We start from the raw sequence: 56221 nt of genomic DNA on the forward strand, positions 1-56221 counted from the left end.
AGGTGCGAAACCGAAAATGAACATCACGCCTGCCGAGACCAGCAAGCCGAAGGGCAGGAAGTAGCGCGGGTTGGAGCGATCGGACACCAGGCCCATCAGGAACTTCGAAAGCCCATAGGCAATGGCGATGGCCGACATGGCCAGGCCCAGTTGACCACGGGTATAGCCCTCGTCGATCAGGTATGGCATGGCCAGGGAGAAATTCTTGCGCAGCAGGTAATACCCGGCGTAGCCAAAGAAGATGCCGGCAAAGATCTGCCAGCGAAGGCGTCGGTAGGTACTGTCTATTTTTTCTTCAGGCAGGGACGCCTGATGAGCGGCGGGACGAAAGAAAGCAAACATTCAAGGGCTCCAGTTTCTTGTTATGACTGCGGATGCGAATGTTACAGTTTCGTTACCGAAAATAGCATTGATTCTCATCGCTAAAAAGAGGAAGTTTTCTCGAAAGGATGTTCTTAAACGAACATATCGCGCGGGGATAAGCACGGGGCGTTGCAGGGACGGTCGCCGATGGATAGCTTACCGCCCGTCAGGACCGTGGCGTCAGGCGGCTGGAGCAGACGCGGTCCACGGCTCAGGTGGACCGCCTTGAGGGATTCAACGCACCTGCACGACCACTTTCCCCACGGCCTTGCGCTGCGCCAGATCGTTGATCGCCTGGGCGGCGTTGCCCAGCGGGTAAGTCTGCGACACCAGCGGTTTGAGCTTGCCTTCGGCAAACCAGCCGAACAATTGCTGGAAGTTGGCGGCGTTGTCCTGGGGTTGGCGCTGGGCGAACGAACCCCAGAACACGCCGAGCACGGCGGCACCTTTGAGCAGCGCCAGGTTCACCGGTAGCTCGGGAATGCGCCCGCTGGCGAAGCCGACCACCAGCAGCCGACCGTTCCAGGCGATGGCGCGGATAGCCTGGTCGAACAGGTCGCCGCCCACCGGGTCGTAGATCACATCGGCGCCCTGGCCATCGGTGAGGCGCTTGATTTCCTCCTTCAGGCTGGTTTCGCTGTAGTTGATCAATTCATCGGCACCGGCGGCCTTGGCCACGGCGAGCTTCCCTGCGCTGCTGGCGGCGGCGATCACCCTGGCACCCATGGCCTTGCCGATTTCCACCGCCGCGAGGCCGACGCCACCGGAAGCGCCGAGCACCAGCAGGGTTTCGCCCGGTTGCAGGTGGGCCCGCTGCTTGAGCGCGTGCATCGAGGTGCCGTAGGTCATGCTGAAAGCCGCCGCGGTGTTGAAATCCATGGACGCAGGGATCGGCAGCACGTTATAGCCCGGCACCGCGACCTGTTCGGCAAAGCTGCCCCAGCCGGTCAGCGCCATCACCCGGTCACCCACCTTCAGGTGACTGACTTTTTCACCCACCTCACGAACCACGCCTGCCGCTTCGCCCCCGGGGGAAAACGGGAAGGGCGGCTTGAATTGATATTTACCCTCGATGATCAGCGTGTCAGGGAAATTCACCCCGGCGGCATGCACATCCAGCAGCACTTCGTTTTTCTTCGCGACGGGGCTGGCGACGTCTTCCAGCACCAGCGATTCGGCAGGACCGAATTCTTTGCACAGCACGGCTTTCATCAGGGCTATTCCTTTGGGAGTGATGGCCGATAAGTGTAGGTGTGAGAGTCGACGGGTCAACGAGCATGCCTCGCCCTGATAGCCGGCCATAAGCTTGTGCTTGAACGGCGGGGCGGTATGCTGGGCCGCAAACCGAATGAGGAATCAATTTTGAAAGCGCGGATCATGTTGTTGCTGGCCCTGTCGTTGCCCGTGGCGGCGATGGCCGAAGAGGCCAAGGAAGTGAAAGAAGGCGAGGCGCCGAAGGTCAGCTACATCACCCTCAGCCCACCGTTCGTGGGCAATTATGGCTTGGACGGCACTGCGAAGTTGAAGGTCTACAAGGCCGATGTGGCTCTGCGCGTGACCGGCGAAGCCGCCGCTGCGGCGGTGAAGGCCAACGAGCCGCTGATTCGCAACCAATTGGTGGCGCTGTTCGCCCAGCAGACCAGCGAGACGATGAACAGCCTCGAAGCCAAGGAAAAACTGCGTCAAGAAGCCTTGAAACAGACCCAGCAGGTGATGAACGACGAAACCGGCAAGCCGATGGTGGAAGATTTGTTGTTCAATAACCTGATCATTCAATAAAAGACAGGTTCGCAGCCTTGGGCAGCGCCCGGATATCCGCGCGTTGCCCGAGGCTGTGCTTTATCACGAAGCCAGGCTTTTACGAAAACGTCCCAGGGCAATGGCAAAGAACACCAGCCCGATGGCCGCCAGTGCCAGCAGGTCCGGCCATACCACGCCAACGCCTGCGTCACGGAACAGGATCGCTGCACTGAGGCTGACGAAGTGGGTCGAAGGCGATCCTTGCATCACCCATTGCAGCCATTGCGGCATGCTGTCCAGCGGCGTACTGCCGCCGGACAACAGCAGCATCGGGATGATGACCGGGATCGACAGCAAACCGAATTGCGGCGTCGAGCGGGCCAGGGTGGCAAGGAAGATGCCCAGGGCGGTGCTGGCGAACAGGTAGAGCGCAGTCACCAACAGGAACAGCAACATGGAGCCGGCAAGGGGCACGCCCAGTGCGAACCTGACGATGATTTCCAGTGATGCCCAGGTGCACAGCACGACCACCAGCATATTGCTCCAGATTTTCGCCAGCATGATTTCCAGCGCCGTCAGTGGCAGCACCAGCAGGTGGTCGAGGGTGCCGTGCTCGCGTTCGCGCAGCAGTGCGGTGCCGGTCAGGATGATCGCCAGGATCGTGATGTTATTGACGATCTGGATCACCGCCAGGAACCAGCCACCCTCCAGATTGGTATTGAACAGCGCGCGGGTGGTCAGCCTCACGGGCGTTTGCTCGCGGGTTTGCGCCTGGCCGCTGTAGGCCAACAGTTCCTGTTGGAAAATCCGTCCGATATAGCCGGCCCCCATGAAGGCCTGGCTCATGGCCGTGGCATCGACGTTCAGTTGCAGCGCCGGCTCGCGTCCGGCGAGCAGATCGGCCTGGAAGTTGGCGGGTACGTTGATCACAAAGGTGTAGTGGCCGCTGTCCATGACCTTGTCCAGTTCGGTGTAGGGCAGCGCCACCGGGGCTTGGAATTCCGGCGGTTGAAGCACCTGGGCCAATTGGCGGGAAACATGGCTCTGGTCTTCGTCCACCACCGCCACGCTGGCATTGTGGACGCCGATCACCGAACCGGCGGCCGGCATGTAGATCGCCACCGTGAAGGCGTAGCCCAAGAACAACAGCAGGACAGAGTCGTACCTCAGGCTGGTCAATTCCTTGAGCCCAAGGCGCCAGATATGTGAAAGCGTGTGCATCAGGCCTCCTGCTTTTTCAGCATGATCAGGCTGAGCCCGGTGAAGCCCAGGAAAAAACCGAATAACGCCAGGCATTGCGGCCACAACTGGCGCAAGTCCAGAGCCTTGGTGAACGTGCCGACGGCGATATCGAGGAAATAACCGGCGGGAAACAACTGGCCCATCACCGACGCTGCGCCCTCCAAGGACGAGCGCGGCACGATCAGCCCCGAGAATTGAATGGTCGGCAGGCTGGTGATGATCATGGTGCCGAGGATCGCCGCGATCTGGGTGCGGGTGAACGCCGAGATCAACAAGCCCATGCTGGTGGTCGCCAGCACGTAGAGCAGGCCGCCAACTGCCAGTGTCAGACCGCTGCCCTTGAATGGCACGCCGAACAGCCAGCGATTCATCGCCGTCAGCAGGGCCAGGTTGACCAGGCTCACGGCCAGGTAGGGCGCTTGTTTGCCCAACAGGAATTCCAGGCGGGTCAGCGGCGTGGCATAGAAGTTGGTGATCGAGCCCAGCTCCTTTTCCCGCACGATGCCCAGGGCGGTCAACATGGCGGGAATGAACGCGAGGATCAGGGCCATCACGCCCGGCCCGATGGCGTTCACGCTGACCACGTCCTGGTTGTAGCGAAACCGGGTTTCCAGTTTGGCCGTGGCTTGCGGGTTTCGCGCCGGGCTGCTCTGTTCGGCCCACTGTTCGAGGTTGGCCTGATGCACCGCTTGGACATAGTTGCGACTGGTCTCGGCGCGAAACGGCATGCCACCGTCCAGCCAGGCGCCGACGGTGGGTTGCCGACCGGCATACAGATCGCGACCAAAACCGGGTGGTATTTCCAGGGCCAGCTTGATTTCCGAGCGTTGCAGGCGTCGATGCAGTTCGGCCGCGTCCCGGATGACCGGCTGCTCCTCGAAGTAGCGCGAACTGCGAAACGCTTCCAGGTAGGCGCGGCTTTGCGGGCTCTGGTCCTGGTCGTACACGGCGAAGGCGAGTTTCTCCACGTCCAGGGAGATGCCGTAGCCAAAGATCACCATCATGAACAGGGCGCCGAGCAGGGCGAACGCCATACGCACTTTGTCGCGCAGCAGTTCCTTGCCTTCGCGGTTGGCGACGGCCAGCAGGCGACCGAAGCTGAGGCCGCGTCGTTCCGGTGGGGCATCGGCATTATCGAGGGCGACGGGAACGGCGTCCGGCTGCGCCTCGCCTTGGGCCTGTTCCAGACACGTAACGAACGCGGCTTCCAGGGTCTGGCCGTTGAACTGCGCCTGTAGGGCTGCGGGGGTATCGCAAGCCAGGACCTTGCCGGCGTGCATCAGTGAAATGCGGTCGCAGCGTTGGGCTTCGTTCATGAAGTGCGTGGAGAGAAAAATCGTCACGCCCTGTTCGCGAGACAACTCGATCAGCAGGCGCCAGAAATCATCCCGCGCGGCCGGGTCCACGCCGGAGGTCGGTTCGTCGAGAATCAGCACTTCCGGGCGATGCAGCACCGCCACCGCCAGGGACAGGCGCTGGCGCAAGCCCAGGGGAAGCGCCCCGGAGGGTTGGTCGCTAAAGTCCTGGAGCTTGAAGCGCTGGATCAATTCTTCGATACGGCTGGCGCTTTCGCTCTTGGGCAAGTCGAACAGCTTCGCGTGCAGGGCCAGGTTCTGACGCACGCTCAATTCGCCATACAGTGAAAAGCTCTGGGACATGAAGCCTACGCGTTTGCGGGTGGCGAGGTCCTTGGCGTTGACTGGATTGCCTAGCAGGCGAGCGGTGCCTTCGCTGGCCGGCATCAGTCCGGTCAGCACTTTCATGGTGGTGGTCTTGCCGCAACCGTTGGAGCCCAGGAAACCGAAAATCTCGCCACGCCCAATCGCGAAACTGACGCGGTCCACCGCCGTGAAATCACCGAAGCGCAAGGTGAGGTCGTGGGCTTCGATGGCGATGTCGGCGGTGCCGGCGGATCGGGGCGGAATCGCCAATGGCTGGGCGTCGCGGCCATTGTCGCCCTGGAAATGCGTGAACGCCGAGTCGAGCTTGCCATCGGGCGTGACTGCGGCCAATTCGGCGCTCAGTCCTTGGGCGATCAAGCGACCGTTGTCGAGCATCAGGCAGTGCTCGAATTGTTCGGCTTCCTCCATATAGGCCGTGGCGACCAAGAGCGTGAGTTGCGGTCGCTGCCGGCGCACGTCTTCTATCAATTCCCAGAAACGGCGTCGCGACAAGGGGTCCACGCCAGTCGTGGGTTCGTCGAGAATCAGCAGGTCCGGCTCGTGGATCAATGCACAGCACAGGCCGAGCTTCTGTTTCATGCCGCCGGACAGCTTGCCGGCTGGGCGATCGGCAAAACGCTGGAGGTCGGTGGCCAGCAGCAATGTGCCCATGCGTTGCTCGCATTCGGCCCGCGACAGCCCGAACAGCGTGCCGAAAAACCGGACGTTTTCACGTATCGATAAGTCAGGATAAAGATTGCCGCCCAGCCCTTGCGGCATGAACGCGATGCGGCGATAGAGGGTGTTGCGATGACGACGGTCCTCGATCGAGGCTCCCAGTACGTCCAGTTCGCCGCGCTGGAGCTTTTTCACCCCGGCAATCAGCCCGAGCAGGCTCGATTTACCCGCCCCGTCCGGGCCGATCAGGCCACAGCGTGTACCGGCAGGCAGGCTGAAGGCAATGTCGCTGAGGGCGAGATGCTGGCCGTAGCGATGCTCCAAGGCTGCGGCGCGCAGCGCCGGTGCGCCAACGCTGACGGTCATTGCAAGTTGGCCGGCCAGTCGATGGGGGCTGTGCGCACGTAGCCGGCGCCGGGCATGCCGGGCTTGGCCTGGGGCACTTCGCCGGGCCGGGTCAGGCGCACCTTGACGCGAAACACCAGCTTCTGGCGTTCATCACGGGTTTCGACTTCCTTGGGCGTGAACTGAGACTTGGCCGCGACGAAACTGACCCTGGCCGGCAGTGGCCGTTCGGGCAGGGCGTCGAGCAGCAGTCGTGCCTCATCGCCCACTGCCAGTTTTCCGGCGACCGAAGCCGGCAGATAGAGATTCATGTACTGGTCGTTCGGATCGATCATCAGCAGCACCCGTCCACCGGCGCCCAGCACTTCGCCCGGCTCGGCCAGGCGCAGTTGGATCACGCCATCGATCGGTGCGCGCAACGTGCTGTCGTCTATTTCACTGGTGAGTTGGGCTACCTGGGCCTGGGTCGCGCCGATGGCCGCTGTCGCCGCCGACACCTGGGCTCGGGCCGCATTGACGGCGGCGTTGGCAGTGTCTACGCGTGCTTGCTGCTGGTCGATGATCTGACCGCTGGCGTAGCCACGCTTGAACAGTTCTTGAGTCCGCTTGAGTTCCTGGTGGGCAAGCAATTGTTCGCTCTGGCGCAACTGCACGTTGGCCTCGGTGGCGGCAAGGTTCTGCCGGGCGCGTACAACTTCGGCTTCGGCCTGGTTGCGCTGGGCCTCCAGGGTCCGGGTGTCCATGCGCGCCAGCACTTGGCCCTTGGTGACGTTATCGCCTTCCTCGACATGGACCTCGGCCAGGCGCCCGGGCGTCTTGCTGGCGATCTGGACTTCGGTGGCCTCCAGGCGTCCGTTGCCCATGCTCAGGCCTGGCGGCAGACGATCGTGGCGGGACTTCCAGTAGCCGAACCCGCCGGCGGCCAGCAACACCGCCATCAAGGCGATTGCGAAAAAGCGAGAGGTACGGGGGTTCGTCGACATGTCCGGCATCCTGCGGCTGTAGCATGGCAGTCTGCCGGACCGGCTGCCGCCCGAGCTTGATATCCATCAACGGATGGGCGATTAGCGCAGGCCGATTACCGCTGCCCATTGCTCGGCAGTCACCGGCATCACCGACAGCCGCGAGCCCTTCTGTACCAGTGGCATTTCTGCCAGGGCAGCCTGTTGCTTGAGGTAATCGAGCTTGAGGACGCGGGGGAACGTCTCGATGTGGGCCACATCAATGGCCGTCCACGGATTTTTATCCGGGCTGGCCTTGGCGTCGAAGTAATGGCTGTCGGGCTCCAGCGCCGTGGGATCGGGGTAACCCGCCTGGATGATTTCGCCAATCCCGGCGATACCTGGCTCCGGGCAGCTGGAATGATAGAAAAAAAACCGGTCGCCGACGGCCATCGCCCGCAGGAAATTACGCGCTTGATAGTTGCGAACCCCGTCCCAGCGCGCCTGGCCGAGTTTTTCCAGGCCTTGGATGGACAATTCGTCGGGCTCGGATTTCATCAGCCAATAGGCCATGATTTCTACTCCTGGGCGGTGTTAAAAAAAATGTTCAGCGATTTTATGACAAACCGACAGTCGGTTGACGCCAGAGTTTGCGTGTAGCATCAGGTTGCCGCAAAATGCCGGCCTTCCAAGCTTGACGCTGCTGCACGGCCAATAAGAAAAACCGCTGCTGTCATCGTGTGTGATATGCCTTGAGGGGGGCAATCGATGAAACGCAAACCGGATTTGTTGTGGGTTCTGGTCATTCTGTTCGGCCTGGGTGTCGTGACCACGGGTTACGCTCAAAGCCTTTGGTCCACCAAGACCGATGCGCCGATGGACATCACCCAACCCACGCCATCGCTCAAACGCTGAACCTGTTCTCCTGGCGCCGCGTCACGTTCGCGGCGCTATTGCGCCATATACCACCGCTTGTCGCTCACCGTTCCCTGTAACGGTACGTCCCAACTGGCTTGTGCCAATCGTTCGACCTTCTGGCATTCATGAGCCAGCCCCAATAGCGTCGGCTTGCGCCATTGCTTGCGTCGCCCCAGGTACGCCAGGCTGCGGTCGTAAAAACCGCCTCCCATGCCTAGCCGGCCGCCCGCATCGTCAAACCCCACCAACGGCAACAATACTAAATCCAATGTCCAGACCTTGCGTTGCCGGGCGATGTTCTTGCGTGGTTCCGGAATACGAAAGCGGTTGGGGCACATTTTTTCGCCAGGGTAGATGCGCTGAAACACCATTCGGGTCTGCGGCCACGGGCTGAGCACCGGCAGGTAGGTCGCCTTGCCCCGGCGCTGGGCGGCGCGCAGCAGCAGGCGGGGGTCGATCTCGCCATCGTTGGGCAGGTACAGGGCGATGTGGCGTGCGCGACGAAACAGCGGATGCTGGGCCAGTTGCCGATAGAGTCCCTGGGCCGCTTGCCGTTGCTGGGCTGGCGTCAAGGCGCGACGGGCCTGGCGCAGCAGGCGTCGGAGTTGCGGGCGGGGGAGCAGCGCAGGTTCGGTCATTTCGAGGCTTCACGCAGTGACGATGGCAGTGCTACAGCGTAACCGCAAACCGAACGTCCAGAAACGCCCACGCCAGAAACGACAATGCCAGTCCATATGGACTGGCATTGTCTGGAATCAGGCTCCCCGGATGAACCGCTGTCGGCTTAGCCCTTGAACCCGAAAGTTCAAGGTGGAAGTTGCAGGAGGCGTTAAGGCTTTCCGTCAAGCGGACATGCACACCGGCCCCAACGTGCAACCCCCGTGGTTGTGCGTATCGGCTCAGGGACATCACCAACTGGCAAGCACCCCAGGGAGTGACGCAAGTATACCCCAGGCAGTCTCGGGAATCAGCCCTTGCTGACGTCCGGATCGGTCGCCAGTACCAGATCCACCCGATCGAGCAGGTCGCGCACTTGTTCACGGGTCGAGCCGCTGACCTGCAGGTCCGGCGTATCCTGGCGATGCAGCAGATCGTGGGTGATGTTCAAGGCAGCCATCACAGCGATGCGGTCGGCGCCGATGACTTTGCCGCTGCTGCGGATCTCACGCATCTTGCCGTCCAGGTAACGGGCGGCGCTCACCAGGTTGCTGCGCTCTTCCTGGGGACAGATGATTGAATATTCTTTGTCGAGGATCTGCACGGTAACGCTATTGCTTGAACTCATGAGTCTTGCTCCAGGGCCTTGAGGCGCGAAATCATCGATTCGACCTTACGCCGGGCGATTTCGTTTTTTTCAATGAGGTGCGCGCGTTCCTCGCGCCAGGTTTTTTCCTGAGCTAATAGGAGTCCGTTTTGGCTCTTAAGTTGCTCGACCCGGTCAATTAGCAACTCGAGTCTGGCCATCAGCGCTTGCAGGTCGGTGTCTTCCATTGTGTCCACTGAAGATTGTGTCTGATGGAGGGATGTCGGTCGTACAGCCTCTGATAGTCTTGGCGAGTCTGTCGATGTAGGATACAAGGCCTCCATTCTAGACATAGCGCCGTCTGGCGCCTAGCTGCCCATGCCCATTCAGAATTCCCCGTATCAAGCATTCGCCACCCTGCTGAGCACCAGCGGCCATCCCGTTTCGCCCGCCGAACTCCATGGCCTGTTGCTCGGCCGCAGCTGCGCCGGCGCCGGCTTCGAGGCCGACGCCTGGTTGGCCGACGCCGCCGAGCTGCTGGAAGGCGAGCCGGCGGATAACGTCCGTAACGCGCTGATCGGCCTGCAGGAAATGGTCAAGGGTGAGCTGACCAGCGACGACATGACCGTCGTCCTGCTGCTGCCCACCGACGACGCGCCTTTGGCTGAGCGCGCCGCCGCGCTGGGCCAATGGTGCCAGGGTTTCCTCGCCGGCTTCGGCCTGACCCGCCGCGAATACGCGTTGAGTGATGAAGCCAAGGAAGTGTTGCAGGACCTGGCTGCGATCTCTCAAGTCCAGGATGCCCTGGAAGAATCCGATGATGGCGAAAGCGACTACATGGAAGTGATGGAGTACCTGCGGGTCGCGCCGTTGCTGCTGTTCACCGAGACCAAGAAAACCGATGCAGCGGCGGCCAAGCCGTCCTTGCACTGATCGCTAGAGGGAACCCCGTCTGCCCATGATTCATATCCCGAAATCGGAATACAGCCGTCGCCGCAAGGCCCTGATGGCGCAGATGGAACCCAACAGCATCGCAATCCTGCCCGCCGCCGCCGTTGCGATCCGCAACCGCGACGTCGAGCACGTCTACCGCCAGGACAGCGACTTCCAGTACCTCAGTGGCTTCCCCGAACCGCAAGCGGTGCTGGTACTGATGCCTGGCCGCGCCCACGGCGAGTACATCCTGTTCTGCCGCGAGCGCAACGCCGAGCGTGAACTCTGGGATGGCCTGCGGGCCGGCCAGGAAGGCGCGATCCGCGACTACGGCGCCGACGATGCATTCCCCATCACTGACATCGACGACATCCTGCCGGGCCTGATCGAAGGCCGCGACCGCGTGTATTCGGCCATGGGCAGCAACCCGGAATTCGACCGGCATCTGATGGAGTGGATCAATGTCATCCGCTCCAAGGCTCACCTCGGCGCCCAGCCGCCGAATGAATTCGTTGCCCTGGATCATCTGCTGCATGACATGCGCCTGTATAAATCGGCGGCGGAAGTGAAGGTGATGCGCGAAGCGGCGCGGATCTCTGCCCAGGCGCATATCCGCGCGATGCAGGCGGCGCGCCCGGGGTTGTTCGAATACAGCCTGGAGGCCGAGCTGGATTATGAGTTCCGCAAGGGCGGGGCGAAAATGCCGGCCTATGGCTCGATTGTCGCGGCGGGGCGCAACAGTTGCATCCTGCATTACCAGCAGAACGACGCGGTGCTCAAGGACGGCGACCTGGTGCTGATCGACGCTGGGTGTGAAATCGACTGCTATGCGAGCGATATCACCCGTACCTGGCCGGTCAGCGGCAAGTTTTCGCCGGAACAGAAAGCGATCTACGAAGTGGTGCTGGCGGCCCAGGAGGCGGCATTTGCCCAGATCGCGCCGGACAAGCATTGGAACCAGGCCCATGAAGCGACGGTCCGGGTCATTACCGAAGGGCTGGTGCGTCTCGGGTTGCTGGAAGGTAAGGTGGAGGAGTTGATTGCCAGCGAGGCCTACCGGGCGTTCTACATGCACCGCGCCGGGCATTGGCTGGGCATGGACGTGCATGATGTCGGCGAATACCGGGTCGGCGGCGAATGGCGGGTCTTGGAAATCGGCATGACACTCACTGTCGAGCCGGGGATCTACATCAGCCCGAACAACCGCAGCGTAGCGAAAAAATGGCGCGGCATTGGCGTGCGCATCGAGGATGACGTGGTAGTGACCAGAACCGGTTGTGAAATCCTGAGCCACGGCGTACCGAAGACGGTCGCCGACATCGAGGCCCTGATGGCCGCCGCACGGACTCAAGCGGCATGAGTCGGGTCAACCTGGCGATTATCGGCGGCGGCCTGGTCGGCGCGAGCCTGGCGCTGGCCCTGCAAGCCGGCGCCAAGGCCCGGGGCTGGACGATCACGCTGATCGAGCCCTTCGCCCCTGGCGACGCCTGGCAGCCGAGCTATGACGCGCGGTCCTCGGCGTTGTCCTACGGCGCCCGGCAGATTTACCAGCGCCTGGGTGTCTGGCAGGAAATTTCCCGGCGTGCCGAACCGATCAAGCAGATCCACGTGTCCGATCGCGGGCGGTTTTCCACTGCGCGCCTGTCGGCGATGGAAGAGGGTGTGCCGGCCCTGGGCTACGTGGTGGAGAACGCCTGGCTTGGCCATTGCCTGTGGCAGGGCCTGGACAAGGAAGTGGTCAGTTGGCGCTGCCCGGCGCAGGTCACTCGGATGGAGCCGCTGGTGGGCGGCTATCGCCTGACCCTCGACGATGAAACCACCTTGGAGTGCGACCTCGCCGTGCTGGCTGACGGCGGCCGCTCCGGCCTGCGCGAGCAGTTGGGCGTCGGCGTGCGCAATCGGCCTTATGACCAGAGCGCGTTGATCGCCAATCTCACCCCCAGCGAGGCCCACAATGGCGTGGCCTTCGAACGTTTCACCGACGACGGGCCGATGGCCTTGTTGCCGTTGCCGGACAATCGCTGTGCACTGGTCTGGACCCGCCAGGGCATGGATGCACAACGGCTGGCGGCCCTCGACGAGCGCAGCTTCCTCAGCGAGTTGCAGGGTGTATTCGGTTACCGCCTGGGCACGCTGAAGCAGGTGGGCGTGCGGCATCTTTATCCGTTGGCGCTGGTGGAGGCCGAAGAGCAGGTTCGTCCCCACTTGGCGATCCTTGGCAATGCCGCCCACAGCTTGCATCCGATTGCCGGACAGGGGTTCAACCTGTCCCTGCGTGACGCCCAGGCCCTGGCCGACGCGTTACTCGACAGCGACAGCGAGCCGGGCGACTTTGCCGTGTTACAGGCCTATCGCGAGCGCCAGCGGATGGACCAGGCCCTGACCGTAGGTTTTTCCGACCAGGTCACGCGCCTGTTCGGCAGCAGTCTGCCGCTGGTATCCCTGGGCCGCAACCTTGGCCTCTTGGGCCTCGACCTGCTGCCGCCGGCCAAGCGCTGGTTCGCCCGCCAGGCCATGGGCCTGGGGACGCGTCCGGATGTGTGAGTGCGGATGCGAAGTTGACCATTCTTTTCACGGGCGGCTCACGTCGCCAGCAAAACAGGCTTGAAGCATGGAATTGCGTGCAGATCTGCTGATTGTCGGCGCCGGTATGGTCGGCAGCGCCCTGGCGCTGGCGTTGCAAGGCAGCGGCTTGCAAGTGTTGCTGCTCGACGGCAGCCCGCTGAGCGTCAAACCCTTCGATTCCCAGGGCTCGTTCGAGCCTCGGGTCAGCGCCTTGTCAACGGCCAGCCAGCGAATCCTCGAGCGCCTGGGCGTCTGGGAGGGTATCACCGCCCGACGCGCCAGCCCTTACACCGATATGCACGTCTGGGACGGCAGCGGCACTGGGCAGATCCATTTTTCGGCCGCCAGCTTGCATGCCGAGGCGCTGGGGCACATCGTTGAAAACCGTGTCGTGCAGGATGCGTTGCTGGATCGATTGCATGACTGTGACCTCGGCCTGCTGGCCAATGCACGACTGGAGCAGATGCGCCGTTCCGGCGATGACTGGCTGCTGACCCTGGCCGATGGCCGCACGTTGCGGGCGCCTTTGGTCATCGCCGCCGACGGGGCGAATTCCGCCGTGCGCCGCCTGACGGGCGTCGCCACGCGGGAATGGGATTACCTGCACCATGCCATCGTTACCAGCGTGCGCTGCGCCCGACCGCATCGAATGACCGCATGGCAGCGCTTCACCGACAACGGCCCGCTGGCGTTCCTGCCACTGGAACGCGACGGCCAGCACGATTGGTGCTCGATCGTCTGGTCCATCACCCCAGGCGAGGCCCAGCGCCTGATGGCCCTCGATGACGCTGCGTTCTGCAATGAGTTGGAGCGGGCTTTCGAGGGCCAGCTCGGCCCTGTCTTGAGTGTCGACCCGCGCCTGTGCGTGCCGCTGCGCCAACGTCATGCCAAGCGCTACGTGGCCGAAGGGCTGGCGCTGATCGGCGATGCGGCGCACACGATTCATCCGCTGGCCGGGCAAGGGGTGAACCTCGGGTTCCTCGACGCCGCCGTGCTGGCCGAAGTGCTGTTGCAGGCAGCCGGACGGGGCGAGCGGTTGGCGGATGTGAAAGTGTTGAGCCGCTACGAGCGCCGACGCATGCCCCATAACCTGGCGTTGATGGCGGCGATGGAAGGTTTCGAGCGCTTGTTCCAGGCCGATCCGTTGCCGGTTCGCTGGCTGCGCAATACCGGCTTGAAACTGGTCGACCGCATGCCCGAGGCCAAGGCGCTGTTCGTGCGTGAGGCGCTGGGGCTGATCGGGGATTTGCCGGAGTTGGCCAAGGCCTGATTGGGGCTGATGAGGCAGGAGCGGCCATCCCAGTTCCTTGCGTGCAACATTTGGAAATGTGTCCGCCCACTGTTCGATTGAGATGCCAAATGTGAGTCCTTATCATTTGCGCATTCCACAAATCGAGAGACCCCTTCCATGTCGGCACCCAAGCGCCTGCTGTCCGCCCTCGTCTTGACCCTGATCGGCTCTACTGCTGTCCAGGCCGCCGATGAGGTGGTGGTCTACTCCTCCCGTATCGACGAGCTGATCAAGCCGGTCTTCGATGCCTACACCAAGAAGACCGGCGTGGCGGTGAAGTTCATCACCGACAAGGAAGCGCCGTTGATGCAACGTATCAAGGCCGAAGGTGAAAACGCCACGGCCGACCTGCTGCTCACCGTCGACGCCGGCAACCTCTGGCAGGCCGAGCAGATGGGCATCCTCCAGCCGTTCACCTCCCCGCTGATCGATGCCAACATCCCGGCTCAATACCGCGCCGCCTCCCACGCCTGGACCGGCTTGAGCCTGCGGGCACGGACCATTGCCTATTCCACCGACCGGGTGAAGCCGGGTGAACTGACCACTTATGAAGCATTGGCTGGCAAAGAGTGGGAAGGCCGCCTGTGCCTGCGGACCTCGAAGAAGGTCTATAACCAGTCCTTGACCGCTACCCTGATCGAAACCCACGGGGCGGAAAAAACCGAGGAAATCCTCAAGGGTTGGGTGCGCAACCTGTCCACCGACGTGTTCTCCGACGACACCGCGTTGCTGGAGGCCATCAATGCCGGGCAGTGCGACGTCGGCATCGTAAACACTTACTACTATGGCCGCCTGCACCAGCAGAAGCCGGACCTGAAGGTGAAACTGTTCTGGCCGAACCAGGCTGACCGCGGCGTGCACATCAACCTCTCGGGCATTGGCTTGACCAAGCATGCACCGCACCCGGACGCCGCGAAAAAATTGGTGGAGTGGATGACCACGCCGGAGGCGCAAAGCATCTTCGCCGATGTGAACCAGGAATTCCCGGCCAACCCGAAGGTCGAGCCGTCCAAGGAAGTGGCTGCCTGGGGCAAATTCAAGGCCGATACGCTGCCGGTGGAAGTCGCGGGTAAACGCCAGGCCGAAGCGATTCGCATGATGGATCGCGCTGGCTGGAACTGATCGGCCTGGGTGTGCGTCTGTGGCGAGGGAGCTTTCCCTCGCTGGAGGGCGAAGCCGTCCCGGAAGATCTGCCGGGATCTACCTGACGGGTCATGATTCAGAATCGGGGGGCTACTTCGTAGCCCAACGGGAGCAAGCTCCCTCGCCACATGGGTAATTGTCAGCAATGACAACTGCGCACCTGTAGCGTGGGCATCATCACTTGAACGAGCGTTCTCCTTGACCCACCCCGTCCAACGCCGCTGGTATCCCCTGGTCTTCGCCGTCGCGGCGCTGGTCCTGCTGCCCCTGAGTGTCCTGTTGTTATCCTGGCAGAGCATCGACGTGCAAATCTGGTCCCACTTGTGGGAAACCCAAATGCCACGTCTGCTGGGGAACACCCTCACGCTGATCCTGGGCGTGGGTGTCGGTGTGACAGTGCTAGGGGTCAGCCTGGCTTGGCTCACCAGCCTTTGCGAGTTCCCCGGTCGACGGTGGCTCGACTGGGCGTTGATGCTGCCTTTTGCGATACCCGCTTACGTATTGGCGTTTGTCTTCGTTGGCCTGCTGGATTTTGCCGGCCCGGTGCAAACGTTGCTGCGCGAATGGTTCGGCAGCGGCCTGCGCCTGCCCCGGGTCCGTTCCACCGGTGGCGTGATCCTGGTGCTGGTGCTGGTCTTTTACCCTTACGTCTACTTGCTGGCACGAAGCGCTTTCCTCGCCCAAGGCAAGGGGTTGATGGAAGCGGCCCGGGCGCTCGGGCAAACGCCTTGGCAGGCGTTCTGGCGAGTGGCGCTGCCGATGGCGCGGCCGGCCATCGGCGCGGGCGTGGCGCTGGCGCTGATGGAGACCCTGGCGGATTTCGGCGCGGTGTCGGTATTCAATTTCGATACCTTCACCACCGCCATCTATAAGACCTGGTACGGCTTCTTCAGCCTCTCCAGTGCCGCCCAACTGGCCAGCCTGTTGCTGCTGGCGGTGATGATTGTGCTTTACGGCGAGCGCCGGGCACGCGGCGCCCATCGGGCAGGCAACGAGCGGCCGCGGATCAAGGCGCTGTATGCGCTGCGCGGATTCAAGGCCGCAGCGGCCAGCGGCTGGTGCTTGCTGGTGTTCGCCTGTGCGTTTGTCATCCCGGTACTGCAACTGGTGGTGTGGTTCTGGCAGCGTGGTCGTTTCGACCTGGATGAGCGTTATGCCGGGCTGATCGTCCATACCCTCTACCTTGGTGCCCTGGCTGCGCTGATCACGGTCTGTGTCGCCTTGCTGCTGGCTTTTGCCCGGCGCCTGGCGCCGACCCGTTCCATTCGCGCGGGCGTCGGCCTGGCGAACCTGGGTTATGCATTGCCCGGCTCGGTGCTGGCGGTGTCGATCATGCTTGCGTTCAGCTATCTGGATCGCGAATGGGTCATCCCGCTGTCGACTTTGCTTGGCGGTGCCGGCAAACCACTGCTGCTGGGCAGCCTTTCGGCGCTATTGCTCGCCTATCTGGTGCGCTTCCTGGCCGTGGCCTACGGGCCGCTGGAAAGCAGCCTGGCGCGCATTCGCCCCTCGCTGCCAGAAGCCGCACGCAGCCTGGGGATCAGCGGGCCGCAGCTGTTTTTCAGGGTGTATTTGCCATTATTGTTGCCCGGCACCTTGAGCGCGGCGTTGCTGGTGTTCGTCGATGTGCTCAAGGAAATGCCGGCAACGCTGCTGATGCGCCCGTTCGGCTGGGATACGCTGGCAGTGCGGGTATTTGAAATGACCAGCGAAGGGGAGTGGGCCCGGGCCGCACTGCCAGCGTTGACCCTGGTACTGGTGGGCTTGCTGCCGGTCATCGGATTGATACGACGTTCGGCCCATCGAAACAGCTAGAGGAGGTTCTTAATGAGTATCCCCTGCGGCGACCAAATTAATTGCACGCGCCCGTAGGTGCCAGTCCTACATCATGCGGCTACAATGCGCGGCATTCGGTGCGGTCCGTCCGTCGGGCCGGGTGACTGAGAATGGCGCAAGATGCTTATTCCAAGGCATTGCGCTGAGTCCCTGTCCGCACCTTCGCCAAGCCCGGAAGGAGAAACCCATGGGACAGCGTACGCCTCTGTATGACCTTCATCTCGCCCTCGGCGCGAAGATGGTCGATTTTGGCGGTTGGGATATGCCCTTGCATTACGGCTCGCAGGTCGAAGAGCACCATCAGGTGCGTCGCGACTGCGGTGTGTTCGATGTATCCCACATGACCGTGATCGACGTTGCGGGGCCCCAGGCCAAGGTCTGGCTGCAGCGTTTGCTGGCCAACGACGTCGAGCGTTTGCAGGACACTGGACGTGCCTTGTACAGCACGATGCTCAATGAGCGGGGTGGCATCGTCGACGATATGATCATTTATCGGGTCGAGAGCGGCTATCGGCTGGTCTTCAACGCGTCGACCCGTGACCAGGACCTGGCCTGGATGCAGGCGCAGCTTGGTGCCTACGACGTGCAACTGCATGAGCGCGCCGAGTTGGCGATGCTGGCAATCCAAGGGCCCCAGGCCCGGCAGAAAATCGCCGAATTGGTCTCGCAGCCGCGCGGCCAGTTGATCCAGCAACTCAAGCCTTTCGAAGGCCGCGCCGACGGCGAGTGGTTCATCGCCCGTACCGGCTATACAGGCGAAGACGGCCTGGAAATTGTCCTGCCTGCCCATGAAGCGCCGAGTTTTTTCAACGACCTGGTAGGCGCGGGCATTTCGCCCATTGGCTTGGGCGCCCGCGACACCTTGCGCCTGGAGGCTGGCATGAACCTTTATGGCCAGGACATCCACCAGGACGTTTCGCCGTTGGCCTCGAACATGGCCTGGAGTATCGCCTGGGAACCGGCGAGTCGTCAGTTCATCGGACGCAGCGCGTTGGAAGCGGAGCTTGCCGGCGGTGTGCAGCACAAACTGGTCGGACTGGTATTGGAAGAACGGGGCGTTTTGCGCGCCCATCAGGTGGTTCGCATCGCCAATGTTGGCGAAGGGGAGATCACCAGTGGTAGTTTTTCTCCTACGCTTAGCAAGTCGATTGCCCTGGCACGTGTTCCGATGGCTACCGCCGATCGTGCCGAGGTGGAAATTCGTGGCAAATGGTATCCGGTACGGGTGGTCAAGCCGACCTTCGTCCGCCATGGCAAAACCTTGATCTAACCTTTTTGCGGCGGGCCGCTGGCCGCTGACACTTTATCTTGAGGACACAGAATATGAGTGATATCCCTGCCGAACTGCGTTTTGCCGAAAGCCATGAGTGGGCAAAGCAAGAGGGCGATCTGATCGTTGTAGGCATTTCCGACCACGCGCAGGAAGCGCTGGGTGACGTGGTTTTTGTCGAACTGCCGGAGATTGGCAAGGTGTTTGCGGCAGGTGACGCTGCGGGCGTGGTGGAATCGGTGAAGGCAGCCTCGGATATCTACTCGCCGGTGGCGGGTGAAGTGGTTGAAGTCAACGAAGCCCTGAGCGGTGAGCCTGAGGCGTTGAACAATGCGCCCTACACGTCTTGGATCTTCAAGGTGAAACCCTCCAATGCCGGGGCTGATCTGGACAAGCTGCTCGACGCGGCAGGCTACAAGGCTGCTATCGGCGAATAGCCGGCGAACCTGTGGGGGATCTTAAGCAGGCAAAAAAATGCCGCTCAATCGAGCGGCATTTTTCATGGTCTGGGAATCAGTCCTGGGCGACGGCGTTTTTCGCCAGGATGGCGTTGGCCAACTCCATGTCGGTGGCCTGCAGGCCCGGGTTGTCGGCACGGACTTTCTGCATCGCAGCTTCCAGGTAGGGGCCACGAATGCTGCCATCGCTGGCGACGAAGCTGCCGGCATCGTCCTGGGCGGCAACGATCAGCTTGTGATCCTTGAAGGTCAGGTAGGTAGAACCGGTGGTCGCACCGGATGAGATGACGTTACGCCAAAACGTGTCAGCCATTGCCGAGCCAACAGGAAGAGACAGCAAGGCTAGGGTAGCGACAGCAAGTTTGAGACGCATGATAGGTGACTCCACTGGGTTAACTATAGGTTTTGAGCGCCGGCACCCAGTTCAGTTCCGTGACCCTTCAGTCATACCGCTCCACCTGCAGGATCGCTCCATCCTGTGCCACTACCCTGACGCGAACGCCAACGGGTGATTCCGGACCCTTGACCAGCCATACCCCGTCGGCCACCTTGATTTTTCCCCGCCCGTCGACAATCGCTTCGTGCACCTGGAAGGTTTTGCCGATCAGCTCCTGGCCCCGAAGGTTCAGGTGCGGCTGATCGCTTTCGCGAACTGCGCTGCGCTGGCGACGCCACCAATACAATGCTGTCGCGATGGCGAACAGGCCGAACAGCAGGAACTGCAGCTCCCAGGAAAGCTGCGGGACGACGAAGAGCAAGGCGGCGACCGCTGCTGCGGCCATGCCGATCCAGAGCAAATATCCACCGGCACCGAACACCTCCAGGATCAACAGGATGACGCCCAGTGCCAGCCAGTCCCAATACGACAGGTTTTGCAGAAAAGCCCACATGTGCGTGCCTCAGATCTTCTTGGTGTCAAAAGTGGCCTTGACGATCTCGCCGATGCCACCGACCGCACCGATCACCTGGCTGGCCTCCAACGGCATCAGGATTACCTTGCTGTTATTGGCCGAAGCCAGGCGGCCGAGGGCGTCGATGTATTTCTGGGCGACGAAATAATTGACCGCCTGAACGTTGCCGTCGGCAATCGCCTGGGACACCACCTGGGTGGCCAGGGCTTCGGCTTGTGCCTGGCGCTCGCGGGCCTCGGACTCGAGGAACGCGGCCTGACGGCTGCCCTCCGCTTCGAGGATCTGTGCCTGTTTTTTGCCTTCGGCGGTCAGAATCGCCGAGGCGCGCAGGCCTTCGGCTTCCAGGATCTGGGCACGCTTGATTCGTTCGGCCTTCATCTGTCCCGACATGGCCGCCATCAGGTCCGCCGGCGGGCTGATGTCCTTGATCTCGATCCGGGTGATCTTGATACCCCAAGGCGCCGTAGCTTCGTCCACCGTGCGCAGCAGCTTTTCATTGATGCCGTCACGCTGGCTCAACATCGCGTCCAGCTCCATGGAGCCGAGCACGGTGCGGATATTGGTTTGCAGCAGGTTCCGGATGGCATGTTCGAGGTTGTTGACCTCGTAGGCGGCCTGGGCCGTGTTGACCACTTGGAAAAAGCACACCGCGTCGATCTGCACCGTGGCGTTGTCTGCGGTGATGACTTCCTGGGGTGGGATGTCCAGTACGCTTTCCATGACGTTTATCTTGCGGCCGATACGGTCCATGACGGGGATGATGATGTTCAGGCCGGGCTTGAGCGTGTTGGTGTAGCGCCCGAATCGTTCGACCGTCCATTGGTAACCCTGGGGGACGACTTTGAAGCCCATGAACAGGACGGCCAACACCAGCCCTATGAAAAGTAGAAGTACGCTGCCGATCTGCATGACGGTTCCTTGTTCCAATGAGATGACTCGGGAAACCTCAGTGTAGGGCACCCGGCCACTATCCTCGTCACGGAACCGTCTGGTTTGTGCGTGGGAGGTTTCGTCTCCCAGGCGCCGCCATGGGCTATTTCTGTTCGCTTTGAGGTGTCACGCGCAACACTTCCTCCACCGTTGTCAGCCCGGCGGCGACTTTCTGCGCGCCGGACAGCCGCAGGCTGCGCATGCCCTCCTTGAACGCCTGGCGGCGCACCGCCAACAGATCGGTGTCCGGGTGGATCAAGGCCTTGACGCTGTCGCCCAGTTGCATGATTTCGTAGACGCCGGCGCGGCCGCGATAACCGGTATCACGGCACTCCGAACAACCGACGGCCCGTTGAGCGTTGCTTGGCAATGGCGCCTGCCACGGCCGTGTGAGGGTTTGCCAATCATCCTCGTCAAGGGTCAGGGGCGCCTTGCAATGCGGGCACAGCGTGCGGACCAGGCGCTGGGCCATGACCCCCAGCACGGTGGCCTTGATCAGATAATGAGGCACGCCTAGTTCCAGCAGGCGACTGATCGCACTCGGCGCATCGTTGGTGTGCAGGGTCGAAAGGACCAAGTGTCCGGTGAGCGCGGCCTGGATCGCCATTTCGGCGGTTTCCAGGTCGCGGATCTCACCGATCATGATGATGTCCGGGTCTTGTCGCATCAGCGCTCGCACCCCGGCGGCGAAGGTCAGGTCGATGTTGTGCTGGACCTGCATCTGGTTGAAGGATGCCTCGACCATCTCGATCGGGTCCTCGATGGTGCAGAGGTTCACCTCCGGCGTCGCCAGTTTCTTGAGGGTGGTGTAGAGGGTGGTGGTCTTGCCCGAACCAGTAGGGCCGGTCACCAGGATGATGCCGTTGGGCTGGCGGGTCATGTCCTGCCAGCGGCGCAGGTCGTCGGCAGAGAAGCCAAGCTGGTCGAAATCCTTGAGCAGCACTTCCGGGTCGAAGATCCGCATGACCATTTTTTCGCCGAACGCCGTCGGCAAGGTCGACAGGCGCAATTCCACCTCGCCGCCGTCCGGGGTCTTGGTCTTGACCCGGCCGTCCTGGGGTTTGCGTTTTTCCGCGACGTTCATCCGCCCCAGGCTCTTGAGCCGGCTGATGATGGCCATGGTTACCTGCGGTGGGAACTGATAGACGGTGTGCAGCACCCCGTCGATGCGAAACCGCACGGTGCCCTGTTCGCGGCGCGGTTCGATGTGGATATCGCTGGCCCGCTGCTGGAATGCGTACTGGAACAGCCAATCGACGATGTTGACGATGTGCGCGTCGTTGGCGTCCGGCTCCTGGTCGCTGGCGCCCAGGTTGAGCAACTGCTCGAAATTGCTCAGGTTGCTGGGCTGCTGGTCGACCGTCGTGGCGCCGCTGACCGACTTGGCCAGGCGATAGAACTCCACGCTCAGGCGTTGGATGTCCACCGGATTGGCCACCACCCGCTTGACCGGCAGCTTGAGCACGTGGGTCAGGTCGGCTTCCCAACTGCTGACGTAGGGTTGGGCGCTGGCCACGGTCACGGCGTCGCGATCAACGGCCACCGCGAGAATCTTGTGGCGCTGGGCAAAGGCATAGGACATGAGGGGCGTCACGGCCGCCACGTTGATTTTCAGCGGGTCGATGCGCATGTAGGGCTGGCCGGCCTGCTGGGACAGCCACAGCGTCAGGTTTTCCAGGTCCAGGCGCTTGCCAGGGCGGCTGAGGTCGTCCAGGTGCTGGTTGGCAATGAACTCCAGCGGGTGTTGTTCGCTCTTGGCGTTGTGGCGCCGACGGGCATTGAGGGCGGTTTCGGCTGAATCCTGACTGATCAGGCCTTGGGCGACCAATTGGCGCAGCAGATCGTTGAGGTCCAGCCAGCGGTCCTGAGTGGCGTGTTTGGTGGACATGCGGGTTCCTATTGGACAATTGCAGCAAAGCCGCGATACAGACGCCTCGGCGTCTTCGCTCGGTCTGCAAAAGAATAGTCCCGACCCGATAGACCGTTGGGCCACTACCCGACCAATGCGTTACGAATTCTTGCTCCTCACCCCTCAGCCCGCCGCCTGGATCGCCCCAACCCGCGCAATATCAGCGTCTTGCAGATCTACCGAGTACACGCTGATCAGGTTACGTAATTTTTCCGCAATCACCTGGGCGCGATGCCAGCTCAGCCCGTCCATGACGATGTCCATCGACAGCAGGTCGCCTTGGCGCTCGACGCGCACCTGACTCGGCGTCAGGCCTTGCAAGGCAAACAGGTTCAATGCCCGGCACAGGAGGTCTGGCTCGGCTTCAGCCTGCACTTGGTACTGCACGCTGCGATGAGCATTGGTCGCATTCCATACGTCGGCGCGAGTCGGGGCAGTGGCAACGGCTTCAAGTGGGGGCATGTACGGTCTCCTTGGGCGTGGGAGAAATATTTACATGCGTCGACGGATATTTCTTATCTAAGATGAGCGTCCTTGGCGATATTTCGAATCGTTTAATTCGTCACATCATTCATTTTGGGTTTATTTATGCAAAGCGATCTGGATAGCTACGACCGCAGGATTCTGGCGCTGCTGCAAGAGGACGCTTCGCTGTCCAGCGCGCAGATTGCCGAGCAGGTGGGCTTGTCCCAATCGCCATGCTGGCGTCGGATCCAGCGGATGAAGGAGGAAGGGATCATTCGCGGCCAGGTGACGCTGCTCGATCGCAAGAAGATCGGCCTCAACACGCAGATCTTCGCCGAAGTAAAACTCAATGCCCATGGGCGTTCGAACTTCACCGAATTCACCGAGGCGATTCGCGGCTTTCCCGAAGTACTGGAGTGTTACGTGCTGATGGGGTCGGTGGATTTCCTGCTGCGCATCGTCACGGCGGACATCGAGGCCTATGAGCGATTCTTCTTCGAAAAGCTGTCGATGGTGCCGGGGATCCAGGAAGTGAACTCGATCGTGGCGCTGTCGGAGATCAAGTCCACGACGAGCTTGCCGGTGCTGCGATAGTTTGATCTGAGATGAAAGTGGCGGCCCCTTCGCGAGCAAGCCCGCTCCCACACTGGATCTGCGCCGTACACGCTTTTTGTGTTCACTGGAGATCCAATGTGGGAGCGGGCTTGCTCGCGAAGGCGATATGAAAGGCGCCGCAGATATCTAGGTTACAGGCGCAACAAAGTCTTCCAGGCCCGATTTTGATACACCGCAATCGCCTGCTGCTTGCGCGCATCCAGTGCTTCGTCGGTGATCGGCTCATTGGCCAGTTGTGCCAGTTTGTTCAGCTCGCCGTAGAGGCGATCCATTTCCGGGATTTCCAGCACATGGCGGGCGTGGTGCAGCCAGGCCCGGATACGCTCGATGCGTGGCAGTTGTTCGGCGAGGTCTTCTGGCTGCTGTTGGTAGCGTTGCAGTTGCAGGGACGAGGATTCTTCGCCCAGCAGGCGCGGCAGCCAGCTGCCCAGTTGCGCTGCGCCCTGGCGGTTGCCACGGGTGTTGCGCTCGGCGGCCCAGGTGCGGGCCAGCAGCCAGCGCGAGGTGGTGAGGGAGAACAGGCCCCAGCGCGGATCCTGCAGCTCTTCCAGGAACTGTTCCGGTGCGGCTTTGCGCACGTCTTCGTCATCCAGGCCGGCTTGGACCAACGGGCGCCAGTCTTCCAGCAGTGCGTCCAGCGCCACGCGCAAGTCGTGGGTCGATTGGCGCGGTGCGGCCTGGCCAAGGCTGCTGAGCAGGGCCCGCAGTTCGACAAGGATTTCCACCCAGTCCTGCAACAGGCGCCAGTGACCATTAAAGCGATATTGCTCGGCCAAGCGCTGGCTGCTGCCCAGCAAATGCCAGCTCAGCGCGGCGAAGGCGTCATCCAGCGGCGTTTCGGCGGTCAGTTGCGGTGCCGGCAGGCTCAGCGCATAGCTGCCCGCGTCGTGCAGGCGATAGCCACGTTCGGCCTTGCTGATGTCGCAGGGCATCAAGGGCAGCGTCGCGGCCAACTCGGCGGCCAGTTCCAGCAGGGCGGCGGGCTCGCCTTCGCGCAGCTCCAACTCCAGCTCGCAGATTTCTTCCTTCTGCTTGCCGACCACCACATGGCCCAGGTCCAGCGCGGCTTCGATGACCACCTTGCTCTTGCCACGGCCCCAAGCGATTTCCGCGCGTTCGCGGACGAAATCCGTGGTGAAAATGGCCTTGAGGGTCTTCTTGTCCAGTTCGGCCAAGGCCTCGGGCCAGCATTCGCCGTCGAGTTTTTTCAGGTCAAGCTTGGCCTTGGGCAGGTGCCAATCGTATTCGTTGCGCTCGGACAGGCCGGCGATGCTCTGACCTCGGGTCTTGAGGGTCTGGATCACCTCTTCGCCGTCGCGACGCAAGCGCAAGGCGACCTTGGCCTGGGCCAGGTCGCGCTCCGGCGTGTCGAAGTACTGGTTCATCAGCTCATGGCGTTCCCAGCCACTTTTGTTGCGTTTTTTCAGCAGCGGGTGCTCGCGCAGGGCTGCCAGGGTCTCGCGGCTGACGCGGAGTTTGATTTCGGTTTCTTTCTGCATGGCCGGAAAATCCAGGGATCGGGTGCGCAGCCGGGGAAAGGTGTGGCTGCCAAGGCCGTGCAGTGTACAGGACTCGGTCGTCCTACGCGCCGCGGCGGTTTCTTCCTGGCGCCGGATGGTTCTATGATGAACGCCAATTTGTAAGCCCGGAGCCAGCGATGCCTTTGCCATCCATGAAAGATCAGTTCGCTGCCCTGATCGCCGCGCCTTCGGTCAGTTGTACCCAGCCTGGCTTGGACCAGTCCAACAGCGCCGTGATCGAACTGTTGGCGGGCTGGCTCGGCGACCTTGGGTTTACCTGCGATATCCAGCCAGTCAGCCCCGGCAAGTTCAACCTGCTGGCCAGCTTCGGCAGTGGCCCAGGGGGCCTGGTGCTGGCCGGCCACAGCGACACGGTGCCATACGACGGTGCGTTGTGGCAGACCGATCCGCTGAAGCTTACGGAGGTCGATGGCCGCTGGGTGGGCCTGGGCAGCTGCGACATGAAGGGTTTTTTCGCCCTGGCCATCGAAGCGGTCAAGCCGCTGCTGGACCAGCCGTTCCATCAGCCCCTGCTGATTCTTGCTACTTGCGATGAAGAAAGCTCCATGGCCGGCGCCCGGGCCCTGGCCGATGCCGGGCGTCCACTGGGGCGGGCGGCCATCATCGGCGAGCCGACCGGCCTGCGGCCGATTCGCCTGCACAAGGGCGTGATGATGGAGCGCATCGACATCCTCGGGCGCAGCGGCCATTCCTCGGATCCGAGCCTGGGCCACAGCGCCCTGGAAGCCATGCACGACGCCATGGGCGAACTGCGTGGCCTGCGCCTGCAATGGCAGCGCGAATTCCGTAACCCGCAGTTCACGGTGCCGCAACCGACCCTGAACTTTGGTTGCATTCACGGCGGCGACAATCCCAACCGGATCTGTGGCCAGTGCTCCATGGAATTCGACCTGCGGCCCTTGCCGGGCATGGACCCGCAAGTGCTGCGGGCGGCGATCCAGCAGAAGCTCGACCCCATCGCCGAGCGACACAAGGTCAAGATCGACTATGCGCCGCTGTTCCCCGAGGTGCCGCCGTTCGAGCAGGTCGAGGACTGCGAACTGGTGCGCGTGGCCGAACGGCTCACCGGCTACCGTGCCGAAGCAGTGGCGTTTGGCACCGAAGCGCCTTATCTTCAGCGCCTTGGCTGCGAAACCCTGGTACTCGGCCCTGGCGATATTGCCTGTGCCCACCAGCCGGGCGAGTACCTCGAAATGTCACGTTTGCAACCTACCGTACAGCTGTTGCGGCAGTTGATTGGTCATTACTGCCTGACGCCGGCCACTGCCGGCTAAATTGCCCCCGTCCGGGCCCGTATTCATGAGGAGAGCGCGCGTGTCGCCAAGCCTGTTCCGACGATAACCATCAGCCCGCTGTGCGTTCTGTCTTCGTCTTTTTTCGGCTGTTAATTATTACAGGCCCAGGTTCATGCCCGAATACGTCAATTGGCTTCGTCACGCTTCGCCCTATATCAATGCCCACCGCGATTGCACTTTCATCGTCATGCTGCCCGGCGACGGGGTGGAGCACCCGAATTTCGGCAACATCGTCCATGACCTGGTGTTGCTGCACAGCCTCGGCGTGCGCCTGGTGCTGGTCCATGGCTCGCGCCCGCAGATCGAGACCCGCCTCGCGGCACGTGGCCTGACGCCCCATTACCACCACGGCATGCGCATTACCGATGCCGCGACCCTGGAGTGCGTGATCGACGCTGTCGGCCAGTTGCGCATCGCCATCGAGGCGCGCCTGTCCATGGACATGGCGTCCTCGCCCATGCAGGGCTCGCGTCTGCGGGTCGCCAGCGGCAACCTGGTCACTGCCCGGCCCATCGGCGTGCTGGAAGGGGTGGATTACCACCACACCGGCGAAGTACGGCGGGTCGACCGCAAGGGCATCAACCGCTTGCTGGACGAGCGCTCCATCGTGCTGCTGTCGCCGCTGGGCTATTCGCCCACGGGGGAGATTTTCAACCTTGCCTGTGAGGACGTTGCCACCCGCGCTGCCATCGACCTGGCAGCCGACAAGCTGTTGCTGTTCGGCACCGAACAAGGGTTGATCGGCGAGGATGGCAGGCTGGTGCGTGAGTTGCGTCCGCAACAGGTCCCGGCCCATATAAAGCGCCTGGGCAGCGACTATCAGGCCGAATTGCTGGATGCGGCGGCCCAGGCATGCCGTGGCGGTGTGGCTCGCAGCCATATCGTCAGCTACGTCGAGGATGGTGCGCTGCTGGCCGAGCTGTTCACCCGGGACGGTAGCGGTACGCTGGTGGCCCAGGAACAATTCGAGGTGGTGCGCGAAGCGGCCATCGAAGACGTCGGCGGCTTGCTGGACCTGATCAGCCCGCTGGAAGAGCAGGGGATCCTGGTGCGTCGCTCCCGCGAAGTACTGGAGCGCGAGATCGAGCAGTTCAGCGTGGTCGAGCGCGAAGGCATGATCATCGCTTGTGCGGCGCTGTACCAGATCGCCGATTCGGACGCCGGGGAGCTGGCCTGCCTGGCGGTGAACCCGGAGTACCGCCACGGTGGCCGGGGCGATGAGTTGCTGGAGCGAATCGAGACCCGCGCCCGCGCCAAGGGGCTCAAGACCTTGTTCGTGCTCACCACCCGTACCGCCCACTGGTTCCGCGAGCGGGGCTTTGAACCCAGCAGCGTCGACCGGCTGCCGGCGGCGCGGGCGTCGCTCTATAACTACCAGCGCAATTCGAAAATTTTCGAAAAAGCCCTTTAGCAGCGGCTGTGTAGAACTGTCGCAGGCCGCCTCTTGTTGATTTCAGACAATGATTTGTCTGACGCAAAGCCATCAAGATCGCGGCCTGGGGGGACGGTGCTGTGCGCAGAGATACGGCGATTGAAGGGCGGCGGGACAGGCCCGGGCGCTCGGCATATCGCCCTGGCAGAGGTTCTCCGACAAACAGCCATTCAGTAATCTGCCGCCAGGCCGATACGCCGGGTCACGGTTGACGAAGCTCGAATGGCGTCTATATTTCCAAACGGGCTGAAAACTGGTGAAACAATTCTTTTTAGATTTATAGAGAATCCATTATTCTGCGGGCCGGTGTAGTGGGGGTTAGACCATAGTCGTAGTCATAAATGGTTACGATTGACTTGTCGGTCACGGTCTGGCGCTAATCGCGCATCCGCGGATTCCGGGCATTCGATCCGGAGCCAAAGAAACACAAGAATTAGAAAACGAGAGGAGCGAAGCATGAACAAGTCCACCTTGGCCCTGGCCGTGGCCGTTGGGGTTTTGGCGCAGCAGGCAGGCGCCGCCGGTTTTATCGAAGACAGCAAGGCTACCTTGGGTCTGCGTAACTTCTACATCAACACGGATAACCGTGATTCTGCGGCCACCGTTAATAAAAACGAAGAGTGGGGCCAAGGGTTTGACCTGCGCTTCACTTCCGGCTACACCCAGGGCACCGTCGGCTTCGGTATCGATGCCATCGGCCTGCTGGGTATCAAGCTGGATTCAGGTGGCGGCACCAATGGCGCCTCCAACAATAGCTACGGCGGCACTGTGTTCCCGAGCAAGTCTAACGGCGAGGCGGTGGATAACTTCTCTAGCCTGGGCCTGACTGCCAAAGCCAAGATCTCCCAGACCGAGCTGAAGCTGGGCACCCTGCAGCCGAAACTGCCGGTCATCGTAACCAACGATGGTCGCCTGCTGCCGCAAACCTTCCAAGGCGGCCAAGTCACCTCGAACGAAATCAAGGACCTGACGCTGATCGGCGGCCAGATCGAGCACGCCAAAGGCCGTAACTCCAGCAACAACGAGGAGTTGTCCATTGCCGGTGCGAACGGTCGTACCGCAAGCGGTCGCGACAGCAACAAGTTCATCTACGGTGGTGGTGACTATAAAATCACCAAAGACCTGACCGCCCAGTACTACTACGGCAACCTGGAAGACTTCTACAAGCAACACTTCCTGGGTCTGGTGCACAACTGGGCCATCGGCCCGGGCGTACTGAAGTCTGACCTGCGTTATTTCAACAGCCGCAGCGACGGCGCCAATGGCAATGACTCCACCTACTACACCACCGGTAATTACAACGGTGTTGCCAGTGGTAAAGGCGAAGTCGATAACAACCTGTACAGTGGATTGTTTCTGTATACCGTTGCAGGTCACACTTTCGGTGGCGGTTATCAAGTCAGCAATGGCAGCAGTGACTTCCCTTGGTTGAACCAAGGTGATGGCTCGTCGGCTTACCTGACCACTGACATGCAGATCGCCAAGTTTGCACGCGCAGGCGAACGTACCTGGCAAGCGCGTTACTCTTACGACTTCGCCAAAGTCGGGGTGCCCGGCTTGACCGCGGGTATGATTTATCTGCGTGGCAATAACATTGATACCGTCGGTTCTAATGGTAATGAAAATGGTTCTGGCCGTTCCGAGTGGGAACGTGACATCACCGTCGGCTACGTCGTACCGGAAGGTCCGCTGAAGAACGTTGGCGTGATGTGGAAAAACGCTACCTGGCGCAACGACGTCCCAGGTCAGCGTGACCAGGACGAAAACCGCCTGATCGTCAGCTACTCGCTGCCACTGCTGTAAGCAGCGCGTTCGCCTGATAAAAAAGCCCCGCCCGGCATCGCGCCGGTCGGGGCTTTTGCGTTTTCTGAAGAGGGTTCTCTTAGCGCTCCCGCCGCTACGGTGCAGACTCCGCCGCGTCCTTACGCAGAATGAATGCGCTGAACGCTAGAAAATCATCCAAATGTCCGGTAATGATCGCGACCATGATTGGCAATTGCAGGGCTTGGTAGTCATGCACGGCGATATTCCTGAAACCCACCATGTTCTTCAGGTTTTTCACCAGACCTTCTTTCATCCAGCCACCTTGAAAAAGCAACTCGAATGTATCGCGGGCACTTTGCGGGACACCCAGTCGCTCACGGCGAATCAAATGCTGCCCCATATCCAGTGCCGCTTCACACGCCCGCTGGATGTTCAGGACTGCCGAATCCTGGCGAGTGAAATCGGTTGCAAACGTAGCGGGATCTTTCTCGTACTCCTCCCGCACCCTGGCGACGCAACGCTCGATACTCGCTGCTTTATTGATCAGCACGTCATCGGCCATACACACTGCCTTCTTCCTGGATATCCTTGAGCAAACCTGCCCGAGCCTCATCGAGCGCTGTTTTTTCGCTGAGAACAAAACACTCGAACAACCCCGCCTGTACGTCTCTGGCCCAGAGCCGCTGACCTCGAGTCACGATCTGATACTGCATAACGGTCGTTGCCCCGCGTAGATCGATCAGATCCACCGGACTGCCCGCGATATCCGCCAAATCACCTGAAAGCTGCCATAACGACACAGGATCGACTTCGCCGGACAAAAGCACAGCCAAATCGACATCGCTGCCAGGCCCGGCGGTGCCCTGTGCATGGCTACCGAACAGGTAAACCGCCAGCAGTCCAGGGAGGTGATTTTGCAGATGTGTCAGCAAGGCTTGAGTGTTCATGCTGCCTATCCTAGCCGCTCGTCCTGAAATCGCGTCAATAATTTCCGTAGTGTGGGTACAAAGCAAAAAAAGCCCCGCCCGGCATCGCGCCGGGCGGGGCTTTTGCGTTTCCGAGTCAGGCCCACCCCTGTAGCCCTTCTCGAAACTTCTCCTCTTTTCAGCAACTCGAGGCCTTCTCGAACCTCGCTGGCGATCTTGTGCCGGTATGCAAAGCGATGCCAGTGAACAGTTTTTTATATTCACTATTGATCTAGATAAATGGATATTTATTCTTTTTAAATCAATCGAAACGGGTGCAGAGTTGGGCTCACAACAACCTCATCCAGGAGCCGCACCATGAGCCTCAGACTCGGCGACATCGCCCCCGATTTCGAACAGGATTCCAGCGCCGGCAAGATCCGCTTCCACGAATGGCTCGGTGACAGCTGGGGCGTGTTGTTTTCCCATCCGGCGGATTTCACACCCGTGTGCACCACCGAGCTGGGTTTCACCGCCAAGCTCAAGGATGAGTTCGCCAACCGTGGCGTCAAGGCAATTGCCCTTTCGGTAGACCCGGTGGATTCGCACCACAAGTGGATCGAGGACATCAACGAAACCCAGAATACCGTCGTCAACTTCCCGATCCTGGCCGATGCCGACCGCAAGGTTTCAGACCTGTACGACCTGATCCATCCCAATGCCAACGACACCTTGACCGTGCGTTCATTGTTTGTGATCGATCCGAACAAGAAGGTCCGGTTGACCATTACCTATCCAGCCAGCACCGGTCGCAATTTCCATGAGATCTTGCGGGTAATCGACTCCTTGCAACTGACCGACAATTACAAAGTCGCCACCCCGGCCAACTGGCAGGACGGTGACGAAGTGGTGATCGTGCCGTCGCTCAAGGACGAGGATGAAATCAAGCAGCGCTTCCCCAAGGGCTACCGCGCCGTGAAGCCTTATCTGCGCCTTACCCCGCAACCCAATCGCTGATGCAACACTGAACCTGTGGGAGCGAGCAAGCTCGCTCCCACGCCAATGAACTGTGCACCAAGGGTTTTGGCCGTTTCGACGGCCTTTTTTATTGCTTGGAAAAAAGCTCCTTGTATATATCCAAATAGAATAACCAAATGAATAAATATGATTTAAAGATATATTGATCCCCTGTTATGGTTTGTCCCGTACAGCGAGATCGCCTACTGCGAATCGCACGTGACCTTTAAGGAATGCTTGGCATGTTGGTCGTCTCACTCGGTGGCAGTCCCAGCCAGCGCTCCCGTTCCGGGGTACTGCTGGAACGCTCGCAACGCTGGTTGCAGCGGCAAGGTGTCGAGGTCGTGAGCTATCAGGTGCGCGATTTCCCGGCCGAAGACCTGCTCCATGCCCGTTTCGACAGCCCGAAGGTCGTCGACCTGCTCCAGCAAATCGAAAACGCCGACGGCCTGTTGATCGCCACACCGGTATACAAGGCCTCTTTCTCCGGTGCGTTGAAGACCGTGCTTGACCTGCTGCCTGAGCGCGCCCTGGCCCATAAGGTGGTGTTGCCCATGGCCACCGGCGGCAGCATCGCTCACATGCTGGCGGTGGACTACGCCCTCAAGCCGGTGCTTTCGGCGCTCAAGGCCCAGGAAATGCTCCACGGAATTTTTGCCGAAGACAGCCAGATCGCTTATGGCGAAGGCAGCGCCCAGGCGCAATTGACGCCGGCCTTGCAACAACGTCTGGATGAGGCGCTGGAACAGTTTTTCAGCGCCATGGCCCGCCGGCCCAAGCCGCTGGACCCCGCTGTATTGAATGAACGTTTGTTGAGTGCTCGCTGGAGCATTTGAACGCTACTTACCCAGATTCAACTCACCTTACTCAGCCGCTAACGGCCAAGCAGGTGCAGCCAAAACCCCACAGCAAAAAGGAGAGCGCCATGCGCACTGTCATTTTGCGTCGCGGGCTGGTCGCACTGTTTGCTGCGGCTGTGTCCTTCGGCGCCATCATCCAGGCTCAAGCCGAGACCTTGCGGATCGGTTATCAGAAATACGGCACCCTGGTGCTGCTCAAGGCCAAGGGTTCGCTGGAAAAACGTCTCGCTGCCCAAGGCGTGGACGTGCAGTGGACGGAGTTTCCCGGCGGCCCGCAACTGCTCGAAGGCTTGAACGTCGGCTCCATCGATTTCGGCGTGACCGGCGAAACTCCACCCGTGTTTGCCCAAGCAGCAGGCGCCGATCTGCTCTACGTTGCCTACGAACCTCCAGCCCCCACCAGCGAAGCCATCCTGGTGCCCAAAGGGTCGCCCATTCAGTCGGTGCAAGACCTCAAGGGCAAGAAAGTCGCGCTGAACAAAGGCTCCAACGTCCACTACCTGCTGGTGCGGGCGCTGGAAGATGCGGGTCTTGAATACACTGATATCCAGACGGTTTTCCTGCCGCCGGCCGACGCCCGCGCTGCGTTCGAACGTGGCAGTGTCGACGCCTGGGTCATCTGGGATCCGTACCAGGCAGCCGCCGAGCAGCAGTTGCAGGCCCGTACCCTGCGTGACGGCAAGGGTATCGTCGACAACCACCAGTTCTATCTCGCCACCAAGCCTTATGCGCAAAAAAATCCGCAGGTCATTACGGCCCTGGTGGAAGAAGTGCGCGCCGTGGGCGAATGGTCCAAGGCCAATCCTGAAGACGTGACGCAGCAGGTTTCGCCACTGCTCGGGCTGCCTGCCGACATCACGCTGACCTCGGTGAAACGCCAGGGCTATGGGGCATTGTTTCTCACGCCAGAAGTCGTCGCGGCGCAGCAGAAAATCGCCGACAGCTTCTACCAGCTCAAATTGATTCCCAAGCCCTTGAGCATCAAGGACGTGATCTGGACGCCGCCGGCGGCCGTTGCGAAAGCCCAGTAATTCGACTTCTTTAGGAGACCACTCCATGAGCCTCAATATCTTCTGGTTCCTGCCTACCCACGGCGACGGCCATTACCTTGGCACCGCCGAAGGCGCCCGCGCCGTTGACCACGGTTACCTGCAACAAGTCGCCCAGGCGGCGGATCGACTGGGTTTTGGCGGCGTGCTGATCCCCACCGGCCGCTCCTGCGAGGACTCCTGGCTGGTGGCTGCGTCATTGATCCCGGTAACCCAGCGCCTGAAATTCCTCGTGGCCCTGCGCCCCGGGATCATTTCCCCGACGGTGGCGGCGCGCCAGGCTGCGACCCTGGACCGCTTGTCCGGCGGCCGCGCGCTGTTCAACCTGGTGACCGGCGGCGACCCGGATGAACTGGCCGGCGACGGTCTGTTCCTGGATCACGAGCAGCGTTACCAGGCGTCGGTGGAATTCACCCGTATCTGGCGCCGGGTCCTGGAAGGCGAGACCGTGGATTACGACGGCGAACATATAAGTGTGAAAGGCGCCAAGCTGCTCTATCCACCGATCCAGCAACCGCGTCCGCCGCTGTATTTCGGCGGCTCGTCGGAAGCTGCCCAGGACCTCGCCGCCGAACAGGTGGAAATGGTGCTGACCTGGGGCGAGCCGCCAGCGGCCGTTGCGGAAAAAATTGCCCAGGTGCGGGCCAAGGCCGCGAAGCTGGGACGCACCGTGCGCTTTGGCATTCGCTTGCATGTGATCGTGCGTGAAACCAACGCCGAAGCCTGGCAAGCGGCCGACCGGCTGATTTCCCACCTGGACGACGACACCATCGCCCGTGCCCAGGCGTCCCTGGCGCGCTTCGATTCGGTGGGCCAGCAACGCATGGCCGCCCTGCACGGCGGCAGTCGCGACAAGCTGGAAGTCAGCCCCAACCTCTGGGCCGGTGTCGGCCTGGTTCGCGGCGGTGCCGGTACAGCGCTGGTGGGCGATGGTCCGACCGTGGCGGCGCGGGTCAAGGAATATGCTGACCTGGGCATCGACACCTTCATTTTCTCGGGTTACCCACACCTGGAAGAGTCTTATCGCGTGGCAGAGTTGCTGTTTCCGCACCTGGACGTGGAGCGTCCGGAACTGCCGAAGAGCCAGGGTTACGTAAGCCCGTTCGGTGAGATGGTCGCCAACGACATCCTTCCCAAAGCCGCGTCCCAGAGCTGAGGCGGCCATGAAGAAAATCATCCACAACCTGGCGCCATGGGCGGTGCCGCTGCTGTTGCTGGCGGTCTGGCAACTGTCGGTGTCGGCCGGCTGGTTATCCACACGGATCCTGCCGGCACCGGTGGCGGTGATCGAGGCGGGGGTGAACCTGGTGCGCAGCGGCGAGATCTGGACGCACCTGGCGATCAGCGGTTGGCGGGCGGCGGTTGGCTTCCTGATTGGTGGCGGCATTGGCCTGGCGCTGGGGTTCATCACCGGCCTGTCGAAATGGGGCGAACGCCTGTTGGACAGTTCGGTGCAAATGGTCCGTAACGTCCCGCACCTGGCGCTGATTCCACTGGTGATCCTGTGGTTCGGCATCGATGAGTCGGCGAAGATTTTCCTGGTGGCCCTGGGCACGTTGTTCCCGATCTACCTCAACACTTACCACGGGATTCGCAACGTCGATCCGGCATTGGTCGAGATGTCCCGCAGCTACGGCTTGTCCGGCTTCAACCTGTTCCGGCAAGTGATATTGCCGGGCGCCTTGCCATCGATCCTGGTGGGCGTGCGGTTTGCGCTGGGCTTCATGTGGCTGACGCTGATCGTGGCGGAAACCATCTCTGCCAGCTCCGGCATTGGCTACCTGGCGATGAATGCCCGGGAGTTCTTGCAGACTGATGTGGTGGTGCTGGCGATTCTTCTGTACGCGGTGCTGGGCAAATTGGCCGACCTCGCAGCCCGAGGGCTGGAGCGGGTCTGGCTGCGCTGGCATCCGGCTTATCAAGTGAACAAGGGAGGTGCCGCATGACCGCCCAACAACCTCCGCGCCTGCTGCGAGGCATTCCGCTGGCAGTGCGAAAGCTGCAAAAGACTTTCGGCTCGCGCCAAGTGCTGCGTGATATCGACCTGCATATCCCGGCCGGGCAATTCGTCGCCGTGGTCGGTCGCAGCGGCTGCGGCAAAAGTACCTTGCTGCGTTTGCTGGCCGGCCTCGATCAACCCACCGACGGCCAGTTGCTCGCCGGCTCGGCACCGCTGAGCGCGGCGCAACAGGACACGCGGCTGATGTTCCAGGAAGCGCGTTTGCTGCCCTGGAAAAAATCATCGACAACGTCGGCCTTGGGCTCAAGGGCAACTGGCGGCCGCAAGCGTTGCAGGCACTGGAAGCCGTGGGCTTGGCCGACCGCGCCAACGAATGGCCGGCGGCACTGTCCGGTGGACAGAAGCAGCGAGTGGCCCTGGCCCGCGCGCTGATCCACCAACCGCGCCTGCTGTTGCTCGACGAGCCGTTGGGCGCGCTGGATGCCCTGACCCGCATCGAGATGCAGCAGTTGATCGAAAACCTCTGGCAACAACACGGGTTTACCGTGCTGCTGGTGACCCACGACGTCAGCGAAGCGGTGGCGATTGCCGACCGGGTCATCCTGATCGAGGACGGCCAGATCGGCCTCGATTTGCTCATCGACCTTCCACGTCCCCGGGTTCGCGGCTCGCACCGCCTGGCGGCCCTGGAAACCGAAGTCCTCAACCGTGTGCTGTCCTTGCCCGGCCAACCGCCGGAACCCGAACCCGTTTCACCCTTGCCCACGCAACTGCGTTGGGCGCAATAACTTCATCCAGACAGGAATCGACACCATGACTATCAAAGCCATCAACGTACGCAACCAGTTCAAGGGCACCATCAAGGAAATCGTCGAAGGCGACGTGCTGTCGGAAATCGACGTGCAGACCGCCTCCGGCATTGTCACTTCGGTCATCACCACCCGCTCGGTCAAGGAACTGGAACTGGCCATCGGCAGCGAAGTGATCGCCTTCGTCAAATCCACCGAGGTGTCTATCGCCAAGTTGTGAGCGATATTTCACCCACAGCCCCGGACGGCGCGAGCCCTTCGGGGTTTTTGGGTTTTTGGGCGACCTGCGGATGGGCTTTGTTGAGGTTGGAGGGGGCTGCTGCGCAGCCCAGCGGGAGCAAGCTCCCTCGCCACGAGGCAGTTGCTGGGTCAGGGGGCATCACGCTTGGGCAAATATGGCGGCAGGTACAGCCCCAGGTATGCGTCGAATACCCGCATCCCTTCTTCGGCCATGCGCGGCGTAATCTGGTTGTGCTGCTGCACCGAGCGGGCGTAGACCCGGTCGCCCAGTTCCATGGCCAAGGCGAACACGTCGACGTCCTTGGGCAACGCCGGCAACTCGAAGTGGCGGTCGAAGAGTTTGTGCATCAGGTCGCCCAGCTCAAGGTCGTGCTGGCGGTCGGCTTGGGTGACTTCGGTCAGGCCGTGCTGGGCCAGGATGAGTTGGCGAGCGGCGGCGTCTTGGCTATAGATGGCAAGCACGCGCTGCTCCACCAGCCGTGACAGATCGCTCCAATGGTTCAGCGCCCCATGGTCGATCGGTGCTTGCAGGCAGGCCCGGAACGCAGCGTGGATATCGGCGGTGAGGGCTTCGAGCAGGGCCGGGACGCTGGCAAAGAAGTGGTACACCGATGAGGGCGGGATCCCGGCACGCTCGGCAACGCTGTAGATCGACAGGCTAGTCACACCTTCGGCCGCAAGCAGCGTACGGGCGGCATCGAGAATCGAGTCGATCCGGGCCTGGCTGCGTGCGCGAGGTTTGCGAGGGGTGGCGATGCGCGTCATGGATGTCTCCTGCGGGGCTGGCGGGCATTGTACGCAGAGCGAGGGGAGGGTCCATAGCAGCGCTAATGAACAAAGGTATTCCCGTGGCGAGGGAGCTTGCTCCCGCTGGGGTGCGAAGCAGCCCTCAAAACAGCCACTGCAGTGTATAAGGTCGATCGCTTTAGCCTGTTGGGGCCGCTGCGCGGCCCAGCGGGAGCAAGCTCCCTCGCCACAAAGGCTGATGAGTGCCCATAAAAAACGCCGCGGCCTTTTAGGGCCGCGGCGTTGTTTTTTTACTGCAACCGCTTAAACGGTATGCAGGTACCAGTTGTATTCAAGGTCGGAAATGGAGTGTTCGAATTCCTCCAGTTCACTTTCCTTGCAAGCCACGAAGATATCGATGTACTTCGGATCGATGTACTTGGCCATGACTTCGCTGTCGTCCAGTTCGCGCAGGGCATCGCGCAAGTTGTTCGGCAGGCTTTGCTCGTTCTGCTCGTAGCTGTTGCCTTCCACCGGCGCGCCGGGCTCGATCTTGTTGGTCAGGCCGTGGTGCACGCCTGCCAGCACGGCGGCCATCAGCAGATAGGGGTTGGCGTCGGCACCGGCGACACGGTGTTCCAGGCGTACGGCGTCGGCGGAGCCGGTCGGTACGCGCAAGGCTACCGTGCGGTTGTCCAGGCCCCAGGTCGGCGAGTTCGGCACGTAGAACTGTGCGCCGAAACGACGGTAGGAGTTGACGTTCGGGCAGAGGAAAGCCATCTGCGCGGGCAGGGTCTCGAGCACACCGCCGATCGCGTGACGCAGCGCGGCGTTCTGCTCGGGATCCTCGCTGGCAAAAATATTCTTGCCGTCCTTGTCCAGAATCGAAATGTGCACGTGCAGACCATTGCCCGCCTGGCCCGGATACGGCTTGGCCATGAAGGTGGTGTCCATTTCATGGTCGTAGGCGATGTTCTTGATCAAACGCTTGAGCAGGACCGCGTAGTCGCACGCCTTGATCGGGTCAGCCACGTGGTGCAGGTTCACTTCGAACTGCGCCGGGGCACTTTCCTTGACGATGGCGTCGGCGGGGATGCCTTGCTCCTTGGCCCCTTCCAGAATGTCCTGGAGGCAATCGACATACTCGTCGAGGTCGTCGATCAGGTAGACCTGTGTCGAGTGCGGGCGTTTGCCGGAGATCGGCGAGCGGGGCGGTTGTGGGCGTCCATTCACGTTCTCCTGGTCGATCAGGTAGAACTCAAGCTCGAATGCGGCGCAAATGGTCAGACCCAGCTCATCGAACTTGGTCACCACCTGGCGCAGCACTTCACGCGGGTCGGCGAAGAAGGGCTCTCCTTCGAGTTCATGCATGGTCATTAACAGTTGCGCGGTAGGGCGCTTCTGCCAAGGCTCATTGCACAGGGTGTCAGGGATTGGATAGCAGATCCGGTCGGCATCGCCGATGTCCAGACCCAGGCCGGTGCTTTCCACCGTAGAGCCATTGATATCCAGGGCAAATAAAGAGGCCGGCAGGTTGATGCCTTTCTCGTAAACCTTGTGGAGGCTGGTGCGTTCGATGCGCTTGCCGCGCACCACACCATTCATATCCGCAATCAGAAGGTCAACGTACAGAACCTCAGGATGTTCCTTAAGGAACGCGTTCGCTTCGTTAAGCTGAACGGCACGCGGGGGTACCGACATGATGCAACACCTTTGTTGTTAAAAATATCAATCATTGATCTCTTCGAAAGCCAGTCAACCCGAACGGCATGCCGAAGTCAAGCAGGGCCTTTTTTGCCCTAAAAAAGCACCTGTGGGGCTTTTTTGAGGCAATTTAGGGCGTTTTTTTCCCTTTGAGGGTCTTGGCGCCCGCAGGCTTGAGCGGGCCGTGTTGTATTTTTTACGGGGGTGTTGTGTAAAAAAATGAACAAGGCTAAGCTCGATTCAAACCCATAACAGCAATAATACCGGGGTGCTTCATGTCTCGCCTGCCGTTAATCGGCGTCACCACCTGCTCCAAGCAGATGGGTCTGCATGCTTATCACATCAGTGGCGATAAATATTCCCGGGCTGTCGCGACAGCCGCCAGGGGCCTGCCCATACTGATCCCGTCCCTGGCGGATCTGTTTGCACCGTCCGATATTCTGGACGCCCTGGACGGTATTCTCTTTACCGGCTCTCCTTCCAATGTAGAACCTTTTCATTACCAGGGCCCGGCCAGCGCGCCAGGCACAGCTCATGATCCTGCTCGGGACGCCACCACCCTGCCGCTGATCCGCGCCGCTGTCGATGCGGGCGTGCCGGTGCTCGGTATCTGCCGGGGGTTCCAGGAAATGAACGTAGCCTTTGGCGGAAGCCTGCATCAGAAAGTTCATGAAGTCGGAACCTTTATCGATCACCGCGAGGACGATACTCAGCCGGTGGATGTCCAGTACGGTCTGGCGCATGCCATGCATATCCTGCCAGGCGGTATCCTGGCGAACCTGGGCCTGCCCGAGGAGATCGCCGTCAATTCGATCCACAGCCAGGGTATCGAGCGCCTGGCTCCGGGCCTGAGGGCCGAGGCAGTGGCGCCGGATGGCTTGATCGAGGCGGTTTCGGTTATACAAGGCAAGGCTTTTGCTTTAGGTGTGCAATGGCACCCCGAATGGGCGGTAAGCTCTAACCCGCACTACCTTGCGATTTTCCAGGCATTTGGCGATGCCTGCCGAGCAAGGGCAATACAACGCGACGCCGATGCGTCAAACAACGCCTGACGACTAATAGCAGTCAGGAAACTCACGCCTAGAGGCATTTATGAGTAACAACCTCGACCAGCTCACCGATTGGTTGAAAGACCATAAGATCACAGAAGTCGAATGCATGATTGGCGACCTGACCGGTATCACCCGGGGCAAGATCTCGCCGACCAACAAGTTCATCGCCGAAAAAGGCATGCGCCTGCCCGAGAGTGTTCTGCTGCAGACCGTTACGGGCGACTATGTCGAAGACGACATCTATTACGAACTGCTCGACCCGGCCGACATCGACATGATTTGCCGCCCGGACGAAAACGCCGTTTTCCTGGTGCCCTGGGCCATAGAGCCCACCGCGCAGGTCATCCACGACGCCTACGACAAGCAGGGCAACCCCATCGAGCTGTCGCCGCGCAACGTGCTCAAGAAAGTGCTCAAGCTCTACGCCGATAAAGGCTGGCAGCCAATCGTCGCGCCGGAAATGGAGTTCTACCTGACCAAGCGCAGCGACGACCCGGATTTCCCGCTGCAACCGCCCGTGGGCCGCTCCGGCCGCCCGGAAACCGGTCGCCAATCCTTCTCGATCGAAGCGGCCAATGAATTCGACCCACTGTTCGAGGACGTTTACGACTGGTGCGAATTGCAGGAACTGGACCTCGATACGCTGATCCACGAAGACGGCACGGCGCAGATGGAAATCAACTTCCGTCATGGCGATGCGCTGTCCCTCGCCGACCAGATCCTGGTGTTCAAGCGCACCATGCGCGAGGCGGCGCTCAAGCACAACGTGGCCGCTACCTTCATGGCCAAGCCCATGACCGGCGAACCGGGCAGTGCGATGCACCTGCACCAGAGCATCATCGACAAGGAAACCGGCAAGAACGTCTTCTCCAATGAAGACGGGACCATGAGCGATCTGTTCCTGCACCACATTGGCGGTTTGCAGAAATTCATCCCCGAGCTGCTGCCGCTGTTCGCCCCGAACGTCAACTCGTTCCGCCGCTTCCTGCCGGACACTTCGGCGCCAGTGAACGTGGAATGGGGCGAAGAGAACCGCACCGTTGGCCTGCGGGTGCCGGATGCCGGGCCGCAGAACCGTCGGGTGGAGAACCGCCTGCCGGGCGCCGACGCCAACCCGTACCTGGCAATTGCCGCGAGCCTGCTGTGCGGCTTCATCGGCATGGTCGAAGGCATCAACCCGAGCGCGCCGGTGGTGGGCCGTGGTTACGAACGTCGTAACTTGCGCCTGCCGCTGACCATCGAAGACGCGCTGGAGCGCATGGAAAACAGCGCCACCATCGAGAAATACCTGGGCAAGAAATTCATCACTGGCTACGTCGCGGTCAAGCGGGCCGAGCATGAAAACTTCAAGCGCGTCATCAGTTCGTGGGAGCGGGAATTCCTGCTCTTCGCCGTCTGAAGCGCCGGGCGAGGCTGCTTCAGGCAGCTTCGCCCTCACCGATAAAAGGAGAATTCGCATGACCCGCAATAACCCGCAGACCCGCGAATGGCAGGCCCTGAGCAACGATCATCACCTGGCGCCATTCAGCGACTTCAAGCAACTCAAAGAGAAAGGCCCGCGCATCATCACCCACGCCAAGGGCGTGTACCTCTGGGACAGTGAAGGCAACAAGATCCTCGACGGCATGGCCGGTCTCTGGTGCGTGGCCGTCGGTTACGGCCGCGAAGAACTGGCCGACGCCGCCAGCCAGCAGATGCGCGAGCTGCCGTACTACAACCTGTTCTTCCAGACCGCCCACCCGCCGGTGCTGGAATTGTCCAAGGCCATCGCCGACATCGCGCCTGAAGGCATGAACCATGTGTTCTTCACCGGGTCTGGCTCCGAAGGCAACGACACCATGCTGCGTATGGTCCGCCACTATTGGGCGATCAAGGGCCAGCCGAACAAAAAAGTCATCATTAGCCGCAAGAACGGTTATCACGGTTCGACCGTCGCGGGCGCGAGCCTGGGCGGCATGACCTATATGCACGAGCAGGGCGACCTGCCAATCCCGGGTATTGTCCACATCGCCCAGCCTTACTGGTTCGGCGAAGGCGGCGACATGAGCCCCGAAGAGTTCGGCGTTTGGGCGGCCAATCAGCTGGAAGAAAAAATCCTCGAGATCGGCGTCGACAACGTCGGCGCCTTCATCGCCGAGCCGATCCAGGGCGCGGGCGGGGTGATCGTGCCGCCGGACAGCTACTGGCCGCGCATGAAGGAGATCCTCGCCAAGTACGACATCCTGTTCGTGGCCGACGAAGTGATCTGCGGTTTTGGTCGCACCGGTGAGTGGTTCGGGACCGACCACTACGGGTTGAAACCGCACATGATGACCATCGCCAAGGGCCTGACTTCCGGTTACATCCCCATGGGTGGGCTGATCGTGCGCGACGATGTGGTCGAGGTACTCAACGAAGGCGGCGACTTCAACCACGGGTTTACTTACTCCGGTCACCCGGTGGCGGCGGCGGTGGCCCTGGAAAACATCCGCATCCTGCGCGATGAGAAGATCATCGAGCGCGTCCGCGACGAAACGGCACCCTATTTGCAGAAGCGTTTGCGGGAACTGAACGATCATCCGCTGGTGGGTGAAGTGCGCGGTGTCGGTTTGCTGGGGGCAATCGAACTGGTCCAGGACAAAGCCACGCGCAAGCGCTACGAAGGCAAGGGTGTGGGCATGATCTGCCGGCAGTTCTGCTTTGACAACGGGCTGATCATGCGCGCGGTGGGCGACACCATGATCATTGCGCCGCCGCTGGTGATCAGCAAGGCCGAGATCGACGAACTGGTGACCAAGGCGCGGCACTGCCTGGACCTGACGCTCAGTGCGTTGCAAGGCTAAGTGCTAGGCTCTGAGCGGGGCGCTTTCAACGGCCTCGCCCGGAGCGAACAAAAGGCTGGGCTTGTGTTGAAAGCCTGGCCTGTAACTTGCCAGACTACCGCAGTTCAAGTTGCCCGCGAGCCGGCTACTGAACGTGGCTAAAAAGAATAACTGGAGCATCATCCATGAAGGCATTAGGTATGAAGATAGCTGGCAAGACTCTCCTGGCCATGTCCCTGATGGGCGCGATGGCGGGCGCCGTTCAGGCGGACAATAAAGTGCTGCACGTCTATAACTGGTCCGACTACATTGCGCCGGATACCGTGGCAAAGTTCGAGAAAGAGTCGGGGATCAAGGTGGTCTACGACGTGTTCGACAGCAACGAAACCCTGGAAGCCAAGTTGCTGGCCGGCAAGTCCGGTTATGACATCGTGGTGCCGTCGAACAACTTCCTGGCCAAGCAGATCAAGGCCGGGGTCTACCAGGAACTGGACAAGTCGAAACTGCCGAACTGGAAAAACCTCGACACCGACCTGCTCAAGGCGGTGGGCGATGCCAGCGACAAGGGCAACCAGCATGCCTTCCCCTACATGTGGGGCACCATCGGCATTGGCTACAACCCCGAGAAGGTCAAGGCTGCACTGGGCGTCGACAAGATCGACTCCTGGGATACCCTGCTCAAGCCGGAAAACCTCGCCAAGCTCAAGAGCTGCGGCGTGAGCTTCCTCGATTCGCCAACCGAAATGATCCCGGTGGCGCTGCACTACCTGGGCTACCCGACCGACAGCCAGGACAAAAAGCAATTGGCTGATGCCGAGGCCCTGTTCCTCAAGCTGCGTCCTTCGATCGGTTACTTCCACTCCTCCAAATACATTTCGGACCTGGCCAACGGCAACATCTGCGTGGCCGTGGGTTACTCGGGTGATATCGAGCAATCCAAGAGCCGTGCGGCTGAAGCTGGCGGCAAAGTGAAAGTGGCCTACACCATTCCGAAGGAAGGTGCCGGTTCGTTCTATGACATGGTCGCCATTCCCAAGGATGCCGAAAACGTCGAGGCCGCTTATAAGTGGATGAACTTCATCATGCAGCCGGAAGTCATGGCGGAGATCACCAACAACGTGCGCTTCCCGAACGGCAACAAGGCCGCCACCGCCCTGGTGGACAAAGACATCTCCGGTGACCCAAGCATTTACCCATCGGACGAAGTGAAGGCGAAGCTGTACGCCATCAGCGATTTGCCACCGGCCACCCAGCGGCTGCTGACTCGCAGCTGGACCAAGATCAAATCCGGTAAATAAGCCGGCGTGAAGCAGTCCCCCTGTTGTCGCCTTCTGCGCGACGGCGACAACAGGCGCAATTAAATAATTAAAAGTTTTGCTGGATCGGTTTATCGAGGGTAAGTTGCGCGCCGGTTTTGTTGCAGGGCCCATTAAGGTCAGGTAACGGGGGCAACTTGGGCCCAACTATTTAGAGGACCTCCACGTGCCAGTCTTTTCTTTGTTACGCAACGCCTTGCTGGTAGGCGCCGGCCTGACGCTCGCCGTCAGCGTCCAGGCCGCTTCCACCGTGCATATTTATAACTGGTCGGACTACATCGGCGAGACCACCCTGGCGGATTTCGAAAAAGCCACCGGCATCAAGCCGGTGTACGACGTGTTCGACTCCAACGAAACCCTGGAAGGCAAGTTGCTGGCCGGCCGTACCGGTTACGACGTGGTCGTGCCGTCCAATCACTTCCTGGGCAAGCAGATCAAGGCCGGGGCGTTCCAGAAGCTCGACAAGGCGCAATTGCCCAACTACGCCAACCTCGATCCCGCGCTGCTCAAGCGCCTGGAAAGGAACGATCCGGGCAACCAGTACGCCGTGCCTTATCTGTGGGGCACCAACGGCATCGGTTACAACGTCGCGAAGATCAAGGCGGTCCTGGGTGTCGACAAGATCGATTCGTGGGCCATGCTGTTCGAGCCGGAAAATATCAAGAAGCTGTCCAGTTGCGGTGTTTCGTTCCTCGACTCGGGCGACGAGATGATTCCGGCGATGCTCAACTACCTGGGCCTGAGTCCCAACAGCGAAGACCCTGAAGACTACAAGAAGGCCGAGGCCCAGCTCCTCAAGATCCGGCCTTACGTGACCTACTTCAACTCCTCCAAATACATCTCCGACCTGGCCAATGGCGAGATCTGCGTGGCCGCCGGTTTCTCCGGCGATATTTTCCAGGCCCGGGCGCGAGCCAGTGAAGCCGGCAAGGGCGTCGAAATCGCCTACGTGATTCCCAAGGAAGGCGGCAACCTCTGGTTCGACATGCTGGCGATTCCGCGCGACGCCACCAACGTCAAGCAGGCTCACGCCTTCATCAATTTCCTGCTCAAACCTGAGGTCATCGCCCAGGTCAGCGACACCGTCGGTTATGCCAACCCCAACCCAAAGGCTGGTGAACTGATGGACCAGAAAGTACGCACCGACGAAGCGGTTTATCCACCGCAAGCGGTCGTCGACAAGCTTTATGTCAACTCAGAGTTGCCGCCCAAGATCCAACGACTCATGACCCGCAGCTGGACCAAGGTCAAGTCGGGTAAATAACGCTGAACGCTCTAATCAAGGTTCGTCCGCGTGGGGCGAACTGCAAATTCTGTGGGAGTTTCGTAAATGGCAGTTGCCTCCGGCGCCTATAAGAAAGCCCTCGAGGGCGACCAGACACCCAAGCAGGTGCTGGTCAAAATCGACCGGGTCACGAAAAAATTCGACGAGACGATTGCCGTGGACGATGTGTCCCTGGAAATCAAGAAAGGCGAAATCTTCGCCTTGCTCGGCGGTTCGGGATCGGGCAAATCCACCTTGCTGCGCATGCTCGCCGGTTTCGAGAGGCCCACGGAGGGGCGCATTTTCCTCGATGGCGTGGACATCACCGACATGCCGCCGTATGAGCGGCCGATCAACATGATGTTCCAGTCCTACGCATTGTTCCCGCACATGACCGTGGCGCAGAACATCGCCTTCGGCCTGCAACAGGACAAGATTCCCAAGGCCGAGGTAGACGCCCGCGTGGCCGAGATGCTCAAGCTGGTGCAGATGAGCCAGTACGCCAAGCGCAAGCCGCATCAGCTCTCCGGCGGCCAGCGCCAGCGCGTGGCCCTGGCCCGTTCCCTGGCCAAGCGGCCGAAGCTGCTGTTGCTCGATGAGCCGATGGGAGCCCTGGACAAGAAGCTGCGCTCGCAGATGCAACTTGAGTTGGTCGAGATCATCGAGCGGGTCGGTGTGACGTGCGTCATGGTGACCCATGACCAGGAAGAAGCCATGACCATGGCCGAGCGCATCGCGATCATGCACCTGGGCTGGATCGCCCAGATCGGCAGTCCGATCGACATCTACGAAACCCCGACCAGCCGCCTGGTCTGCGAGTTCATCGGCAACGTCAATATCTTCGAGACCGAGGTGGTAGACGACGCCGAGGGTCATGCGGTGCTGACCTGCAAGGACCTGGACCGCAACATCTATGTGGGCCACGGCATCAGCACTTCGGTGCAGGACAAGTCCGTGACCTACGCCATTCGCCCGGAAAAACTGCTGGTTACCGCCGAGCAGCCAACCTGCGAAAACAACTGGTCCAGCGGCAAGGTCCATGACATCGCCTACCTGGGCGGTCATTCGGTGTTCTACGTCGAGTTGCCGAGCGGCAAGCTGGTGCAGTCCTTCGTCGCCAACGCCGAGCGTCGTGGCCAGCGTCCGACCTGGGGCGACCAGGTGTTCGTCTGGTGGGAAGACGACAGCGGCGTGGTGCTTCGCTCATGAACATGCGCAAATTCAAACGCCGACTCGATCGAATAACGCCCGGTGGCCGTCAACTGGTCATCGGGGTGCCCTTCATCTGGCTGTTCCTGTTCTTCATGCTGCCGTTCTTCATCGTCCTGAAGATCAGTTTCGCCGAAGCGGATGTGGCGATTCCGCCGTACACCGAGATCTACAGCTACGTTGACCAGAAGCTGCAAGTGCTGCTCAACCTCGCCAACTACGTGATGCTGAGCGAGGACGAGCTGTACATCGCCGCCTACCTTGGCTCGCTGAAGATGGCGTTGATCAGCACCGTCTTGTGCCTGTTGGTCGGTTACCCAATGGCCTACGCCATCGCCAACGCCCGCAAAGAGCTTCAGACGGTGCTGGTGTTGCTGATCATGATGCCGACCTGGACCGCGATCCTGATCCGCGTCTATGCGTGGATGGGCATCCTCAGCAACAACGGCCTGCTCAACGGTTTTCTGATGAGCATGGGCTGGATCAGCGAACCGCTACAAATCCTCAACACCAACCTGGCGGTCTATATCGGGGTGGTTTATTCCTACCTGCCGTTCATGATCCTGCCGTTGTACGCCAACCTGGTCAAACACGACCCCAGCCTGCTGGAGGCCGCATCCGACCTGGGTTCGAGCACCTTCAACAGCTTCTGGAAGATCACCGTGCCGCTGTCCAAGAACGGCATCATCGCAGGCGCGATGCTGGTGTTCATTCCCGTGGTGGGCGAGTTTGTGATCCCGGAACTGCTGGGCGGCCCGGAAACCCTGATGATCGGCAAAGTGCTGTGGCAGGAATTCTTCAACAACCGTGACTGGCCGGTGGCATCTGCCCTGGCGGTGGTGATGCTGGCGATCCTGATCGTGCCCATCATCCTGTTCAACCGCAGTCAGGCCAAAGAAATGGAGGGCAAGGAATGAAGCGCTTCAGTTTTTCAAGCCTGATGCTGGTGCTGGGTTTGCTGTTTATCTACGCACCGATGCTGATCCTGGTGATCTTCTCGTTCAACGCCTCGAAGCTGGTGACGGTGTGGGGCGGCTGGTCGGTCAAGTGGTACGTCGGCCTGTTGGATAACAGCCAACTGATGGGATCCGTGGTGCGCTCGCTGGAGATTGCCTGCTACACGGCGATTGCCGCCGTGGCCCTGGGCACGCTGGCTGCCTTCGTGCTGACCCGCATCACCCACTTCAAGGGCCGCACGTTGTTCGGCGGCCTGGTCACCGCGCCACTGGTCATGCCGGAAGTGATCACCGGCCTGTCGCTGTTGCTGCTGTTCGTGGCCATGGCGCAGATGATCGGCTGGCCCCAGGAGCGTGGCATCGTCACGATCTGGATCGCCCACACCACCTTCTGCGCAGCCTACGTGGCGGTAGTGGTCTCGGCGCGCTTGCGTGAGCTGGATCTGTCCATCGAAGAGGCCGCCATGGACCTCGGTGCGCGGCCATGGAAGGTGTTCTTCCTGATCACCATTCCGATGATCGCGCCATCCCTGGCGGCAGGGGGAATGATGTCGTTCGCGTTGTCCCTGGACGATCTGGTGCTCGCGAGCTTCGTTTCCGGGCCTGGCTCGACGACGTTGCCGATGGAAGTGTTCTCGGCCGTGCGCCTGGGTGTGAAGCCGGAAATCAACGCCGTGGCGAGCCTGATCCTGCTGGCGGTTTCGCTGGTGACTTTCCTGGTCTGGTACTTCAGCCGTCGCGCCGAAGAAAACCGCAAGCGGGCGATCCAGCAAGCCATCGAAGAAAGCGCCGCCGACTCCTGGAAACAACCGGAAGTCCGCCGGGCCGAGACCGCGCCGGTCTAACCCGATAGCGCAAGCTGTGGGAGCGAGCTTGCCCGCGATAGCGGTGGGTCAGTCAGCGAAAAGGTTGAGTCTGAATCCGCCTTCGCGAGCAAGCTCGCTCCCACAGTTTTTTGTGGTGTTCACAAAACCATGTTTCGCCGCAGTCCATTGTGGGAGCGGGCTTGCCCGCGAAAGCGGTGGGTCAGTCAGCGAAAAGGTTGAGTCTGAATCCGCCTTCGCGAGCAAGCTCGCACACAGTTTTTTGTGGTGTTCACAAAACCATGTTTCGCCGCAGTCCATTGTGGGAGCGGGCTTGCCCGCGATAGCGGTGGGTCAGTCAGCGAAAAGGTTGAGTCTGAATCCGCCTTCGCGAGCAAGCTCGCTCCCACAGGTTTTTTGTGCTGTTCACAAAACCATGTTTCGCCGCAGTCCATTGTGGGAGCGGGCTTGCCCGCGATAGCGGTGGGTCAGTCAGCGAAAAGGTTGAGTCTGAATCCGCATTCGCGAGCAAGCTCGCTCCCACAGGTTTTTTGTGGTGTTCACAAAACCATGTTTCGCCGCAGTCCATTGTGGGAGCGGGCTTGCCCGCGAAAGCGGCGGGTCAGTCAGCGAAAAGGTTGAGTCTGAATCCGCCTTCGCGAGCAAGCTCGCTCCCACAGGTTTTTTGTGGTGTTCACAAAACCATGTTTCGCCGCAGTCCATTGTGGGAGCGGGCTTGCTCGCGATAGCGGTGGGTCAGTCAGCGAAAAGGTTGAGTCTGAATCCGCCTTCGCGAGCAAGCTCGCTTGTATGGTAGGACTTGAAGGGAGGAGGAGGGACAAGGCTCGATTCTGACTGTTAGCCGCAGTACAGACCGTGGGAGATTTCACCCCTCCTCCTTTCACCCAAGCGCCGATAAAGAATGCATCTGGCCTAGACCGACGATAGGAACAAGCCTGCGCCTCTGGGTGAACCCTTCAAGTGTTCAAACCTTAGCCCGGAGGATTTTCAATGGCAATGCCGGTTTCTGTCGTAAAGCCGATCGTGGGTGTTGATGTCGCCAAGGATGAGTTGGTGATTTATCACGCAGAAACAGATCGACTCGAAGCGATCCCCAACACCAAAGCTGCGATCAAGAAGTGGCTCAAGGCGTTGCCCGCGCCAGTGGATGTCGCCATCGAAGCCACCAATATCTATCACCAGGAATTCGCCGACCTGGCTTATGCGCAAGGTTGTGTGATCTACATGATCGGCGGCTACGAGCTCAGCCATTACCGCAAAGGTGTCAAAGTTCGCGCTAAAACCGATGCGCTGGATGCTCGGTTGTTGGCTCGTTACTTGAACAACGAAGGCCACCAGTTGCACCCATGGACCCCGCCATCGCCCCTGTATTGCCGGCTTATAAGCCTTTTCCGGCGCCGAGCAGCCTTGGTTCAGGCGCGTGTCAGCCTCAAGCAAAGTTGGTCCAACGAACCGTTGCTCAAAACGGCGTTTGAGCACCAGATAAAGGCCATGCAACGACTGGAAATCTTGCTCGAGAAAACAATCCAGACGCAGTTGGAAGCAGCTGGCTTGAGCGCTCAGCTCAAGCGTTGCATGAAAGTCGAAGGTATCGGCCTATTGAGCGGTGCCCGTTTGCTCACGTCGTTTCAGCGTGGGGATTTCAGAAATGCCGATGCCTTCATCGCTTTTCTGGGCCTAGACCTGCGTATATCGGATTCAGGGAAAAAGAAGGGACGCCGCTGTCTGTCTAAGCGAGGTGACCCAGAGGCACGTCGATTGATGCATAACGCCGCGATGTCGGCGAGACGTACAGCGGCATGGAAGGGTTTTTATGAGGCACTGAGGGCCCGGGGACTCAGCACAACCGAAGCATTAGTTGCACTGGCCCGCAAGCTTGCTCGAGTGGTATTCGCCCTGCTGAAGAACCAGAGCGAATACTTACCGAAAGGCATTTAAGGGGTAGCCCCGCACCATAGAATCTCCCACAGTTTTTTGTGCTGTTCACAAAACCATGTTTCGCCGCAGTCCATTGTGGGAGCGGGCTTGCCCGCGAAAGCGATGGGTCAGTCAATGAAGAAGTGGGCAGGTTACGCATTCCAGGGTGATGTGCGGATGAGCTGCACGAAGTTCATCGGCTTGAACCCCGGTTCCTGATCCACCAGCACATCCGTCTTCACATTGCCGAAGGTTGTCAGCGGGCGATGGCGCAGGCCGTCGGCGAAGGCGCAGATGATGCATTCCTTGAAGCCTTCTCCTCGGGGATGGGCGTGTACCACGGCATCCCGCTGCGCTGCCGGGAAAGCGGCGTAGTCCATGCCCAGCACGTCCATTTCCACCCCAGCGGTGACCAGGGCGACGGTGGGGCGCAGGTGTTTCGGTACGCCGGGCGTGGTGTGCAGGGCGATGGACAACCAGACCTGCTCGATATCGTCATCGCTCAGCCCATAGGGTTTGAGAAACGCCGCGGCAGCGTTTGCGCCGTCCACTTCGAAACGCTCGTCGTCGCTGCGATGACCGTCCACCAGGCCCAGGTCATGGAACATCGCGCCGACGTACAGCAGCTCCGGATCGTAGGCCAACTGTCGACGCTGGCCGCTCAAGGCGCCGAACAGGAAAACCCGACGAGAGTGGTGATACAACAGGTCGGATTCGATATCACGGATATATTCAGTGGTGGCGCGGGCGAGGGCGCTGTCAGGGATGGTGATGCCGGCAATGCTGTTCATGCTGCTCTCCTCTTGACGGTGCGCCAGGGTTGGCGCCGAGGGGTTCAGTCTGTTCGCCGGCGTAAACCGGGACAATCGCCCCATGGCAACGATCCTTGCCATTTAGCCCGGGTTTCGTGCCAATTGGCTTCCAGTGGGTGGATTGGCTAGGGTGCGGGTGTCACAGGCTGCGATTTCTTCCATTCGAAGGTAAGCGTGAACATGCACAAAACCGTCGCCATCGTAGTGTTTGCAGGCGTCCAGTCGCTGGATGTGACCGGTCCCATGGATGTATTCAGCGAGGCCAATCGGTTCCTGCCCCCCGAGGATCATTATCGGCTTGAGGTGATTGGCGTCGAGCAGGGCGCCATGCCTTGTTCCAACGGTTTGTCCCTCAATGCCCATCGGCATTTCAGCGACGCTTCCCAGGCATACGATTTGCTCCTGGTAGCGGGCGGGCCGCGATTGCCGTCCATGGACTTTGGCCCCGCATTCGATGCCTGGCTGCGGGATGCCTGCGGACGGGCACAGCGCTTTGGCTCGATCTGCAACGGCGCCTTCATGCTCGCCCGGGCGCGATTGTTGGACGGCAGGACCGTCACCACCCATTGGGGCGACGCCGTGGCGTTGGCACAGATGTGCCCCACGACCCGGGTCGAAGCGGATCGTCTCTACGTGCAGGATCAAACGCTTTACACCTCGGCCGGGGTTAGCGCGGGGATCGATCTTTCGTTGTTCCTGCTGGCCCAGGACCATGGCCCGGACGTGGCGCTGAGCGTTGCCAAGCGGTTGGTGGTGTTCACCCAGCGCGCGGGTGGGCAATCGCAGTTCAGCCCTTTCCTTACTCCCCATGCCGAGCCGACGTCCACCGTGGCCCAGGTCCAGGCGTATGTATTGGCGAACTTGAACGGTGACCTGGCCATCGCCGACCTGGCCGACGCCGCGAACATGAGCCAGCGCAACTTCTCTCGGGTCTTCACCCGCGAGGCGAAGGTCACGCCGGCGGAGTTTGTCGAACAGGCCCGGGTGGACGCGGCGCGGGTGATGTTGGAAAGCACCCGCGCCCCACTCAAGACCGTGGCCTGGCAATGTGGCTTTCGCGACGCCCAACACATGCGCAGTGTGTTCAGTCGCAGGCTGGGGGTGACCCCGCAGCAATTCCGATTGAATTTCGCGGCGATGGTTTAGGTTCGTCGCCTCTCACTTCTTCAGCGCGTCATGGGCCTCCAGCGCCCGCAGGGAGTAGATGTACGCCGCGCCGGCATTCAATGACACCGCCGTGGCCAGGGTGGCAGCGATTTCTTCGCGGGTGGCGCCGGCCTTGATGGCGGCGTCGGTGTGAACGCCGATGCAGCCATCACAGCGAGTGGTGATTGCCACGGCGATGGAGATCAGCTCACGGGTCTTGGCGTCGAGTACGTTGTTTTCGGCTGCAGCTTCATCCAGGGCCATGTAGGCCTTGACCATCTTCGGGTTGCTTTTGCCCAAGGCGCCGAAGGCGCTCTTGATGGTAGGCAGCAGTTCGGACCAGTTATGGAACATGGCGTTGACTCCTTTGGCAGTGATGGGGACAGCGAGCCCTTGTAGTCTTGACCATGAATGGCAATCAAGCCCGCTGCCGATGAAAAATAACAGCGCGAATCATGGCGTTCTGGCCGGCAGCAGCTTCAAGGTGCCACGGGTGTTGGCCGTCACCTCTTCCTCGGCCAGGTGCGCCTGTTGATACAGCCCCTCGATGTACGCCTCGGCCTGGTCTTCGTAGTGCTTGTCGAACGGCACGCCGCTCTGGCCAACGGGATTGATCGTGACACTGTGGGCCGGGTCGGCGAAGTCGATGATACGGCGGGTAGAAGGCCCGTAGGTCACAGGCCAAGGCGCCGGGCCGATCTTGGCCGAGAGGTTGTTGGGCACCTCGTGGGTGCCGGGTGCGGCAAACGGGCCGACGTTGAAGATCCGGTCCAGCGGCTTTTGCATACCCAGCGGGTGGCCGTGAGTGAGGGTGTGGGCCTTGCCCCACTGCCATTGCGTGGCGTCGTCACCGAAAGTGGCCTTCAGGTGCGCCAGGCTCCTGTTCCAGGCCGTTTTGACGATGTCGCTACGGGTTTCCTTGCCCAGCGTCGTGCGGTCGTCCCACCAGGGGGAATCTTTCGATGCTGCCAGGCGCGGCAGGGCTGCGTCGATCACCCGGGTCGACAATGCTGTTTCGAAGAAGCCATCGCCCAGCTCGTCGCGCAGGGCGGCATCGGCCAGGTTGAACAGCAACTGGTTGAACAGCGTGGCGCTGGTGGAATCCAGGGGGTAATCGCCCTGCCATTGGGCCAATTGCTCGACCCATTTGCGCTCCCCCGGGTCGCTGACCACCTCACGCAACACCGGCAGCAAAGGCGCAAGCAGACGCGGGCCATAGGCAGTGGTCGTGCCCAGTTGCAGTTTCTGGGTGGTCTCGATGTCCCACTTCGCCTGCTTGTCGCTGAGCAGCAGGTTGAGTTGCTGGCCGCGGTCGGCGAGGTTGTAGTAGCCCGGGATCTCGATGCCGCTGGCCGCCACCGGCTGGAAGTTGGCCGAAATGATATAGCCCCGCGCCGGGTTCTCTTCCTGCGGGTTGCTGCTGAACGGGTAGAAGCCTTCTTTTTCCGCCTCCGGGCTGCTGCCATCGAGGATGAAGCCGGGCTTCACGCCGGCCGGCCGCTTGGGCAACTGCGCGGCGGCCCACCAGCCAATATCCCCTTTGGCATTGGCCCAAACCACGTTCAGCCCGGGAGCATGGATCTTCGCCGAGGCACCACGGGCCTTGGCGAGGGTGTCGGCGCGGTTGAGCTGGTAAAAGGCCTCGAGGATCGGGTTGCGACTTTCCAGGAAGCCCCACCACATGGCGACCGGCGTCTTGCCGGCACTCGCCCCAAGGGCATCGTTGACAATTGGGCCGTGGGGCGACTGGCGCAGCACCAGCGTCACCGGCGCCTGGCCCTTGACCGCAATCTGCTGTTCGCTGCGCGTCATGTCTACCCATTGCCCGCGGTACCAGACCTGTTCGGGATTGTCCGGGTTGGTCTTCTCGGCGATCAGGTCCAGGTCGTCGTTCTGGAACATGGTGATGCTCCAGCCGAAATCCTTGTTCATCCCCAGCGTCGCGAAGGGCAACAGTGCCTGGTAATGCCCATAGAGCTCGAAACCCGGCGCTGAGAGATGCGCCTCGTACCACACCGACGGCGCGGAAAAGCGGATGTGCGGGTCGCCCGCCAGCAACGGCTTGCCGCTGTGGGTGCGGCTGCCGGAGACCGCCCAGGCATTGCTGCCTTCGAATTGCGGCAGGCCGTTTTCGGCCAGGGCCTGTTCGCTCAGGCGGGCGAGGGCGTTCAGGCTTTTCCAGTCGCTGTCGGCCAGGGGTAAACCGGCCTTGCGACCTTCGGCCAATACGCCTTGGGGCTGCCAGTCCAGGTCGAAAATGTTCAGGTAGTCGGTGCCCAGTTGATCGCGCACGTAGGTCAGCAGCGGTTCGGTGCGAAAGGCCGCGGCAAAACTGTAGGCCATGTAGCCGGTGACGCTCACGGTGTCCTCGGCAGTGAAGGGCCGCTTGGGAATGCCCAGCACGTCGAACTCCACGGGTCGGGTGTGGGTGTCCTGATAGAGATTGATGCCATCCAGGTAAGCCTGCATCGCAACCCAGGCCGGCGATTGCGGATCCTGTTCCTTCACATAGGTCGCGGCACGCTCGCGGATGCGCAGGCTGCGCATCAGTTTGTCGGTGTCGAGCAGCTTTGGCCCGAGCACCTGCGCCAGCTCACCACGGGCGAGGCGGCGCATGATCTCCATCTGGAACAGCCGATCCTGGGCGTGGACGTAGCCGAGGGCGCGGTACAGGTCGGTTTCGTTTTCGGCGCGGATATGCGGCACGCCGCGTTCGTCATAGCGCACGGTCACCGAGCCGTGCAGCCCTTGCAACTGCACCGTGCCCTGGCGGGTGGGCTGCTTGCTGTAGAGGTAGCCGCCCGCGACGATGATGGCGGTGACGACCAATGACAGGAAGGCGATGAGGGTGCGTTTCATGGTGATTCCTTGTTGGGTGACAGCGGTTCCATGGCTTCGCTGTTCATGACTTCTTTAACACGTCGGTGCGTACCTGTGCATCGCTCGTCTGAGCGATTTTCCTCAGGCGGTCGAAAGGCTATCGTGGTTCGATGCTGTAATCACGTCGGTCGACATCGAAGAGCAGGGGGATATGAGTCGGCGTGTGTCGCGAGGGCCGGCCACGGGGAGTATCCCTGCGGCCGGCGTTGGAGGGAGGTATCAGTCCTGGTTATCGGGCCGCCACGCGACGCTCGATGGCTTCATCAGGCTGGCCGGGTGGTGGGTGCTGGTTCGTTGGACGGCCCGCCTTGGGGCCGCGCTTCGCCTCGTTCTGCCAGTTGAATGTCGTCGCCAGAGGTTTTTTTAGGCCTCGTTGCCATCCTCTGAGCCCAGTCGGTAGTCAGGTTGAGCCCCGCGATAGCGGTTTGCGGAACGACTTGGGTAAGGCCGCGGGTCACGTGGTAGGTGTTTTCGAGGTCGCGCCGCCAGCCTTCTGGCTGGGTGTGGGGCAGACCGTCTCGATTTGGGTTTGTAACGTTCTGCAGTGGTACGTTTGCTCGCTTGGTCAGGTCGTCCGTGCCGCTCAGCGCCTTGTTTTCGAGCGGCGCCGCCACGCTGTTGGCAAAGAACGGAAGCAGTGTCAGGCCGGAGGAGAAAAAGGTGGTGACGATCTGTTCCATCTTTTCTCGCAACTCCGGATTCTCGTCCACCGCGGCTGCGTCGCCCACCGCTGTACGCATGGCGATCCCTTCGCCTACGCCAACGATCCGGTTGGCGTAGTCGCTGACGTTGGTCATGCTGATCGGGTTGAGTTTTCCTGCCGCTTCGGAAAATGCCTTGGGTAGCAGTTCGCTCCAGTTGCGGTTTTCCCTTGTTACCCGGTAGGTAGGAATCTCCTCGTCACCGTGGGTTTGTGCGTATTTCGCCACTGCCTGGCCACCGGCCATGAAGGTGCCGCCCACTGCGGAGGCAGTTGTGCGGGCGAGGATCCCGCCGGCGTTTACCGAGGTGAACTGATCAATGGTATCGCGCACAGCATGGGCGGCCCCAAAGGCGAGGTAGCCGGTGAAATCGCCACTCATGGTGCCAAAATTGTTCGCGTTCTGTTTGAGCTTGAAGTCGTTGCGCTTTTGCTCCTGTGTCAGGTTGAGCGCGTCGCGTCCAGTGTTTTCGACCCGACGCCCGTCCTGCGTGACGACATTCAAGGCCTTGGGATAGACCGACAACGGATCGACCTTTTCCAGGCCTGCACCGATGGTCTTGTCGACAACGACCTGGACGAACG

The 56221-nt window shown here is 61.0% G+C and carries 53 protein-coding genes, 1 other RNA gene and 1 pseudogene (2 of these 55 running past the window's edge); 31 read left to right on the top strand and 24 right to left on the bottom strand.

Annotated elements, in window-relative coordinates; genetic code table 11:
• Both glpT and PFLQ2_RS26100 read right to left on the bottom strand, forming a co-directional pair.
• Nucleotides 1-342, bottom strand: partial view of a glycerol-3-phosphate transporter gene (gene glpT, locus PFLQ2_RS26105; RefSeq protein ID WP_003177354.1) — the start only. Its footprint begins 1008 nt before the window's first position; the window shows 342 of its 1350 coding nt (coding positions 1-342); it begins with the start codon at nt 340-342; its stop codon lies off the left edge, out of view.
• A 255-nt stretch (nt 343-597) separates the two neighbouring features.
• Nucleotides 598-1575 (bottom strand): NADPH:quinone oxidoreductase family protein, encoded by a 978-nt coding sequence (locus PFLQ2_RS26100; RefSeq protein WP_003177356.1) that lies wholly within the window; start codon nt 1573-1575, stop codon nt 598-600.
• 150 nt (nt 1576-1725) lie between these two features.
• Here PFLQ2_RS26100 and PFLQ2_RS26095 point away from each other — a divergent pair, with 150 nt between their 5' ends.
• Nucleotides 1726-2142 carry a flagellar basal body-associated protein FliL gene (locus tag PFLQ2_RS26095; RefSeq protein ID WP_003177357.1) on the top strand — a complete coding sequence of 139 codons (417 nt, stop codon included), beginning with the start codon at nt 1726-1728 and terminating at the stop codon, nt 2140-2142.
• 63 nt (nt 2143-2205) lie between these two features.
• On the opposite strand, the gene PFLQ2_RS26090 is transcribed toward PFLQ2_RS26095, so the two are convergent.
• From PFLQ2_RS26090 to PFLQ2_RS26075, 4 genes are all read right to left on the bottom strand, one after another.
• Entirely contained in the window at nt 2206-3324 is a 1119-nt protein-coding gene (locus PFLQ2_RS26090) for an ABC transporter permease (protein WP_003177358.1), read from the bottom strand.
• Nucleotides 3324-6050 carry a ribosome-associated ATPase/putative transporter RbbA gene (gene rbbA / locus PFLQ2_RS26085; protein WP_003177359.1) on the bottom strand — a complete coding sequence of 909 codons (2727 nt, stop codon included), beginning with the start codon at nt 6048-6050 and terminating at the stop codon, nt 3324-3326. The genes PFLQ2_RS26090 and rbbA overlap by 1 nt, the downstream gene beginning before the upstream one ends.
• Nucleotides 6047-7012 carry an HlyD family secretion protein gene (locus PFLQ2_RS26080; RefSeq protein ID WP_003177360.1) on the bottom strand — a complete coding sequence of 322 codons (966 nt, stop codon included), beginning with the start codon at nt 7010-7012 and terminating at the stop codon, nt 6047-6049. The genes rbbA and PFLQ2_RS26080 overlap by 4 nt, the downstream gene beginning before the upstream one ends.
• Before the next feature lie 81 nt (nt 7013-7093).
• A complete protein-coding gene (locus tag PFLQ2_RS26075) occupies nt 7094-7543 on the bottom strand; it encodes an EVE domain-containing protein (protein ID WP_003177361.1) in 450 nt (149 codons plus the stop codon).
• 195 nt (nt 7544-7738) lie between these two features.
• Here PFLQ2_RS26075 and PFLQ2_RS28450 point away from each other — a divergent pair, with 195 nt between their 5' ends.
• Complete coding sequence (locus PFLQ2_RS28450; RefSeq protein WP_003177362.1) at nt 7739-7885, top strand: hypothetical protein; 147 nt, start codon at nt 7739-7741, stop codon at nt 7883-7885.
• A 35-nt stretch (nt 7886-7920) separates the two neighbouring features.
• On the opposite strand, the gene PFLQ2_RS26070 is transcribed toward PFLQ2_RS28450, so the two are convergent.
• The 4 genes from PFLQ2_RS26070 to PFLQ2_RS26060 form a co-directional block, all read right to left on the bottom strand.
• Nucleotides 7921-8526: a 5-formyltetrahydrofolate cyclo-ligase gene (locus PFLQ2_RS26070; protein WP_003177363.1), complete on the bottom strand. Its 606-nt coding sequence runs from the start codon at nt 8524-8526 to the stop codon at nt 7921-7923.
• A 119-nt stretch (nt 8527-8645) separates the two neighbouring features.
• Nucleotides 8646-8825: non-coding RNA, 6S RNA (gene ssrS, locus PFLQ2_RS28455), on the bottom strand.
• A gap of 30 nt (nt 8826-8855) precedes the next feature.
• Nucleotides 8856-9173 carry a cell division protein ZapA gene (locus PFLQ2_RS26065; protein WP_003177364.1) on the bottom strand — a complete coding sequence of 106 codons (318 nt, stop codon included), beginning with the start codon at nt 9171-9173 and terminating at the stop codon, nt 8856-8858.
• Nucleotides 9170-9379 (bottom strand): TIGR02449 family protein, encoded by a 210-nt coding sequence (locus tag PFLQ2_RS26060; RefSeq protein WP_003177365.1) that lies wholly within the window; start codon nt 9377-9379, stop codon nt 9170-9172. The genes PFLQ2_RS26065 and PFLQ2_RS26060 overlap by 4 nt, the downstream gene beginning before the upstream one ends.
• 130 nt (nt 9380-9509) lie before the next feature.
• On the opposite strand from PFLQ2_RS26060, the gene PFLQ2_RS26055 reads away from it, so the two are divergent.
• From PFLQ2_RS26055 to gcvH, 8 genes are all read left to right on the top strand, one after another.
• Nucleotides 9510-10064, top strand: a complete 555-nt coding sequence (locus PFLQ2_RS26055; protein ID WP_003177366.1) for a YecA family protein — start codon at nt 9510-9512, stop codon at nt 10062-10064.
• Between the two features lie 25 nt (nt 10065-10089).
• On the top strand, nt 10090-11424 hold the full coding sequence (gene pepP / locus PFLQ2_RS26050; protein ID WP_003177367.1) for a Xaa-Pro aminopeptidase: 1335 nt from the start codon (nt 10090-10092) through the stop codon (nt 11422-11424).
• Nucleotides 11421-12608 carry a 2-octaprenyl-6-methoxyphenyl hydroxylase gene (ubiH, locus tag PFLQ2_RS26045; RefSeq protein ID WP_003177368.1) on the top strand — a complete coding sequence of 396 codons (1188 nt, stop codon included), beginning with the start codon at nt 11421-11423 and terminating at the stop codon, nt 12606-12608. Before pepP ends, ubiH begins: the two co-directional genes overlap by 4 nt.
• A gap of 73 nt (nt 12609-12681) precedes the next feature.
• Nucleotides 12682-13899: a 2-octaprenyl-3-methyl-6-methoxy-1,4-benzoquinol hydroxylase gene (locus tag PFLQ2_RS26040; protein ID WP_192814255.1), complete on the top strand. Its 1218-nt coding sequence runs from the start codon at nt 12682-12684 to the stop codon at nt 13897-13899.
• A 138-nt stretch (nt 13900-14037) separates the two neighbouring features.
• Nucleotides 14038-15042 carry an extracellular solute-binding protein gene (locus PFLQ2_RS26035; RefSeq protein ID WP_003177370.1) on the top strand — a complete coding sequence of 335 codons (1005 nt, stop codon included), beginning with the start codon at nt 14038-14040 and terminating at the stop codon, nt 15040-15042.
• A 219-nt stretch (nt 15043-15261) separates the two neighbouring features.
• Nucleotides 15262-16878, top strand: coding sequence for an ABC transporter permease (locus tag PFLQ2_RS26030; RefSeq protein WP_003177371.1), 1617 nt, complete (start codon nt 15262-15264; stop codon nt 16876-16878).
• 208 nt (nt 16879-17086) lie between these two features.
• A complete protein-coding gene (gcvT, locus tag PFLQ2_RS26025; protein ID WP_003177372.1) occupies nt 17087-18169 on the top strand; it encodes a glycine cleavage system aminomethyltransferase GcvT in 1083 nt (360 codons plus the stop codon).
• 53 nt (nt 18170-18222) lie between these two features.
• Nucleotides 18223-18606, top strand: coding sequence for a glycine cleavage system protein GcvH (gene gcvH, locus PFLQ2_RS26020; protein WP_003177373.1), 384 nt, complete (start codon nt 18223-18225; stop codon nt 18604-18606).
• A 76-nt stretch (nt 18607-18682) separates the two neighbouring features.
• On the opposite strand, the gene PFLQ2_RS26015 is transcribed toward gcvH, so the two are convergent.
• The 5 genes from PFLQ2_RS26015 to PFLQ2_RS25995 form a co-directional block, all read right to left on the bottom strand.
• Nucleotides 18683-19003, bottom strand: coding sequence for a DUF2388 domain-containing protein (locus tag PFLQ2_RS26015; RefSeq protein ID WP_172680574.1), 321 nt, complete (start codon nt 19001-19003; stop codon nt 18683-18685).
• 64 nt (nt 19004-19067) lie between these two features.
• The gene (locus PFLQ2_RS26010) at nt 19068-19517 is read right to left on the bottom strand and encodes an NfeD family protein (protein WP_003177375.1); all 450 of its coding nucleotides are present in this window, start codon (nt 19515-19517) and stop codon (nt 19068-19070) included.
• A gap of 9 nt (nt 19518-19526) precedes the next feature.
• Nucleotides 19527-20447, bottom strand: coding sequence for an SPFH domain-containing protein (locus PFLQ2_RS26005; RefSeq protein ID WP_003177376.1), 921 nt, complete (start codon nt 20445-20447; stop codon nt 19527-19529).
• A gap of 124 nt (nt 20448-20571) precedes the next feature.
• Nucleotides 20572-22356 (bottom strand): GspE/PulE family protein, encoded by a 1785-nt coding sequence (locus PFLQ2_RS26000; RefSeq protein WP_003177377.1) that lies wholly within the window; start codon nt 22354-22356, stop codon nt 20572-20574.
• Between the two features lie 144 nt (nt 22357-22500).
• Nucleotides 22501-22839 carry a hypothetical protein gene (locus PFLQ2_RS25995; protein ID WP_003177378.1) on the bottom strand — a complete coding sequence of 113 codons (339 nt, stop codon included), beginning with the start codon at nt 22837-22839 and terminating at the stop codon, nt 22501-22503.
• A gap of 126 nt (nt 22840-22965) precedes the next feature.
• Between PFLQ2_RS25995 and PFLQ2_RS25990 the strand changes: the two genes are divergently transcribed.
• A complete protein-coding gene (locus PFLQ2_RS25990; RefSeq protein WP_003177379.1) occupies nt 22966-23436 on the top strand; it encodes an Lrp/AsnC family transcriptional regulator in 471 nt (156 codons plus the stop codon).
• Nucleotides 23437-23588: 152 nt separating this feature from the next.
• Here the strand turns inward: PFLQ2_RS25990 and PFLQ2_RS25985 are convergent, their stop codons facing one another.
• Nucleotides 23589-24956: an inorganic triphosphatase gene (locus PFLQ2_RS25985; protein WP_003177380.1), complete on the bottom strand. Its 1368-nt coding sequence runs from the start codon at nt 24954-24956 to the stop codon at nt 23589-23591.
• 158 nt (nt 24957-25114) lie between these two features.
• Here PFLQ2_RS25985 and argE point away from each other — a divergent pair, with 158 nt between their 5' ends.
• The 3 genes from argE (at nt 25115) to PFLQ2_RS25970 (ending at nt 29528) form a co-directional block, all read left to right on the top strand.
• Nucleotides 25115-26272 carry an acetylornithine deacetylase gene (gene argE / locus PFLQ2_RS25980; protein ID WP_003177381.1) on the top strand — a complete coding sequence of 386 codons (1158 nt, stop codon included), beginning with the start codon at nt 25115-25117 and terminating at the stop codon, nt 26270-26272.
• 133 nt (nt 26273-26405) lie between these two features.
• Nucleotides 26406-27704, top strand: a complete 1299-nt coding sequence (argA, locus tag PFLQ2_RS25975) for an amino-acid N-acetyltransferase (RefSeq protein WP_003177382.1) — start codon at nt 26406-26408, stop codon at nt 27702-27704.
• A gap of 477 nt (nt 27705-28181) precedes the next feature.
• The gene (locus PFLQ2_RS25970) at nt 28182-29528 is read left to right on the top strand and encodes an OprD family porin (RefSeq protein ID WP_003177384.1); all 1347 of its coding nucleotides are present in this window, start codon (nt 28182-28184) and stop codon (nt 29526-29528) included.
• Between the two features lie 94 nt (nt 29529-29622).
• Here the strand turns inward: PFLQ2_RS25970 and hepT are convergent, their stop codons facing one another.
• Nucleotides 29623-30051, bottom strand: coding sequence for a type VII toxin-antitoxin system HepT family RNase toxin (gene hepT / locus PFLQ2_RS25965; RefSeq protein WP_003177385.1), 429 nt, complete (start codon nt 30049-30051; stop codon nt 29623-29625).
• The gene (gene mntA / locus PFLQ2_RS25960; RefSeq protein WP_003177386.1) at nt 30041-30436 is read right to left on the bottom strand and encodes a type VII toxin-antitoxin system MntA family adenylyltransferase antitoxin; all 396 of its coding nucleotides are present in this window, start codon (nt 30434-30436) and stop codon (nt 30041-30043) included. The genes hepT and mntA overlap by 11 nt, the downstream gene beginning before the upstream one ends.
• Nucleotides 30437-30772: 336 nt before the next feature.
• Between mntA and PFLQ2_RS25955 the strand changes: the two genes are divergently transcribed.
• From PFLQ2_RS25955 to PFLQ2_RS25930, 7 genes and pseudogenes are all read left to right on the top strand, one after another.
• Nucleotides 30773-31411, top strand: coding sequence for a peroxiredoxin (locus tag PFLQ2_RS25955; protein WP_003177387.1), 639 nt, complete (start codon nt 30773-30775; stop codon nt 31409-31411).
• Between the two features lie 242 nt (nt 31412-31653).
• The gene (ssuE, locus tag PFLQ2_RS25950; RefSeq protein ID WP_003177388.1) at nt 31654-32247 is read left to right on the top strand and encodes an NADPH-dependent FMN reductase; all 594 of its coding nucleotides are present in this window, start codon (nt 31654-31656) and stop codon (nt 32245-32247) included.
• Nucleotides 32248-32336: 89 nt separating this feature from the next.
• Nucleotides 32337-33302: a sulfonate ABC transporter substrate-binding protein gene (locus tag PFLQ2_RS25945; protein ID WP_003177389.1), complete on the top strand. Its 966-nt coding sequence runs from the start codon at nt 32337-32339 to the stop codon at nt 33300-33302.
• Nucleotides 33303-33327: 25 nt separating this feature from the next.
• A complete protein-coding gene (ssuD, locus tag PFLQ2_RS25940) occupies nt 33328-34476 on the top strand; it encodes an FMNH2-dependent alkanesulfonate monooxygenase (protein ID WP_003177390.1) in 1149 nt (382 codons plus the stop codon).
• 7 nt (nt 34477-34483) lie between these two features.
• On the top strand, nt 34484-35266 hold the full coding sequence (gene ssuC, locus PFLQ2_RS25935; RefSeq protein WP_003177391.1) for an aliphatic sulfonate ABC transporter permease SsuC: 783 nt from the start codon (nt 34484-34486) through the stop codon (nt 35264-35266).
• Nucleotides 35263-36068 (top strand): annotated as a pseudogene (ssuB, locus tag PFLQ2_RS27430) (aliphatic sulfonates ABC transporter ATP-binding protein). Before ssuC ends, ssuB begins: the two are co-directional and overlap by 4 nt.
• Nucleotides 36069-36093: 25 nt before the next feature.
• Entirely contained in the window at nt 36094-36309 is a 216-nt protein-coding gene (locus PFLQ2_RS25930) for a TOBE domain-containing protein (protein ID WP_003177394.1), read from the top strand.
• A 149-nt stretch (nt 36310-36458) separates the two neighbouring features.
• On the opposite strand, the gene PFLQ2_RS25925 is transcribed toward PFLQ2_RS25930, so the two are convergent.
• Nucleotides 36459-37094, bottom strand: a complete 636-nt coding sequence (locus tag PFLQ2_RS25925; RefSeq protein WP_003177395.1) for a TetR/AcrR family transcriptional regulator — start codon at nt 37092-37094, stop codon at nt 36459-36461.
• A 285-nt stretch (nt 37095-37379) separates the two neighbouring features.
• Nucleotides 37380-38756, bottom strand: a complete 1377-nt coding sequence (locus tag PFLQ2_RS25920; RefSeq protein ID WP_003177396.1) for a glutamine synthetase family protein — start codon at nt 38754-38756, stop codon at nt 37380-37382.
• 278 nt (nt 38757-39034) lie between these two features.
• Between PFLQ2_RS25920 and PFLQ2_RS25915 the strand changes: the two genes are divergently transcribed.
• The 9 genes from PFLQ2_RS25915 (at nt 39035) to PFLQ2_RS25875 (ending at nt 50119) form a co-directional block, all read left to right on the top strand.
• Nucleotides 39035-39811 (top strand): gamma-glutamyl-gamma-aminobutyrate hydrolase family protein, encoded by a 777-nt coding sequence (locus tag PFLQ2_RS25915; RefSeq protein WP_003177397.1) that lies wholly within the window; start codon nt 39035-39037, stop codon nt 39809-39811.
• A gap of 40 nt (nt 39812-39851) precedes the next feature.
• Nucleotides 39852-41210: a glutamine synthetase family protein gene (locus tag PFLQ2_RS25910; RefSeq protein ID WP_003177398.1), complete on the top strand. Its 1359-nt coding sequence runs from the start codon at nt 39852-39854 to the stop codon at nt 41208-41210.
• Between the two features lie 58 nt (nt 41211-41268).
• Nucleotides 41269-42633 carry an aspartate aminotransferase family protein gene (locus PFLQ2_RS25905; protein WP_003177399.1) on the top strand — a complete coding sequence of 455 codons (1365 nt, stop codon included), beginning with the start codon at nt 41269-41271 and terminating at the stop codon, nt 42631-42633.
• Nucleotides 42634-42812: 179 nt separating this feature from the next.
• Entirely contained in the window at nt 42813-43910 is a 1098-nt protein-coding gene (locus tag PFLQ2_RS25900) for a polyamine ABC transporter substrate-binding protein (protein WP_033045876.1), read from the top strand.
• A gap of 184 nt (nt 43911-44094) precedes the next feature.
• Nucleotides 44095-45192, top strand: coding sequence for a polyamine ABC transporter substrate-binding protein (locus PFLQ2_RS25895; protein WP_003177401.1), 1098 nt, complete (start codon nt 44095-44097; stop codon nt 45190-45192).
• A gap of 66 nt (nt 45193-45258) precedes the next feature.
• Nucleotides 45259-46401, top strand: a complete 1143-nt coding sequence (locus tag PFLQ2_RS25890) for an ABC transporter ATP-binding protein (RefSeq protein WP_003177402.1) — start codon at nt 45259-45261, stop codon at nt 46399-46401.
• Nucleotides 46398-47318, top strand: a complete 921-nt coding sequence (locus PFLQ2_RS25885; protein WP_003177403.1) for an ABC transporter permease subunit — start codon at nt 46398-46400, stop codon at nt 47316-47318. Before PFLQ2_RS25890 ends, PFLQ2_RS25885 begins: the two co-directional genes overlap by 4 nt.
• Nucleotides 47315-48202 (top strand): ABC transporter permease subunit, encoded by an 888-nt coding sequence (locus tag PFLQ2_RS25880; RefSeq protein WP_003177404.1) that lies wholly within the window; start codon nt 47315-47317, stop codon nt 48200-48202. The genes PFLQ2_RS25885 and PFLQ2_RS25880 overlap by 4 nt, the downstream gene beginning before the upstream one ends.
• 969 nt (nt 48203-49171) lie before the next feature.
• Entirely contained in the window at nt 49172-50119 is a 948-nt protein-coding gene (locus PFLQ2_RS25875) for an IS110 family transposase (protein WP_003178485.1), read from the top strand.
• Nucleotides 50120-50250: 131 nt separating this feature from the next.
• On the opposite strand, the gene PFLQ2_RS25870 is transcribed toward PFLQ2_RS25875, so the two are convergent.
• Entirely contained in the window at nt 50251-50889 is a 639-nt protein-coding gene (locus tag PFLQ2_RS25870; RefSeq protein ID WP_003177407.1) for an HD domain-containing protein, read from the bottom strand.
• 201 nt (nt 50890-51090) lie between these two features.
• Here PFLQ2_RS25870 and PFLQ2_RS25865 point away from each other — a divergent pair, with 201 nt between their 5' ends.
• Nucleotides 51091-52056 (top strand): GlxA family transcriptional regulator, encoded by a 966-nt coding sequence (locus PFLQ2_RS25865; protein ID WP_003177408.1) that lies wholly within the window; start codon nt 51091-51093, stop codon nt 52054-52056.
• Between the two features lie 12 nt (nt 52057-52068).
• On the opposite strand, the gene PFLQ2_RS25860 is transcribed toward PFLQ2_RS25865, so the two are convergent.
• The 3 genes from PFLQ2_RS25860 to PFLQ2_RS25850 all read right to left on the bottom strand — a co-directional run.
• Nucleotides 52069-52410, bottom strand: coding sequence for a carboxymuconolactone decarboxylase family protein (locus tag PFLQ2_RS25860; protein WP_003177409.1), 342 nt, complete (start codon nt 52408-52410; stop codon nt 52069-52071).
• A 99-nt stretch (nt 52411-52509) separates the two neighbouring features.
• Nucleotides 52510-54915 carry a penicillin acylase family protein gene (locus PFLQ2_RS25855; protein ID WP_003177410.1) on the bottom strand — a complete coding sequence of 802 codons (2406 nt, stop codon included), beginning with the start codon at nt 54913-54915 and terminating at the stop codon, nt 52510-52512.
• A gap of 284 nt (nt 54916-55199) precedes the next feature.
• Nucleotides 55200-56221 carry the final stretch of a hypothetical protein gene (locus PFLQ2_RS25850; protein WP_003177411.1) on the bottom strand. The gene runs 1105 nt beyond the window's last position, so the window shows 1022 of its 2127 coding nt (coding positions 1106-2127); its start codon lies off the right edge, out of view; the stop codon is at nt 55200-55202.

The sequence above is a fragment of the Pseudomonas fluorescens Q2-87 genome, assembly GCF_000281895.1.
In the GTDB taxonomy this organism is placed as follows: Bacteria; Pseudomonadota; Gammaproteobacteria; order Pseudomonadales; family Pseudomonadaceae; genus Aquipseudomonas; species Aquipseudomonas fluorescens_S.

Excerpts from the sequence above, each read along its gene's own strand:
- PFLQ2_RS26100 (WP_003177356.1), bottom strand. The coding sequence starts at position 1,575 with ATGAAAGCCGTGCTGTGCAAAGAATTCGGTCCTGCCGAATCGCTGGTG.
- PFLQ2_RS26090 (WP_003177358.1), bottom strand. The coding sequence starts at position 3,324 with ATGCACACGCTTTCACATATCTGGCGCCTTGGGCTCAAGGAATTGACC.
- rbbA (WP_003177359.1), bottom strand. The coding sequence starts at position 6,050 with ATGACCGTCAGCGTTGGCGCACCGGCGCTGCGCGCCGCAGCCTTGGAG.
- PFLQ2_RS26080 (WP_003177360.1), bottom strand. The coding sequence starts at position 7,012 with ATGTCGACGAACCCCCGTACCTCTCGCTTTTTCGCAATCGCCTTGATG.
- PFLQ2_RS26075 (WP_003177361.1), bottom strand. The coding sequence starts at position 7,543 with ATGGCCTATTGGCTGATGAAATCCGAGCCCGACGAATTGTCCATCCAA.
- PFLQ2_RS28450 (WP_003177362.1), top strand. The coding sequence starts at position 7,739 with ATGAAACGCAAACCGGATTTGTTGTGGGTTCTGGTCATTCTGTTCGGC.
- PFLQ2_RS26070 (WP_003177363.1), bottom strand. The coding sequence starts at position 8,526 with ATGACCGAACCTGCGCTGCTCCCCCGCCCGCAACTCCGACGCCTGCTG.
- PFLQ2_RS26065 (WP_003177364.1), bottom strand. The coding sequence starts at position 9,173 with ATGAGTTCAAGCAATAGCGTTACCGTGCAGATCCTCGACAAAGAATAT.
- PFLQ2_RS26060 (WP_003177365.1), bottom strand. The coding sequence starts at position 9,379 with ATGGAAGACACCGACCTGCAAGCGCTGATGGCCAGACTCGAGTTGCTA.
- PFLQ2_RS26055 (WP_003177366.1), top strand. The coding sequence starts at position 9,510 with ATGCCCATTCAGAATTCCCCGTATCAAGCATTCGCCACCCTGCTGAGC.
- pepP (WP_003177367.1), top strand. The coding sequence starts at position 10,090 with ATGATTCATATCCCGAAATCGGAATACAGCCGTCGCCGCAAGGCCCTG.
- ubiH (WP_003177368.1), top strand. The coding sequence starts at position 11,421 with ATGAGTCGGGTCAACCTGGCGATTATCGGCGGCGGCCTGGTCGGCGCG.
- PFLQ2_RS26035 (WP_003177370.1), top strand. The coding sequence starts at position 14,038 with ATGTCGGCACCCAAGCGCCTGCTGTCCGCCCTCGTCTTGACCCTGATC.
- gcvT (WP_003177372.1), top strand. The coding sequence starts at position 17,087 with ATGGGACAGCGTACGCCTCTGTATGACCTTCATCTCGCCCTCGGCGCG.
- gcvH (WP_003177373.1), top strand. The coding sequence starts at position 18,223 with ATGAGTGATATCCCTGCCGAACTGCGTTTTGCCGAAAGCCATGAGTGG.
- PFLQ2_RS26010 (WP_003177375.1), bottom strand. The coding sequence starts at position 19,517 with ATGTGGGCTTTTCTGCAAAACCTGTCGTATTGGGACTGGCTGGCACTG.
- PFLQ2_RS26005 (WP_003177376.1), bottom strand. The coding sequence starts at position 20,447 with ATGCAGATCGGCAGCGTACTTCTACTTTTCATAGGGCTGGTGTTGGCC.
- PFLQ2_RS26000 (WP_003177377.1), bottom strand. The coding sequence starts at position 22,356 with ATGTCCACCAAACACGCCACTCAGGACCGCTGGCTGGACCTCAACGAT.
- PFLQ2_RS25995 (WP_003177378.1), bottom strand. The coding sequence starts at position 22,839 with ATGCCCCCACTTGAAGCCGTTGCCACTGCCCCGACTCGCGCCGACGTA.
- PFLQ2_RS25990 (WP_003177379.1), top strand. The coding sequence starts at position 22,966 with ATGCAAAGCGATCTGGATAGCTACGACCGCAGGATTCTGGCGCTGCTG.
- PFLQ2_RS25985 (WP_003177380.1), bottom strand. The coding sequence starts at position 24,956 with ATGCAGAAAGAAACCGAAATCAAACTCCGCGTCAGCCGCGAGACCCTG.
- argE (WP_003177381.1), top strand. The coding sequence starts at position 25,115 with ATGCCTTTGCCATCCATGAAAGATCAGTTCGCTGCCCTGATCGCCGCG.
- argA (WP_003177382.1), top strand. The coding sequence starts at position 26,406 with ATGCCCGAATACGTCAATTGGCTTCGTCACGCTTCGCCCTATATCAAT.
- PFLQ2_RS25970 (WP_003177384.1), top strand. The coding sequence starts at position 28,182 with ATGAACAAGTCCACCTTGGCCCTGGCCGTGGCCGTTGGGGTTTTGGCG.
- hepT (WP_003177385.1), bottom strand. The coding sequence starts at position 30,051 with ATGGCCGATGACGTGCTGATCAATAAAGCAGCGAGTATCGAGCGTTGC.
- mntA (WP_003177386.1), bottom strand. The coding sequence starts at position 30,436 with ATGAACACTCAAGCCTTGCTGACACATCTGCAAAATCACCTCCCTGGA.
- PFLQ2_RS25955 (WP_003177387.1), top strand. The coding sequence starts at position 30,773 with ATGAGCCTCAGACTCGGCGACATCGCCCCCGATTTCGAACAGGATTCC.
- ssuE (WP_003177388.1), top strand. The coding sequence starts at position 31,654 with ATGTTGGTCGTCTCACTCGGTGGCAGTCCCAGCCAGCGCTCCCGTTCC.
- PFLQ2_RS25945 (WP_003177389.1), top strand. The coding sequence starts at position 32,337 with ATGCGCACTGTCATTTTGCGTCGCGGGCTGGTCGCACTGTTTGCTGCG.
- ssuD (WP_003177390.1), top strand. The coding sequence starts at position 33,328 with ATGAGCCTCAATATCTTCTGGTTCCTGCCTACCCACGGCGACGGCCAT.
- ssuC (WP_003177391.1), top strand. The coding sequence starts at position 34,484 with ATGAAGAAAATCATCCACAACCTGGCGCCATGGGCGGTGCCGCTGCTG.
- PFLQ2_RS25930 (WP_003177394.1), top strand. The coding sequence starts at position 36,094 with ATGACTATCAAAGCCATCAACGTACGCAACCAGTTCAAGGGCACCATC.
- PFLQ2_RS25925 (WP_003177395.1), bottom strand. The coding sequence starts at position 37,094 with ATGACGCGCATCGCCACCCCTCGCAAACCTCGCGCACGCAGCCAGGCC.
- PFLQ2_RS25920 (WP_003177396.1), bottom strand. The coding sequence starts at position 38,756 with ATGTCGGTACCCCCGCGTGCCGTTCAGCTTAACGAAGCGAACGCGTTC.
- PFLQ2_RS25915 (WP_003177397.1), top strand. The coding sequence starts at position 39,035 with ATGTCTCGCCTGCCGTTAATCGGCGTCACCACCTGCTCCAAGCAGATG.
- PFLQ2_RS25910 (WP_003177398.1), top strand. The coding sequence starts at position 39,852 with ATGAGTAACAACCTCGACCAGCTCACCGATTGGTTGAAAGACCATAAG.
- PFLQ2_RS25905 (WP_003177399.1), top strand. The coding sequence starts at position 41,269 with ATGACCCGCAATAACCCGCAGACCCGCGAATGGCAGGCCCTGAGCAAC.
- PFLQ2_RS25900 (WP_033045876.1), top strand. The coding sequence starts at position 42,813 with ATGAAGATAGCTGGCAAGACTCTCCTGGCCATGTCCCTGATGGGCGCG.
- PFLQ2_RS25890 (WP_003177402.1), top strand. The coding sequence starts at position 45,259 with ATGGCAGTTGCCTCCGGCGCCTATAAGAAAGCCCTCGAGGGCGACCAG.
- PFLQ2_RS25885 (WP_003177403.1), top strand. The coding sequence starts at position 46,398 with ATGAACATGCGCAAATTCAAACGCCGACTCGATCGAATAACGCCCGGT.
- PFLQ2_RS25880 (WP_003177404.1), top strand. The coding sequence starts at position 47,315 with ATGAAGCGCTTCAGTTTTTCAAGCCTGATGCTGGTGCTGGGTTTGCTG.
- PFLQ2_RS25875 (WP_003178485.1), top strand. The coding sequence starts at position 49,172 with ATGGCAATGCCGGTTTCTGTCGTAAAGCCGATCGTGGGTGTTGATGTC.
- PFLQ2_RS25870 (WP_003177407.1), bottom strand. The coding sequence starts at position 50,889 with ATGAACAGCATTGCCGGCATCACCATCCCTGACAGCGCCCTCGCCCGC.
- PFLQ2_RS25865 (WP_003177408.1), top strand. The coding sequence starts at position 51,091 with ATGCACAAAACCGTCGCCATCGTAGTGTTTGCAGGCGTCCAGTCGCTG.
- PFLQ2_RS25860 (WP_003177409.1), bottom strand. The coding sequence starts at position 52,410 with ATGTTCCATAACTGGTCCGAACTGCTGCCTACCATCAAGAGCGCCTTC.
- PFLQ2_RS25855 (WP_003177410.1), bottom strand. The coding sequence starts at position 54,915 with ATGAAACGCACCCTCATCGCCTTCCTGTCATTGGTCGTCACCGCCATC.